The 57,671-nt window shown below is 39.6% G+C and carries 49 protein-coding genes (1 of these 49 only partly in view); 10 read left to right on the top strand and 39 right to left on the bottom strand.

Annotated elements, in window-relative coordinates; translation table 11 throughout:
• Positions 1-205 precede the first annotated feature (205 nt).
• The 3 genes from EDD61_RS02080 to EDD61_RS02090 all read right to left on the bottom strand — a co-directional run bounded on the left by EDD61_RS02080 (position 206) and on the right by EDD61_RS02090 (position 3,238).
• Complete coding sequence (locus EDD61_RS02080) at positions 206-1,156, bottom strand: L-lactate dehydrogenase (RefSeq protein ID WP_132223643.1); 951 nt, start codon at positions 1,154-1,156, stop codon at positions 206-208.
• A 180-nt stretch (positions 1,157-1,336) separates the two neighbouring features.
• The gene (locus tag EDD61_RS02085) at positions 1,337-2,653 is read right to left on the bottom strand and encodes a replication-associated recombination protein A (RefSeq protein WP_008687397.1); all 1,317 of its coding nucleotides are present in this window, start codon (positions 2,651-2,653) and stop codon (positions 1,337-1,339) included.
• Positions 2,654-2,998: 345 nt separating this feature from the next.
• The gene (locus EDD61_RS02090) at positions 2,999-3,238 is read right to left on the bottom strand and encodes a hypothetical protein (RefSeq protein ID WP_119983487.1); all 240 of its coding nucleotides are present in this window, start codon (positions 3,236-3,238) and stop codon (positions 2,999-3,001) included.
• 532 nt (positions 3,239-3,770) lie between these two features.
• On the opposite strand from EDD61_RS02090, the gene EDD61_RS14285 reads away from it, so the two are divergent.
• Together EDD61_RS14285 and EDD61_RS02100 are read left to right on the top strand one after the other, a co-directional pair.
• Complete coding sequence (locus EDD61_RS14285) at positions 3,771-5,672, top strand: acyl-CoA dehydrogenase family protein (RefSeq protein ID WP_132223646.1); 1,902 nt, start codon at positions 3,771-3,773, stop codon at positions 5,670-5,672.
• A 14-nt stretch (positions 5,673-5,686) separates the two neighbouring features.
• A complete protein-coding gene (locus EDD61_RS02100) occupies positions 5,687-6,895 on the top strand; it encodes an FprA family A-type flavoprotein (RefSeq protein WP_132223649.1) in 1,209 nt (402 codons plus the stop codon).
• Between the two features lie 248 nt (positions 6,896-7,143).
• Here the strand turns inward: EDD61_RS02100 and yaaA are convergent, their stop codons facing one another.
• The 27 genes from yaaA to EDD61_RS02220 form a co-directional block, all read right to left on the bottom strand.
• Positions 7,144-7,902: a peroxide stress protein YaaA gene (yaaA, locus tag EDD61_RS02105; protein ID WP_132223652.1), complete on the bottom strand. Its 759-nt coding sequence runs from the start codon at positions 7,900-7,902 to the stop codon at positions 7,144-7,146.
• A gap of 131 nt (positions 7,903-8,033) precedes the next feature.
• A complete protein-coding gene (locus tag EDD61_RS02110; RefSeq protein WP_008687389.1) occupies positions 8,034-8,540 on the bottom strand; it encodes a hypothetical protein in 507 nt (168 codons plus the stop codon).
• Positions 8,541-8,761: 221 nt separating this feature from the next.
• A complete protein-coding gene (locus EDD61_RS02115; RefSeq protein ID WP_132223655.1) occupies positions 8,762-11,356 on the bottom strand; it encodes a translation factor GTPase family protein in 2,595 nt (864 codons plus the stop codon).
• Between the two features lie 313 nt (positions 11,357-11,669).
• On the bottom strand, positions 11,670-13,109 hold the full coding sequence (locus EDD61_RS02120) for an amidophosphoribosyltransferase (protein ID WP_120136569.1): 1,440 nt from the start codon (positions 13,107-13,109) through the stop codon (positions 11,670-11,672).
• 240 nt (positions 13,110-13,349) lie between these two features.
• The gene (locus EDD61_RS02125) at positions 13,350-14,333 is read right to left on the bottom strand and encodes a diaminopimelate dehydrogenase (protein ID WP_008979490.1); all 984 of its coding nucleotides are present in this window, start codon (positions 14,331-14,333) and stop codon (positions 13,350-13,352) included.
• Between the two features lie 183 nt (positions 14,334-14,516).
• Entirely contained in the window at positions 14,517-15,341 is an 825-nt protein-coding gene (locus EDD61_RS02130; protein WP_132223658.1) for a class C sortase, read from the bottom strand.
• A complete protein-coding gene (locus EDD61_RS02135; protein ID WP_132223661.1) occupies positions 15,325-16,167 on the bottom strand; it encodes a class C sortase in 843 nt (280 codons plus the stop codon). Before EDD61_RS02135 ends, EDD61_RS02130 begins: the two co-directional genes overlap by 17 nt.
• Positions 16,160-16,669: a SpaA isopeptide-forming pilin-related protein gene (locus tag EDD61_RS13880; protein WP_207900933.1), complete on the bottom strand. Its 510-nt coding sequence runs from the start codon at positions 16,667-16,669 to the stop codon at positions 16,160-16,162. Before EDD61_RS13880 ends, EDD61_RS02135 begins: the two co-directional genes overlap by 8 nt.
• Positions 16,666-17,442, bottom strand: a complete 777-nt coding sequence (locus tag EDD61_RS13885; RefSeq protein WP_207900934.1) for an isopeptide-forming domain-containing fimbrial protein — start codon at positions 17,440-17,442, stop codon at positions 16,666-16,668. Before EDD61_RS13885 ends, EDD61_RS13880 begins: the two co-directional genes overlap by 4 nt.
• The gene (locus tag EDD61_RS13890) at positions 17,439-18,230 is read right to left on the bottom strand and encodes an isopeptide-forming domain-containing fimbrial protein (protein WP_207900935.1); all 792 of its coding nucleotides are present in this window, start codon (positions 18,228-18,230) and stop codon (positions 17,439-17,441) included. Before EDD61_RS13890 ends, EDD61_RS13885 begins: the two co-directional genes overlap by 4 nt.
• Positions 18,158-18,691: a hypothetical protein gene (locus EDD61_RS13895; RefSeq protein WP_207900936.1), complete on the bottom strand. Its 534-nt coding sequence runs from the start codon at positions 18,689-18,691 to the stop codon at positions 18,158-18,160. Before EDD61_RS13895 ends, EDD61_RS13890 begins: the two co-directional genes overlap by 73 nt.
• A gap of 129 nt (positions 18,692-18,820) precedes the next feature.
• Complete coding sequence (locus tag EDD61_RS13900; RefSeq protein WP_207900937.1) at positions 18,821-20,008, bottom strand: hypothetical protein; 1,188 nt, start codon at positions 20,006-20,008, stop codon at positions 18,821-18,823.
• Between the two features lie 453 nt (positions 20,009-20,461).
• A complete protein-coding gene (locus EDD61_RS02150) occupies positions 20,462-21,160 on the bottom strand; it encodes a lysophospholipid acyltransferase family protein (RefSeq protein WP_132223664.1) in 699 nt (232 codons plus the stop codon).
• Positions 21,151-21,510 (bottom strand): holo-ACP synthase, encoded by a 360-nt coding sequence (gene acpS, locus EDD61_RS02155; RefSeq protein WP_132223667.1) that lies wholly within the window; start codon positions 21,508-21,510, stop codon positions 21,151-21,153. Before acpS ends, EDD61_RS02150 begins: the two co-directional genes overlap by 10 nt.
• Positions 21,507-22,178, bottom strand: a complete 672-nt coding sequence (locus tag EDD61_RS02160; protein WP_132223670.1) for a biotin--[acetyl-CoA-carboxylase] ligase — start codon at positions 22,176-22,178, stop codon at positions 21,507-21,509. The genes acpS and EDD61_RS02160 overlap by 4 nt, the downstream gene beginning before the upstream one ends.
• Positions 22,178-22,606, bottom strand: coding sequence for a 3-hydroxyacyl-ACP dehydratase FabZ (fabZ, locus tag EDD61_RS02165; RefSeq protein ID WP_119983479.1), 429 nt, complete (start codon positions 22,604-22,606; stop codon positions 22,178-22,180). The genes EDD61_RS02160 and fabZ overlap by 1 nt, the downstream gene beginning before the upstream one ends.
• 2 nt (positions 22,607-22,608) lie before the next feature.
• Positions 22,609-23,847, bottom strand: coding sequence for a beta-ketoacyl-ACP synthase II (gene fabF / locus EDD61_RS02170; protein ID WP_132223673.1), 1,239 nt, complete (start codon positions 23,845-23,847; stop codon positions 22,609-22,611).
• A complete protein-coding gene (gene fabG / locus EDD61_RS02175) occupies positions 23,848-24,579 on the bottom strand; it encodes a 3-oxoacyl-[acyl-carrier-protein] reductase (protein WP_008687363.1) in 732 nt (243 codons plus the stop codon). It abuts the gene before it with no gap.
• A gap of 4 nt (positions 24,580-24,583) precedes the next feature.
• A complete protein-coding gene (fabD, locus tag EDD61_RS02180) occupies positions 24,584-25,510 on the bottom strand; it encodes an ACP S-malonyltransferase (protein ID WP_008687361.1) in 927 nt (308 codons plus the stop codon).
• 84 nt (positions 25,511-25,594) lie between these two features.
• Entirely contained in the window at positions 25,595-26,662 is a 1,068-nt protein-coding gene (locus tag EDD61_RS02185) for an NAD(P)H-dependent flavin oxidoreductase (protein WP_132223676.1), read from the bottom strand.
• Positions 26,652-27,605 carry a nitronate monooxygenase gene (locus tag EDD61_RS02190; protein ID WP_008687357.1) on the bottom strand — a complete coding sequence of 318 codons (954 nt, stop codon included), beginning with the start codon at positions 27,603-27,605 and terminating at the stop codon, positions 26,652-26,654. The genes EDD61_RS02185 and EDD61_RS02190 overlap by 11 nt, the downstream gene beginning before the upstream one ends.
• Before the next feature lie 48 nt (positions 27,606-27,653).
• On the bottom strand, positions 27,654-28,658 hold the full coding sequence (locus tag EDD61_RS02195; protein WP_243642678.1) for a beta-ketoacyl-ACP synthase III: 1,005 nt from the start codon (positions 28,656-28,658) through the stop codon (positions 27,654-27,656).
• Entirely contained in the window at positions 28,615-29,550 is a 936-nt protein-coding gene (locus EDD61_RS02200) for an acetyl-CoA carboxylase carboxyltransferase subunit alpha (RefSeq protein ID WP_008687353.1), read from the bottom strand. Before EDD61_RS02200 ends, EDD61_RS02195 begins: the two co-directional genes overlap by 44 nt.
• Positions 29,541-30,416 (bottom strand): acetyl-CoA carboxylase, carboxyltransferase subunit beta, encoded by an 876-nt coding sequence (gene accD / locus EDD61_RS02205; RefSeq protein WP_008687351.1) that lies wholly within the window; start codon positions 30,414-30,416, stop codon positions 29,541-29,543. The genes EDD61_RS02200 and accD overlap by 10 nt, the downstream gene beginning before the upstream one ends.
• Positions 30,400-31,767: an acetyl-CoA carboxylase biotin carboxylase subunit gene (gene accC, locus EDD61_RS02210; protein ID WP_008979502.1), complete on the bottom strand. Its 1,368-nt coding sequence runs from the start codon at positions 31,765-31,767 to the stop codon at positions 30,400-30,402. Before accC ends, accD begins: the two co-directional genes overlap by 17 nt.
• Positions 31,764-32,213, bottom strand: a complete 450-nt coding sequence (accB, locus tag EDD61_RS02215; RefSeq protein ID WP_008687347.1) for an acetyl-CoA carboxylase biotin carboxyl carrier protein — start codon at positions 32,211-32,213, stop codon at positions 31,764-31,766. The genes accC and accB overlap by 4 nt, the downstream gene beginning before the upstream one ends.
• 55 nt (positions 32,214-32,268) lie before the next feature.
• Entirely contained in the window at positions 32,269-32,493 is a 225-nt protein-coding gene (locus tag EDD61_RS02220) for an acyl carrier protein (RefSeq protein ID WP_008687345.1), read from the bottom strand.
• A 559-nt stretch (positions 32,494-33,052) separates the two neighbouring features.
• Between EDD61_RS02220 and EDD61_RS02225 the strand changes: the two genes are divergently transcribed.
• From EDD61_RS02225 to EDD61_RS02245, 5 genes are all read left to right on the top strand, one after another.
• Positions 33,053-33,610: a biotin transporter BioY gene (locus tag EDD61_RS02225; protein ID WP_008687344.1), complete on the top strand. Its 558-nt coding sequence runs from the start codon at positions 33,053-33,055 to the stop codon at positions 33,608-33,610.
• Between the two features lie 115 nt (positions 33,611-33,725).
• Positions 33,726-34,970, top strand: a complete 1,245-nt coding sequence (hflX, locus tag EDD61_RS02230) for a GTPase HflX (RefSeq protein ID WP_132223679.1) — start codon at positions 33,726-33,728, stop codon at positions 34,968-34,970.
• A 166-nt stretch (positions 34,971-35,136) separates the two neighbouring features.
• Positions 35,137-35,451 carry a DUF6442 family protein gene (locus EDD61_RS02235; RefSeq protein WP_132223682.1) on the top strand — a complete coding sequence of 105 codons (315 nt, stop codon included), beginning with the start codon at positions 35,137-35,139 and terminating at the stop codon, positions 35,449-35,451.
• Positions 35,452-35,513: 62 nt separating this feature from the next.
• Positions 35,514-35,834: a DUF6442 family protein gene (locus EDD61_RS02240; RefSeq protein ID WP_132223685.1), complete on the top strand. Its 321-nt coding sequence runs from the start codon at positions 35,514-35,516 to the stop codon at positions 35,832-35,834.
• A 50-nt stretch (positions 35,835-35,884) separates the two neighbouring features.
• On the top strand, positions 35,885-36,094 hold the full coding sequence (locus EDD61_RS02245; protein WP_008687337.1) for a helix-turn-helix transcriptional regulator: 210 nt from the start codon (positions 35,885-35,887) through the stop codon (positions 36,092-36,094).
• A gap of 165 nt (positions 36,095-36,259) precedes the next feature.
• Here the strand turns inward: EDD61_RS02245 and EDD61_RS02250 are convergent, their stop codons facing one another.
• Positions 36,260-36,952, bottom strand: coding sequence for an ATP-binding protein (locus EDD61_RS02250; RefSeq protein WP_132223688.1), 693 nt, complete (start codon positions 36,950-36,952; stop codon positions 36,260-36,262).
• Positions 36,953-37,040: 88 nt separating this feature from the next.
• On the opposite strand from EDD61_RS02250, the gene EDD61_RS02255 reads away from it, so the two are divergent.
• Positions 37,041-37,697, top strand: coding sequence for a Crp/Fnr family transcriptional regulator (locus EDD61_RS02255; RefSeq protein ID WP_132223691.1), 657 nt, complete (start codon positions 37,041-37,043; stop codon positions 37,695-37,697).
• A gap of 154 nt (positions 37,698-37,851) precedes the next feature.
• Here the strand turns inward: EDD61_RS02255 and EDD61_RS02260 are convergent, their stop codons facing one another.
• Positions 37,852-39,384: a bifunctional ADP-dependent NAD(P)H-hydrate dehydratase/NAD(P)H-hydrate epimerase gene (locus EDD61_RS02260; RefSeq protein ID WP_008687333.1), complete on the bottom strand. Its 1,533-nt coding sequence runs from the start codon at positions 39,382-39,384 to the stop codon at positions 37,852-37,854.
• Between the two features lie 207 nt (positions 39,385-39,591).
• Between EDD61_RS02260 and coaBC the strand changes: the two genes are divergently transcribed.
• Together coaBC and EDD61_RS02270 are read left to right on the top strand one after the other, a co-directional pair.
• Positions 39,592-40,800, top strand: coding sequence for a bifunctional phosphopantothenoylcysteine decarboxylase/phosphopantothenate--cysteine ligase CoaBC (gene coaBC, locus EDD61_RS02265; protein ID WP_132223694.1), 1,209 nt, complete (start codon positions 39,592-39,594; stop codon positions 40,798-40,800).
• Positions 40,794-41,591, top strand: coding sequence for a type III pantothenate kinase (locus tag EDD61_RS02270; protein ID WP_008687331.1), 798 nt, complete (start codon positions 40,794-40,796; stop codon positions 41,589-41,591). Before coaBC ends, EDD61_RS02270 begins: the two co-directional genes overlap by 7 nt.
• 43 nt (positions 41,592-41,634) lie before the next feature.
• Here EDD61_RS02270 and EDD61_RS02275 read toward each other — a convergent pair whose 3' ends face one another.
• From EDD61_RS02275 to EDD61_RS02305, 7 genes are all read right to left on the bottom strand, one after another.
• Positions 41,635-42,927, bottom strand: a complete 1,293-nt coding sequence (locus EDD61_RS02275; RefSeq protein ID WP_008687330.1) for an HAD hydrolase family protein — start codon at positions 42,925-42,927, stop codon at positions 41,635-41,637.
• Positions 42,928-42,989: 62 nt separating this feature from the next.
• Positions 42,990-43,943, bottom strand: a complete 954-nt coding sequence (locus EDD61_RS02280) for a type I phosphomannose isomerase catalytic subunit (protein ID WP_132223697.1) — start codon at positions 43,941-43,943, stop codon at positions 42,990-42,992.
• Between the two features lie 225 nt (positions 43,944-44,168).
• On the bottom strand, positions 44,169-46,766 hold the full coding sequence (locus tag EDD61_RS02285; protein WP_132223700.1) for a cation-translocating P-type ATPase: 2,598 nt from the start codon (positions 46,764-46,766) through the stop codon (positions 44,169-44,171).
• A gap of 250 nt (positions 46,767-47,016) precedes the next feature.
• Complete coding sequence (locus EDD61_RS02290; protein ID WP_132223703.1) at positions 47,017-48,651, bottom strand: putative manganese-dependent inorganic diphosphatase; 1,635 nt, start codon at positions 48,649-48,651, stop codon at positions 47,017-47,019.
• 186 nt (positions 48,652-48,837) lie between these two features.
• A complete protein-coding gene (locus EDD61_RS02295) occupies positions 48,838-49,593 on the bottom strand; it encodes an N-acetylmuramoyl-L-alanine amidase (protein ID WP_132223707.1) in 756 nt (251 codons plus the stop codon).
• Positions 49,594-49,767: 174 nt separating this feature from the next.
• On the bottom strand, positions 49,768-53,274 hold the full coding sequence (gene nifJ, locus EDD61_RS02300) for a pyruvate:ferredoxin (flavodoxin) oxidoreductase (protein WP_132223710.1): 3,507 nt from the start codon (positions 53,272-53,274) through the stop codon (positions 49,768-49,770).
• Between the two features lie 411 nt (positions 53,275-53,685).
• Positions 53,686-57,671 carry the 3' portion of an MSCRAMM family protein gene (locus EDD61_RS02305; RefSeq protein WP_132223713.1) on the bottom strand. The gene runs 3,298 nt beyond the window's last position, so the window shows 3,986 of its 7,284 coding nt (coding positions 3,299-7,284); its start codon lies off the right edge, out of view; its stop codon occupies positions 53,686-53,688.

Genomic DNA, 57,671 nt, shown 5'->3' on the forward strand with positions numbered 1-57,671 from the left:
AGATGCTTCATCCTTACACAAATTACTCCTATAGAGAAAGTAACACGCCTTCTTATCCCCCCCTATGCGCTATGCCTTTATGATGGCATGTGTATAGCAATCGATCGTCCTTTTTGCCCTTTTACTAAGAACCTTCACATTCCCATAAAGAAAGAAAAAGCTCTCCGTTCAAACGCTGCTAACGTTTGCCAAGAGAGCTCATCAATTATAACAATGGGTCAATCGTTCCTGTGTTGATGCTGCGCAATGTTTCACAGCTGGCATCAAATTTCGCCTGATCAACTTCATTTAATTCTAATTTCACAATTTCACGAATACCATTGCGGTTGATAATAGCAGGAACACCAATATATAAGCCTTCCTGGCCATATTCACCTTCCTGATATGCAGAAATTGTTAAGATCACATTTTCATCGTCCAAGATAGCATGTACCAAACGATTCAAAGAAAGCCCGATTCCATAATACGTAGAACGTTTCCGTTTGATAATTTCATAACCAGCCTGCTGTACCTGTGTATAAATTTCATGCAGATCACTTAAGTCTTTACCTTGTTCATCCAGAATATCTAATAAATTCTTACATCCAACATAGGCATTTGTCCAAGGTACAAAACTGGAATCTCCATGTTCTCCCATAATATAGGCATGAATATTGCTGGAAGATACATCCAGATATTCACTCATCAGATAACGCAATCTGGCAGTATCTAAGATCGTACCAGAACCAATAACTCTTTCTTTTGGTAAACCACTAACTTTTTGAGCAACATAGGTCATGCTGTCAACCGGATTGCTGGCAACTACAATTATACCATCAAAGCCTGATTTCATGATATTTTCGGTCACGCTTTTTAAGATCATCGTGTCTTTGACCGCAATATCCAGACGACTTTCGCCTTCCTTCATCGTAACACCGGCTGTAATCACAACGATGCTTGCATCTTTACATTCTTCATAACCACCAGCTTTGATCGTCATTTTTCCACGTGCATAAGGAAGTCCATGCTGTAAGTCCATCGCTTCTCCTACAGCTTTATCATGATTAACATCAATCAAAACCAATTCATCAATACCGCCAGTGTTTAAGAAGCTGTATGCCATACTCATACCGACAAAGCCGGTACCTACCAATACTAATTTTCTTTTCTCATTCATTTTCAAGTCCTCCTTTTTTACTATGTCCATGATTTTTAAAACCATACACAGTGTCTTTATGATGTTATCTTTAACTAACACAAGTATAGCATGTTTCTTACGGAAAGAACATATTAATGATTTCCCTTTTTCATGCAGAAAATGACCTATTCTTCCTTTTTATGCCATATTTTTTATATATTACTTATGCTTCTTGCGCCATTCCTCAATCTGCTTCATACGTGCAGTGACCTTACTCTCAGAACCTTGCATGGTGGGTTCATAATAAATCGTTCCCTGTAAAGTAGGTGGCAAACATTGCATGGTTGTCAGCTTATCCTCATAATCATGCGCATACTGGTATCCTTCCCCATAATGAAGTTCCTTCATTAATTTAGTCGGCGCATTGCGAATTTGTAGTGGTACTGGTTCACTAATCATCTTTAAAGCATCTTCTTTCGCATGTTCATAAGCCATATATAAAGCATTGCTTTTAGGTGCTAAGGATAAATAAGTAACAGCATGTGTCAGATGTACACTGCATTCAGGCATCCCGATAAAATGACATGCCTGATATGCCGCCACACAGATTTCTAATGCCCGACTATCTGCCATACCAACATCCTCACTGGCGAAGCGTACCAATCTTCTTGCTACATACAATGGATCTTCTCCAGCCTCTAACATACGTGCAAGCCAGTAGATAGCTGCCTGCACATCACTGTTGCGCATGGATTTATGCAAAGCGCTGATCAGATTATAATGTTCTTCCCCTTTTTTATCATACAATAAGGATTTTTGATGGATGCACTGCTCCAGCGTTTCTTTTGTGACAAGATACCCTTCATCTGTTTTTTCCGCATTCAATACGACCATTTCCAAGGTATTCAAGGCAACTCTGGCATCTCCATTGGCAAACTGGGCAATCATATCCAACATGCTATCTTCCATCTGCACATTTAAAGTTCCAAAGCCTTTTTCATCCTGTAACGCATGTTGTAATAATTCCACCAAATCACTGGTTTCCAAACCTTTTAAAACAAATACTTTACATCGCGATAAGAGGGCAGAATTAATCTCAAAGGAAGGGTTTTCCGTTGTCGCTCCAATTAAGATGATGCTGCCTTTTTCCACATAAGGTAAAAAAGCATCCTGTTGTGCCTTGTTAAAACGATGAATCTCATCTACGAATAAAATAGTTCGTTTCCCAAACGCTCTGGCATCACTTGCTTCTTTCATGACTTGTTTGATTTCTCGTATGCCACTTGTGACAGCACTAAAATCAATGAAGCGAGATTGTGTCTTATGAGCGATGATCCTAGCCAAAGTTGTCTTACCAACACCGGGTGGACCCCAGAAAATCATACTGGTTACCTGATCTTTTTCAATCAGATTCCATAGGACCTTTCCTTTACCAATCAGATGTTTTTGCCCTACATAATCTTCTAAGCTCTGTGGTCGTAATCGACTTGCCAAAGGATCTTGTAAATCCTGATAAAACAAGGATTCTTGTTCCATGCACATCACTTCCTTAACTGCTTTCATTATAGCACATTTTAGCGAAAGCTTACGTGCCAGCTAAACTCATGTCACAATTCTTTCACATCCTAGATTAGTTAAATTGCTTTCTTACGACCAAAAACCTTTTTCTTACGATCAGAAATCTTTTTTACGCTATCGCTCATTTTATCTCATGCAAGTTTCTCATACCGTTTTCTTCCTTTTGCCTAAGCTACCGTTTCCTCCCTGCATAACAACAAATTCTTTATTTTCATCTTCATCTTTTCGTTCATCTTTTAGGACTTTTTCTTTTCCCATCTACTTATCAACCCTTCTACTTTTCATTCACCTTCATCATCTTCCTCATCCACAACAACAGGTAGGCAAACTATGACCAGTTCCATAATGTTGTTGCGCTTCTACTTCCGTAAAAAACACACTCTTGCCAATTTCTTCCTCAGCAATCCAATTATCCTCATCACATTGGACATATGTATCAATCAGAAAAAAAAGCTCTCCCTTCTCTATTTTGATATCGCTCACTTTACCGCATTGAATATGTGAGCCAAGAATATAATATACTACACCGTTTTTTTCTAACATAGGAATCCTCCTGTTTCAACGGTTATAGAATACGAAACTAACTGTTCTCTGTCAATTGTTCTGCCTGTTAACTCACTGTTGCATTCGCTTGAACAAAAAAGAAACGATGCTTTTAAAAATGGTCAACTGGTGCCTGTAATGGTAATTGTTCTCATACTTTCATATGGTTAGCTCCTGTTGGATAATTGCTCTCCTACTTTCATAGGGAATCGGTTATCGTTCCTGTGTGGTTAATTGCTCTTAAACTTTCATTCAAGTAGTTAAACGATCTATAGTTATAAAATGAACACTGTCTTACCTAATAAGAATTTAATAGCAGCATTCTAATACCACCAAATCTTCATACTTTGTCATAAGAAAAATTCGCTGGTGCATATCGCTATACAAAGCGCTTACATTCTGATATTGTATAACCAGAAAGTGAGAATACATTTCATTTTAATTCTTAATTTTAATTGAATGTAATTCTCAACCTATGGTTGCTCATGAAACTCTTCATGACTGGCATTGTGTAAATAAGGAGGAAATGTACATGCTTTTTCAAACAACCAAGAAACAAGAAGACCTACGGAAAAAAGTACGCGAATTTGCGGAAAGCGAAGTAAAGCCAATTGCCTTTTTGCTAGATAAGGAAAATGAATTCCCTAGCGAAGCAATTGCCAAATTTGCCGACATGGGAATGATGGGTTTGCCTTATCCCAAAGAATATGGCGGTGCAGGAGCAGATGTCTTAAGCTATGCGATTGCAGTAGAAGAATTATCCAGAGTTGATGGAGGAACCGGTGTCATCTTATCAGCACATGTATCTTTAGGAAGCTATCCAATTTTTGCGTTTGGTAATGAAGAACAAAAACAGAAATATTTAACACCTTTAGCAAAGGGTGAAAAACTTGGTGCTTTTGGGTTAACAGAACCAAATGCCGGTAGTGATGCAGGTGGAACAGAAACAACGGCAGTATTAGAGGGTGATCATTATATCTTAAACGGTGGTAAAATCTTTATTACCAATGCGCCGGTAGCTGATACGTATGTTGTCTTTGCCTCAACAAATCCGGATGCCGGAACACATGGTATCTCTGCTTTCATCGTTGAAAAAGGATGGGAAGGCTTCACCTTTGGAGATCATTACGATAAGATGGGCATTCGCTCTTCTTCCACTGCGGAATTAATCTTTAATAATGTAAAAGTACCAAAAGAAAACCTGTTAGGTAAAGAAGGACAAGGCTTTAAGATTGCAATGGCTACGCTTGATGGCGGTCGTATCGGAATTGCTGCACAGGCATTAGGTATTGCTCAGGGTGCTTATGAACATGCTTTAGAATATGCTAAAGAGCGTATTCAGTTTGGCAAACCAATTGCCCAACAACAGGCAATTTCCTTTAAACTAGCTGATATGGCAACCAAATTACGCTGTGCTAGATTCCTTGTTTACAGTGCTGCTGAATTAAAAGAAGCCCATGAACCTTATGGCATGGAGAGTGCTATGGCTAAACAATATACCTCAGACATCTGCTTAGAGGTTGTCAATGATGCTTTACAGATCTTTGGCGGCAGCGGCTATTTAAAGGGTATGGAAGTCGAACGTGCTTATCGTGATGCGAAAATCTGTACAATCTATGAAGGTACCAATGAAATTCAGCGTGTTGTTATTGCGTCCCATATCATCGGTAAGATGAAAAAGGATGGTAAGGCAAAACGGAAAAAAACATCGATTACCGGTGAGCGTAAGAAAATGATCTTCCGTGATGGTACACCAAAAGAACAAGTCGCAAAACTAGTTGAAGCATTGAAGAAAGATGGTTATGATTTCAGTGTAGGCATTGCGATGGATACTCCAATCGTCGATGCAGAACGTGTGATCAGTGCCGGTAAAGGTATTGGCGCAAAAGAAAACATGAAATTAATTGAAGAAGCTGCGAAAGCACTAGGTGCTGCGATTGGTTCATCTCGTCCGGTTGCGGAAACTTTGAAATATGTGCCATTAAATCGCTATGTTGGTATGAGTGGACAGAAGTTTAGCGGCAATCTATATGTGGCTTGTGGTATCAGCGGTGCCGGTCAGCATTTAAAAGGTATTAAGGATGCGACAACCATCGTTGCCATCAACAACAATCCAAACGCTCCAATCTTTAAGAATGCCGATTATGGTATTGTAGGTGATTTGATGGAAATCTTACCTTTGTTAGCGGAAGCTTTGGATACGGGTGTAAAACAGCCGGCTCCACCAATGAAGAAGATGAAACGTCCATTTATCAAGAAAGAAGGACCTTCTTATAAACGCTATATCTGCAGTGGCTGCGGCTATGAATATGATATGGAAATCGGCGATCCGGCAAGTGATGTACCTGCAGGAACAACCTTTGATAAACTACCAGAAGAATGGATTTGTCCAGAATGCGGTGAAGAAAAAGAAAACTTCATCGAGATTGAATAGGAGGAAAAAGACGTATGTATTGTGTAAGAAAAGTTGTAGATGATCTGTATTGGGTAGGCGGTAATGACCATCGCTTAGCACTATTTGAAAATATTCATCCGATTCCTCGCGGCGTATCCTATAACTCCTATTTGCTGCTGGATGAAAAAACCGTTCTCTTTGATACCGTAGATTGGTCCATCTGCCGTCAGTTCTTAGAAAATGTGGAACATGTGTTAGATGGCCGTGACTTAGATTATTTGGTAATCAATCATATGGAACCTGATCATGGTGCCAGCATTGAAGAAATCTTGTTGCGTTATCCAAATGTTACCATCATTTCCACAGAGAAAAGTATCATGTTGATGCATCAATTTGGCTTTGATGTTGATGATAAGACCATGACGGTAAAGGAAGGCGATTCCTTTCGCTTCGGTAAACATAACATCGTCTTCGTGGAAGCTCCTATGGTCCATTGGCCAGAAGCAATGGTTAGCTTTGATACAACTGATGGCATTCTCTTCTCTGCCGATGCCTTTGGCTCCTTTGGTGCCTTAGATGGCAAACTGTTTAATGATGAAGTGAACTTTGACCGTGATTGGATCGATGATGCTCGTCGCTATTATACCAACATCGTTGGTAAATACGGTCCACATGTACAAGCCTTGTTAAAGAAAGCCTCCACCTTGGATATCCACTATATCTGTCCGCTACATGGACCGGTATGGCGCAATGACTTTGGCTATCTATTGGATAAATATGATAAATGGAGTCGTTATGAACCAGAAACATGCGGTGTGATGATTGCTTATGCATCTATGTATGGAAATACTGAAAGTGCTGTACAGGTATTAGCTGCGAAATTGGCAGAAAAAGGCATGACCAATATTGCCTTATATGATGTATCAAATACCCATGTATCCTACCTCATCAGTGAAACCTTTAAATATAGTCATATCGTTTTAGCAAGTGTTACCTATAATCTAGGTATTTATCCGGTAATGCATGATTATCTGATGCATATGAAGGCATTAAACCTACAGAAACGTACCGTAGGTATCATTGAAAATGGTTCTTGGGCACCAAAATCCGGTTCTTTGATGAAAGAATTCTTGGATGAAGAGATGAAACAGATGAGCATTCTTAACAGTGAAGTCAATATGATTTCTGCCTTAAATGACAACAATGCAAATGAAGTTGATAATTTAGTAGAAAGCATCCTTGATTCCATGAAAGAAGCATAGATCTTCCACATGCAGGTGGGATAGTATCGATAAAGAAACGATCAATACTGTTACAAAACACATAGGGAAGAAAGATAATAAAAATAGAAGGAAATGGTATATCTGTTTCCTTCTTTTCTTATATGTTAAGGCATATCCTAAATTGTCTTTACATCTTGATGTTATCCTGTTTTATTTGAAGACGCTAAGAAGTACGAGTAAACATATGAGAGGACCTAATATTAAAACTCTCATCTTATAAATCCTCTTTATTTTTTCCTGGGAAATGCTCTGGTAAAAATAAATTCTTCACTACTGGATAAGGTTTCTTGAAAACGATAGCCAAGGCCTTGAAACTGCTTGATATCCTCGATATCGGTAATCTGGTGTTCTGCCATATAACGCACCATTTCGCCTCTTGCCATTTTGACATAAACACCTTTTTCTTTTAAAGTATCCTTCGTTTCTTCCATGAAGCGACATTTCACATACCGTATGGCATCACGTTTATAGCGTGTGATGCAACGGCTATATTGCGCACTTGCCAAATCAACGATGACAGAGGATTCTTGGGTAAGTTCACGATAGAGCTTGTCTTGCCAAAAGGCATAAAGATTACAAAAGGTGTCTGTACGTAAAAGACTGTTAATTTCCAGACGATAAGGCACTACACCATCCAGTGGTTTTAAGACACCATAAAAACCAGATAAGATACGCAAATGCTTTTGCACATAGGCAAATTGTTCATCACTGAAGATATCCGGTGCCATATACGTGTATTGAATGCCATCATAGGCTAACAGGGCCGGTACAACATTTTGTGTTAACTGCATAGTTTGAAATATCTGATATGCTTCTTGGGCGATACGTTCACTACAGGAAAGAATATGACGTAAAGCACTAACATCCTGCTGTTGCATAATCTTCGCCAATTGCTTGGTTTCCTTTAGCAACTTAGGTGTTCCCTGGGCGTCTAAATAAGCGATATCCTTGCGCATGCGTTTCGCCGGTGCAATGCAAATCATCATCTGCATATCCCTCCTTACGTGCCTATTAGCAAATGGAATCATGGCTTAATTATTCTTTACACATAAAATTATTTAAATGAGGTGTTACTCAAGAACTTAAATGAAAAAACTGATGAGTCTCCATCAGTTTTTTAATCGTCATCTTCATCATCATCCTGATATTTGCTAAGAATTATTTTGGCATATTTATAGAATGTTGATTTTTTCATTCCCGTAGCTTTCCGATAAGCCTCTAACGGACGATGCTCACGTTTTAAAGTTATGATTTTTTCTTCAAAGTCTTTTGGAAGCTCTGCAATCGGACGACCATATGCGCCTTTTCCTTCTTCTTTTAAGCGCAATGCATCTTTAATTCCGCGCAATTGTTTTTCCCGATGATCTTCATTCTTCAATGATAAGGTGAAGTAAAACATCGCTAATTCCCGTTCACTGTTCAATGTCAATCCATAAGATTCATCATACAGTGAAATGTTGTTCTCTTTACAGAATGTAAGCTTATCCTGTAAGTCTAAAAGTCCAAATCCGAAACGTTCAATTTTTTTAAAACTAATTTCATCCCCAGGTTTTAACTGCTTTTTAAAATCTTCCCAATACTGCTTTTTGTCTTTTACGTTCTTACATGAAAATTGATATCTCATAGTCCTGCTCCTTGCACAAATTGCTTTCTCATTTGTATTTCTAAATCCTCTATAATTCTATCATAAAATTCTAAATAATGTTCTATTTTCTGCTAATAATTTTAAAAGTTTTCGTATTTTTTTGCATATTTTCTTCTTTATGTAAACTTTAAGATATTTATGTCATTTTTATAGATAATTTTTTTACAAATATTTCCAGAAATTATGTGTAAGGGTATACATTACTTATCTTTTTTCACATCTTTTTGTTCCCTTAAAGCCGTCAATGCTTGATGACGGAAAACGGGTTGTTGCTTATATTCTTGTGAAGAAATTCGATGATGTTCCTCGACCTCTTTTTGAAATTCTCTGGCAGAAATTCTTTGTGCTCCCTGACCGATAACAATTAGCTGTTCCAAACCATCACTTGTTGCGACACGGACACGATACTCCTTTGCCAACTTATGTGTAGCCATCTCGATGTAGTTATCTGCTGTCTGTGAAGTTTTCGTATACACAACATGTATATTTCCGTGCTTTCTGATTGTCTGTGCTGATTGCTTCACGCGATACGCATCAAAGACAAGGATTACCTCACATTTGCGATATCCCTGATAATTATTCAATTTATCAATCAAGCGATCTCTTGCCGCATCCATCTGATCTTTTGCTAATGCACGCAATTCGTCCCAGTCATAAATAATATTATAACCATCGACCAATAGACATTCTGGTAAGATTTTCAGAGTCTTGATTTCCGTAGCAGGTATTTCTTTCCCTGGTTTCCTTTTCGGTTGTTTTTTATCCTTTGGCTTTCCATAAATACTTTCAAAAACACGCTGTAATTCTTTCTCATCAACCTTTGTATTTTCATGTTTGAAACTTGTTTCAGAAGGAGATTGCCTACGTAATGGTAAATGCATATAGTCTTCTACTTTATCCCATGATACCTGATAGCCACTGCCATGCATACAGAATATGGAAGAGGATGGATTATCCAAATCACGTTGTGCATCATAACCAATTTGTGAAATCACATCAGCGGCCTGTTGACATGGACGATAGCCATCCAGAAAACAGCTTAATTTCCCTTTTCCGCCAGTATACGATCGCAATTCAAGTTGGTAAGATTGCATACATGCAACAGGAGCTTCCCCTTCTAAAATACATAGATCCTCATCTTGTGACAAAATAGAAAAATGCGCCTTCATGGACTCTAGATCATAGATGAGACGGCTGAGATGCATCGCTGCCACTTCAGCATGAAAGCGATAATATGGTTCTAAAAGAACGCTTTTTGCTTTCATTAGTCCTTGACGTATCGCACGATATGTCGCCTGCCGGAAATCACCGCCTTCCGTATGTTTCAGATGTGCTTTTCCACATAATAAAGTGATTTTCATATCCGTTATTGGTGATCCACTCAATACTCCGAGATGTTCTTTTTCTTGTATATGATTTAAAATAAGTCGCTGCCAGTGCCGATCCAATTTATCTAATGGAGCAATACTATCTACTTGGATACCACTGCCTGGCGCAAGTGGTTCCAATAGTAAATGAACTTCCGCGTAATGACGCAATGGTTCATAATGACCGACTCCTTCAACTTCCTGTTCTATCGTTTCCTTATAATTCACCATGCCTTCATCAAACGTTACAGAAAGACCCAAACGCTGTGCAATCGTGTATTTCAGTATTTCCATCTGCACTTCACCCATTAGCTGTACACGTATTTCTTTTTTCATCTCTGAATAAGTAATATGTAACTGTGGATCTTCTTCCATTAAGGGAATTAATTTACGCATCGTCGCAAAAGCATCCGTATTCGCAGGTAAAACCATTCGATAATTCATTGCGGCTACACTTTCCACTTCTGTATGATGTTCCTCAAAGCCCAAACCATCTCCTGCCTGCAGCTGACGTATCCCTTTGATAACACAGATTTCACCAGGCAATGCTTCCTGAATCACCTCAAAGCGATTGCCACTATACCGCCGTAATTGATCTACTTTTTCTGTATCACTGATCTTCATTTTCGCTTTCAGGACACCACCACTTACTTTTACATGGGCAAGCCGATTTCCTTGTTCATCATGACTGATTTTATAAATGCGGGCTCCAAACGTATCGCCATATTGTTTTGGCTTGATCCATGTTTTTAAACCATCTAAAAAGGCATCAATACCATCCAATTTTAAAGCCGATCCAAAATAACAGGGGAACACCTTTCTTTGCGCAATCGCTGTCTTTATCACATCTTTTTCAAGAACTCCCTGTGTCAGATACGCTTCCATTAATGCGTCATCACACATCGACACATCTTCCATCAAACTAGCATCCTCTTGCATGAAATCAATACAACGGCTATCTAGCTTCTGATTCATTTCTTTTAATAGTTCTTCTTTACTATGATAAGAAATATCCATTTTATTCACAAATACAAAAGTAGGTATCTGATGGGCCTTTAATAGCTGCCATATCGTTTCCGTATGGGCCTGTACCCCATCACTGCCACTGATAATCAAAATAGCATAATCTAAAATTGCTAAAGTCCTCTCCATTTCCGCACTGAAATCGACATGTCCGGGTGTATCCACAAAATTCATATGAAGCTGTTTCCAATGCAAAGCTGCCTGTTTCGCATATATGGTAATACCCCGATTTCTTTCTAGCTCATCATAATCAAGAAATGCATTTTGATGATCTACGCGGCCTAAGTTTCGTATGCTTCCACTGCGATATAACATTGCCTCACTAAGCGTTGTTTTTCCGGCATCCACATGAGCCAACAGACCTGCACAAATATGCATGTTGTTATCTTTTTCCTGTTTGTCCATCTAAATACCTCCTCATCATCTTTTCCCATTATCTGCTACATCTTGCAGTGTTCTATATTCTGTAATATCGGCATGCTGAATTGATCACATACAGGACATTTTCTCTTCTTTATGCATGGTATCCCTTCATCTAGTTGTACGGTTTTTAAACTTTTTTTGTGTCATCTGCACATATCTAAAACTGCTTTATGATTCCCAAGCTATTATATCATTTCCTTTTGAAACCGAAAACAAAGTTCTTACATTATGCTCCATTTGGGTACACATTGATGTGAAGATGAAGAAAGGCTATGCATCTGCACAGCCCTTAACTTTAGTCTTTTCCTTCGCCATCTTTTCCTTTATCATCTTCTACACCATCAAAACAATAGGTACATAGCTGACATTTATCCAAACCGATTGCCTTTACCATATCGTCAATGCGATGATAGCGCAATGATGTGAAATTAGAACGTTGACAGATTTCGCTACACATCTTTTTATAACGATCACTGTCTGGATCGGCATATTCTGCTAATACCTCATCAGAAACATCGTCCCCCTCCAGTTTGCGAATCACCCGACGGGTAATCAGATCCATCTCGGATTTGGAACGTGAGAAGTTGAGATATTTACAGCCAAAGATAATCGGTGGACATGCAGGTCTAACATGAACTTCTTTTGCGCCACTTTCATACAAGAACTCAGTCGTTTCACCTAACTGTGTACCGCGAACAATGGAATCATCTATCAAAAGCAGACGTTTATCTTTGATTTTTTCTTGTACCGGAATCAGTTTCATCTTCGCTATCATTGAGCGCTGTTTCTGACTGGTCGGCATGAAGGAACGTGGCCAGGTTGGCGTATATTTAATGAATGGACGTGCAAATGGTACACCTGATGCATTGGCATAGCCCACGGCATGAGCAATCCCTGAATCAGGAACACCTGCTACACTGTCAACTTCTACATCATCACGATTTGCCAACAGTTCGCCACAGCGATTACGCATACACTCTACATTGACACCTTCATATGTAGAGGTAGGATAACCATAATATACCCATAAGAAACTACAGATTTTCATCTTTTCCAATGGTTTCTGTTTTACTTCAATACGCTGAGGCGTGATGAAAACGATTTCCCCGGGACCTAAATCACGATAATGATGATACCCTAAGTTAAGGAAGGCACTACTTTCAAAGGTTGCACAAAAACCTGTTTCTTTTTCACCAATGACAATCGGAGTTCTTCCTACACGATCTCTAGCGGCATAAATACCTTCTGAAGTCATTAACAGAATGCTCATACTGCCTTTTACAACATCTTGTACATATCGCAGACCTTCGACAATCGTATCTTTATGATTGATAAGAGATGCCACAAGTTCGGTAGGATTCACTTCTCCTGTGCTCATTTCTAAGAAATGCGTAACTCCTTTTTCAAAACACAAATCTTGCAACTCCTGGACATTGTTGATACGTCCGATCGTGGTAATCGCAAAGGAACCTAAATGTGATTTTACCAATAATGGCTGCGCTTCGTTATCAGAAATACAGCCAATGCCGATATTCCCACTGAATTCTTCAATATCTTTCTCAAACTTTGTACGAAATGGTGAATTCTCTATGTTATGGATTGCTCTTCCAAAACCTTTATCACCGTGAATCGCCATTCCACCACGTCTTGTTCCCAGATGGGAATGGTAGTCAACGCCAAAAAATACATCTAATACACAGTCTTCTTTCGATGCTACACCAAAAAAACCACTCATAATTACCTCCAATTAAACTCTCTCTTTTTGTAATACGTGTATATTTTACCTTATTTTTTCATGAATGAATATAGAAAATATGATTTTTTCATGGGAATGCTTACATCTTCACAGAAATATAAAAATTTATCTTCTTCATACTGCCTTTCTTGAAAGACACACTAATTTACTATGCCAATTCTTATGACTTTAAAAGCACATGCAGAAGAAAAGGATAGAATTCTTCTATCCTGTGTAAGATCATAATAGCTTTTTTCGTAATTCTTCACCACTTGCCTCATGCAAATAGGCTGGCGCAATATCAAATACTGTTTTACAGCCGTATTGTCCCTCTTGGGCTAAACGATAGGCTGCTCTGGCATATGCGGTTAACACACTTGACGTGAATTCTGGATTTGAATCTAACGTTAGTTTATACTCTATCACATGTTTATGCTCATCGTGCAATCCTGTGGTACCACTGCGTAAGACAACTCCGCCATGTGGAATGCCTTTATGATGCGCATTCAACTCTTCCTGTGTGATAAAATGCACGGTCGTATCATAATCCGCAAAGTAATTGGGCATCGTTTTGATTTCCTCTTCAATACGCGCAAGATCTGCACCTTCTTTGGCTACGACAAAACATTCCCGTGTATGTTTTTCACGAGCGCTCAACACCGGATGCTCACCATTGCGTACTTTTTCCATTGCTCCTTCTACAGGAATCGTATATTGTCGGGCATCTTGTACACCTTCTATGCGTCGTATCGCATCAGAATGTCCCTGAGATACCCCTTTCCCCCAGAAGGTATAATCATGGCCATGTGGCAAAATAGCCTGTCCATACAAACGATTTAATGAAAATAAGCCCGGATCCCAGCCAACAGAAATTATACTGATATGCTTGCCTTCCATACTTGCTGAATTCACCATAGCAAAATGTTCCGGTATGTTTGCATGTGTATCAAAACTATCAATGACATTAAAATGTTTAGCCAGTTCAGCGGTTTGTTTAGGCAAATCGTTAGCACTGCCTCCACATAAGATTAAAACATCAATTTCATCCTTTTTCTCATATATGCAATCCATGGAATAAACTGGCGCTTGGGTCAATGTCTTTAATGTTGATGGCTCTCTACGCGTAAAAACACCGATAAGCTCCATATCCTTGCTGTTTGTAACTGCACATTCGACACCTTTTCCAAGGTTGCCATATCCTACAATTCCTATTTTCATATGCATTGCTCCTTCCTTACAGCCACTATTTTACCATTTTTTGAAACAACAGTATAGGTTTAATTTCATTTTTATTACAATATTTTCTGAAAATATATGAAGCACTATTTTCAATGCATTATGAAGACGCAATGTATGCATACACCAAACGCCTGAAATTATTCAGGTTATGCAGATGGTATCTATCCTTTAGCGATGCTTTCGTTTGTAATGCAAGAAAGAAAAACCAAGGAAAATACAGATACCAAAACCCATTCCGATAGCCAAGCGATTCCATAAGCGTTCCTTCTCGATTCGTTTTTGTGATGCCGTGCTTGCTGGTTGTTTTGTAGTAGGCGTTTTTGTTTCTTCATGATCCTTGCTAGCCCGTTGTGCATAAACAAGATAGCGCTGTTTATTGGTCGGATATGGGTGGCAGGTAATCAAAGTAATCATATCCTTGCCTTCCTGAATCCATACTTTCTCGATTTCATTAGGTTCAATGATTTCTGTCTTCATAACGACATATTGCAAGGTTTCCCAATGATTTCTTATATAAATACGATCTCCCTTTACTAATTTTTCAATATCTTTAAACATCGCTTCCCCTTCATATCCGCCTCGATGTCCTGCAATCACACTGTTTGCGGAAGCTTGGCCTAAGGGCATACTTGTATTGTTAAGTAATGCTAACCCTTTCCGTAAATGCTCTTCACTTGCTCCATGATATATAGGAAGATTTAGCTGCATCTTTGGTATTCGCATAATACCAATTACCGTTTCATCTGTACGATTCGTCTTACTCTTCCATGCATCCTGCACATCTATTTGACCTTCTTGACATAATCGCTTATTATATCTGACCATCTTTTGATACCATTCTTCCCTATCTGTAACACTGTCATTTTCAAATTGTTGAATGACCTTAGCTATCTGATGTTTACGCAGCTGTGTTTGAATATTGGGATACAGACAAATAAGCAATCCTCCTACTACCATGATTGCGGCAAGTAGATAGTTACGTCCCTTGTTCATGCTTTGCCTTCTTTCTCAATTTTAAAACGCATACCAAACTAAGCAATATGATAATGCCTCCACCTATTATCCATAGGTTTTCCGTTTTCTCTTTTTCTTGCGATGTCACATCCACTTCATGGATGGCTTGTACGCGTTTACCTCTTACTAACAAACGATGCGTATTTATTCCATATGGTGTACATGTCATTAAAGTTACATAGTCCTTACCTTTTATGATGCGCAATTTTTCGACTTCTTTGGGTTTTACTACGCGTATCTCATCTACTTCATAGAAAAAAGTTTTATCTAATACCGTTATGCGAAAGGAATCCCCTTTTTCCAACTCATTCAACTTAGTAAACAGTAATGCACTTGGTAAACCTCGATGGGCACATAAAATTGCATGCTGGCTATTTCTTCCAATCGGTAGGGAGGTCCCTTCCAAATGTCCAGCCCCTTTTTTCAAGGCCTCTTCACCACAACCATGATAGATAGGTAAAGATACATTGATTTTACTGATAGTTAAATGGCCCATCACACCGTCATGATTGACATTTAAAACTTCTTCATAATCCTTTGGAAGCACATAGCCGCTACCTTTCACAAAAGGGTCATGTACCGGGTCACCGGAAAGATTTTCATTATATGTAATAGCGGCTTTCCATAACTTCTGTATGTCCTCTTGTTTCTCACGAGCTATGCTTGTCTGATATTGATGAATCACTTTTTTTGGCTGCTCTTCCATATACCAGTTACTGATATGAGGATAAAGGAAAATCCCGGCACCTATCGCTATAAATAGCACAGGTACCAGGAAGGCCGACCATTTTCTTTTCTTATGCATGTCGCTTGCTATTTCTTACAATCACAAGGACACCACCAAGCATAAAGACAATTCCGACTATGCTAAACAATACGGTTCCAGCTCCCCCTGTAATTGGCAGTTGCATATCTTTTGCTTTGCTGTTTTTTACTATCATTACTACTTTATTCGTTTCTAGTTCCACGGTTCCTTCTAATTCATAAGTCCCTTTTGTTGTTAATGTTACCTCATCTTGTTCTAAACTTCCATTCCCATTTTTATCTTTTAACGCTATCGTTATATCTCCATTCGGTAATACATAGCCACCATCCGGAACCTTTGTTTCTTTTAAGACATAACTTCCTTCATCTATACCCTGTATCGTAAAATGCCCATCAGTTCCTACTGTTAAAACAGTATCCCCCTTTGGATCGATAACATAAGAACCATCTGTTGCTTTTTTAAACTTCAATGAAGTACCATCTTTAGATAACGTAAATTCTGCATTCTTTAAAATATCAGTTCCGCTTTCGCCGACCTTCAATACCTTAATCCCATAAGTATATACCAATTTTCTGTCGTTTTTTCTTTATAAGATTGTATATCATAAGGATCGTGATTATATCCGATATAGGCAATATTCTTTAATGCGTCCATCGTTAAGGCTTTATCATTAACTTCGGCATCATAAGTAACCTGTACGTTTAACATAGGATTCGTTTTTATATAAGCTTCCTTGAATACTATTTCAAATGTATAATCAGTTAGCTTAGCCGTTTTTCCAGGATCTTTCTTAACGTCGTAATTGGTTGCGGCTATTTCTTTTCCACTAGCATCCTTCACGGCAATCGTATCTGGCTTTAAAGTCAATCCTTCTGATAATTTATCACCGATTGCAAAAGTGATTGCACTAGCATCTTCTGGATATGTCGGAATTTGAGCTGTCAGCTGATAGCAGACGCTATCTGTAATAGCTACCGTCGTATCCGTTGGATCAATAACCGTTTTAACGATTGTCGGAGTTGAAGATTTCATAGTAACCGTTTGATCATTCACACTCCATGTCCCTTCCTCTTCGACTGGTGCTATATTGAAACCTGTAGGTGTATAAACCTGTTCTACACCATGTTTTGCGCAAATCAGATAATATCCCAAGCCAATATCCGTTAACGTAACAGAAGGCGCACTGGCAGTAGCCGTTTTCGCTGCTGTTATCGCGATCGTTGAAGGTGAGCGATGAATTTCTGCCGCCATTTTTTCATAAAAGCTTTTTGCTGTTTCCACATCCTCAAGCAAATTCTTGAATTCTGTTGTCACCTCATGTTCTCTCCTATATAACTAGGATAATAAAACAAGAAATCGGCTGTTGTAATATCCAATTCGTGATACGTTGTTTCGCTTTCTTTTTCAAAAAAATGCTGATGAACCTCGATGATTTTCGCCGTATTTACAAATAGAGTATCATCGCCATTATCAGTTACTTTGGTAGGAATGACAAAATGGAGCTCTTGCTCAGCCTGCAGCGCTTCAATTGTAAAGATCAGCTTCTGTTTGTTTTTAGCATCTTGCATCACCTCTACAAATTGCGAATCTTTCACAAGTTGCTGTTTTGTGGAATCATTACCCAAATACCACACAATAGCATCCAATTGGATATCCAATCCTGAAGGCAGGATATCCTCCACCTTAATAGCATTCAATAAGAAAGATGTTTCCCCATTTTTTACACTGATATCATAGTTGATTTCATCATGCTTTTTCACCTTTGTCGGATGATCCTGAGTTCCGGAGACAGGTGTTGATGTTTTATGGATTTCCATTTCAGGTTCACGTATAGCCACCGTTGTTTCCGTTGTTTCTAATAAAGAATCTTGCCACTCAACATTGGAAACCTGTGTGTTTGCATTTACCCATGAGGTATTGTATGCCAATATCTTCTTTTCCATATCTTGCTTTATTATATCAATTGGTGCCTTCATATGAAGAATCGCAGAGACTTGTTGCTGTGATTCTAATACAAATGGAGTTCCTTCTACGGTATTACGCATATCAATAGCAACTGCTGTAACTTTTGACATATATCCGCTGGTTTTTCTGCACTCCATATTGTCTCATCTTCAATATTGGCATCCCCTTTTAAACCGGCATCATCATGAGATAATATGATATCTTTTTTCATGGAATATAAAACCTTAGCATCCACACCTTTACGAAGCGCCGATGACACATCAACACTTTGTAAAGTTCCTTTCCAATGTTCTCTTTCTCCAGCATTATTTTCCAAAACATCAAATAAAACTAAATTATTAGCTTTCGCTGTATCTTGTGAAGAATACTGTAAACGATAACTATAGCTATCGCCCGTTAATACTTCTGTGGAAGCTGTATATTTCAATTCCTGTTGGTTTTTCACAGACTTAAAGAACCCTAATTTTGAAAATGTATCCCCTGTAAGACTCGTCGAAACAGAAGCATACAAAGTATCTTTCTGAGCACTTTCCCCCGCTTTTCCATCTTCGTCGATATCAATGAACCATTTTTGATCAGAAAATGATGCATCCGGCATATCCGGATAGCCATTTGTTATACTTTCATTACCAGATTTGTAGGCAATACTATTGCTTATATTTCTTCCAAAATCAAAACAAGATTCCCAAGGATAATACCCATGATATTGTAACAGAAAACCACTTTCCTATTCCCAGCCATTAGGTTGAATATTTGTATATTTTATACTATTTTTTTCACCTGGTTTCATACTTACCTGAATGATCATCATGGTTCTTCCGGAGTTCTTCCAATTTTCTTTTAATTGTACCGTAAAATCACATGGTCTATCTGGTAAAAAAGTAGTACCACCCTGTCGATATACAGTAGTCACTTTAATCTTTCCTACATCTACATACATTCCTTTTGGTAATAAATCATAAAACGTTCCTGACTTTTGTTCTTTGAGCGTTCCATTATCTGATGTTTCATCAAAGGGATCGGCATAATTTGAATATGCTGCCTCATATGCATAGCTCTGATACTCAATATCGTATTGTTGATTTTTTGTATCATTTGTCGTTTTAACTATTTCTTTCTGCATATTGCTGGTTGTTGGATAACCTTCTAAAAGAACCCAAGCTTTGCTATGATTTCCTAACGCACCTTCCATACCATATTCTGCTTTATCTCTTTCTATCATCTGTTCTTTTATTTTTTCAGAGCCTTCAATGGTAAGGGTATTTTTCTGGTTTACCCATTTCCCATTACTATCAAATATTCTGCCCGAATTTATGTTATAGAGCATAATCGAATCTTTTCCCTCAATCAGACTAGCAACATGGGCGGTTTTTCTTAATTGAATGCGAATATCTAAATTCAATTTGTTTTTAAAATACTTTGATTCGTGTTCTAATTTCAATGCAATAATCCCTGCTGGCAATTTTACTGTATTATTTCTATCAATGTTTTCAAATACTTTACCATCGTTATCTATAAAATTAAATATTTTATTGCCAACACATACAAACTTTCCTAATTTTATCCATTCACCATCAAAGCTTTTTCTACCATATAGATCAGCAGGTTCCCAATTCCCATATTCCGTATTTTCATTAAATAGATAGCCTCCTATATCCTCATTCGCCGTCATATCAAACTCATTGATAACCACATGCACAGCGCTAAATACATAATCGTTCTCTTGCAGTCGCTCATCCTCTAATGTAACAAAATCATCTACTAATTCGGTTTTATAGCTCTTTTTCCCATAACTATCCAAAACATTGTCAGGCAATCCATCGCCTTTGGTATAAATACCTCCATCCGTTGTCATTTCATTCGCCCAATGCCCCTGTAATTCAGGTAATTCATCATTTATATGAGCTTGTTCCATTAAATTGAAGAAACCCGGTGCGTTGCCGCCCCAACATATATAATTATGAAATCCCTTATTAATCCAACTGTTCCCTTCAGGGTATTTAAAGTTAAAATCTACATAACTGTAACTTGCATCAGCACTTTTTTCCTGATTTATGGATTATAAAATGTTTTTTCAGAAATTACAAGGCGAATGACGATGCAACCATACCAAATGCAACAGCCTTTTTCTTAATGATGTTTAGCTTTTTGAAAGAGTTGCTATAAATAACGGAAAAATTGAATAATAAATAACAAATATATCACTTAGCATAAAAAAAGAAAAGAAACCCTTTCAGAATTTAGTTGGTGATGAAAGATTATTCCCTTTTTCTAGTGATGCATCTTAAGCTTACCTTCTTTACAAAAGGATAACTATTATTTTTTTATAACCATGCATAGTAAATTACCGAAAAAAAACGTCATTCTCTTATGAGCCTGACGTAGCTTTCTTTTGCAATGCTTCCTGCATTTCTTTTTGCAGAATGGCACATAAACCATCTGCTTTCTCTTTACGGTATTCTTCATATGTGCGTGCCTTTAGAAAAGTCACCTCAAAAGCAGTACCGTGCAGTAATACACGTTTAAAATCATAAGAATTCTTTAAGACCATTGGCACAATGGTTGCTTTTGCCATAAAAGCAGGCTGTAATGATCCGGCATGCAATTCTAACAACTGCCCATCTTTCGCTCTTGTTCCTTCAGGAAAAATTAATAGATTTCTTCCTTTTTTTAAGCGGCGTGCACTTTCTCTTAACATATGAATGGCACTGGATTGTTCCTCGCGATCAAAATAAATTAGCTCTAAGGTTTTTGCCCAATTGGCCACATAAGGTATTTTTTCATTTTCTTTCTTTGATATAAACGTAAATGGGGTCGTAATGATGGCAAGCTGTATCAACATATCAAATGCACTTTGGTGATTAGACACAAACAGAATCTCGCCTTCTTTAGGCATTTCTTCTGTTACATCAATTTGGATACGACAGCCAAAAGCTTTGATGATACGCTTTGACCAACTAGCCATATGCTGATACCGCACTTCAAATGGTTTCTTTCGTACCAAAAAAGCATCCATCCAAGATGCCGGAAGTAGATACAACATACGTAAACAACCTACTATAAACATGAATCATCCATCTCCTTAGACTGTACGATTGCATATGCAATGGCATAGTCATGCTCATGTGCAATGGAAATCTGTATATCATATGTTTCCATTGTACAATACGGTGCCCCATGGGCATCACTTAATATCTCGATATCACAAAGAGGAACATTGCAGTGCGCTGACAGTGCCTTATAAATCGCTTCCTTACCGGCAAAACGTCCGGCTATCCATTCGGCCTTACGTTTTGACTGCATATGTGCACAGCATGCTTGTTCCTTCTGCGTTAATATTCTTTGCATATGTCCTTTTTCCATAGCATTTGCGACACGGTAAATATCCACAATGTCACATCCGATTCCTATTATCATATGATTGGCTCCTTATATATACTGGATAATGTGACTTCTCCTCCATGTAAGATGCGTCTTCCTTTCGCATTCCTAATTGTCAAAGTTCCATCACTGTTTACATCCTGTACTTCCCATACTACATCATCCAGCTTAATTTTTCTACCTTTTAACATATGATATTGACGATATCTTTCACACAGCTCTTCTTGGGAAAGTCTTGCTAAAGAGGTACACTGATGTAAAATGTCCGTTAGGAGAACTTCTTTATTTATATTAACATAACCGGCTTTTGCCTTTAAAGAGCCTTCCTTTTCCGACAGATTACATCCAATACCAACGATCATTGCGGCCTTTTGATTCCCTTCATATACTGTTTCAATTAGAATCCCACATACCTTTTTCCCAGCCACCAAAATATCATTCGGCCATTTGATCAAAGCTGCCACATGAAAGCTTTCTAACGCTTTAACGATGGCCAATGGAAAAAGGATAGGAGAAGGGAAATGCTGTTTATAAAGGATGGAAAAGGTCAGATCCTCATTGCTTTCCCATGTTCGCTCAAAGCGCCCTCTTCCCTTAGTCTGATGTTCAGCTAGGATGACGCTTTGATCTGAGAGCATCGCATAATTATGCTTGCAAGTATCATTGGTACTGGCTAATTCAGAAAAGCGCTGTATGGTGTACATTACGCCTCATCAATGGCAAACATCAGTTCTCCACTGACTGCAACTTCATCATCAACGGTTGCCACAGCATTCACAAAGACGATTCCCATGCGCTCTTTCGTGACTTCACAGGTCAAGGTCAATTTGTCCCCGGGAATAACCTGACGTTTAAAGCGCGCTTTGTTGATACCGGCAAATAAACCAATCTTTCCTTTATTCTCTTCCTTGCTTAACAACATCACCGCCACGGTTTGTGCTAAAGCCTCCAGCATCAGTACCCCGGGCATAATGTGCTTCTGGGGAAAGTGTCCTAGAAATTGCATCTCATTTGCGCTGATGCATTTACTTCCTACAACCTTATTTCCCTCAATGCTCTCAATGCGATCCACCAGTAGAAAAGGATAACGGTGGGGAATGATCTTTTGGATATCGTTGCTATTGTATAACATATTTATTCCTCCCACTTTTGAATGATAATGCTGGCATTATGACCGCCAAATCCTAAGGAATTGGACATTGCCACATGCACAGGTGTATGCAGGCCTTCATTGACCACCAGATTCAAGTCACAAGCTTCATCCTTCTGCTGGTAATTGATCGTTGCCGGCACAAAGTCGTTTTGTACTGCTAATGTGGAAATAATAGCTTCCAAAGCACCGCTGGCACCTAATAAATGACCGCTCATCGATTTGGTGCTGGATACATATGGCTTCATAGCATCCTTACCGAAAGCTTTTTTTACTGCCAGTGTTTCACTGGAATCATTTAGCGGTGTACTAGTACCATGGGCATTGATATAATCAACATCTTGCATTTGCATAGCGGCATCTTTTACTGCCATTTGCATAGCTTTTGCGGCACTGCTGCCATCGGCCAATGGAGCCGTGATATGATTGGCATCACAAGTACTTCCATATCCTACAATTTCGCCATAGATGTTTGCTTTACGGGCAAGGGCATGTTCCAATTCTTCTAAAATCAGCACACCGGCGCCTTCTCCCATAACAAAGCCTTTACGCTGCGCATCAAATGGGATGCTGGCACGCATTGGATCTTCCCCCTCGTGTAAGGCACGCATCGAGGCAAAGCCTGCCATGGCAACCGGTGTAATACTAGCTTCACTTCCTCCGGCTGCGATGATATCTTCATAGCCATCACGAATACGATGGAAAGCTTCTCCGATAGCATTGGTACTTGCTGCACAAGCTGTTACCACACTGGAAACATTCCCTTTCGCTCCCAGATCAATTGCTACACTTCCCGGTGCCAGATTAATCAATGCCATAGGGATAAAATAAGGAGAAACGCGACTTGGTCCGCGATCTTTCAAAGTTGTGCTTGCACCTTCAATCGTTGCAATACCACCAATACCACTTCCTAGGATTACCCCAAAGGCATCGGCCTTGATCGTATCTTCAGACAAACCGCTGTCAGCATATGCCTGTTTCGCGGCAATACGCACAAACTGGGTAAAACGATCATTAAATTTCAATTCACGTTTTGTGAAATATTGTTCCATATCTAAATCTTTGACTTCACCTGCAAGTTTCGCACGAAACTCACTTGTATCAAAATGGGTAACCTTTCCAATGCCACAACGGCCTTCCTGCAAAGCATCCCATACTTCTTCTACGTTATTTCCAATTGGGCTTACAACACCCATTCCGGTTATGACAACTCTTCTTTTCATTTACATCACCATCCCGCCATCAACTGCGATGACTTGTCCTGTTATATAATCACTATCTTCACTGCATAAAAACTTCACGACGTTGGCAACATCCTGCACACTGCCGAATTTTTTCATCGGTATATTGTTTTTAGCATTCGCCTGTACGTCTTCACTTAATGTATCGGTCATCGCTGTCTGGATAAAACCAGGGGCTACGGCATTGACATTAATGCCTCTAGGTGCCAGCTCTTTTGCTACCGCCTTGGTCATCGCAATGACTCCACCTTTACTAGCCGCATAATTGACTTGACCGATATTGCCGCATAAACCGACAACACTTGCCATATTGACAATCTTGCCATGACGCTGTTTCATCATGATCCTTGCCACATGGCGGATACAGTTATACGTTCCTTTTAGATTAATGCGAATGACATCATCAAATTCTTCTTCACGCATTCTTAATAATAAATTATCTTTCGTGATGCCGGCATTATTCACAACGACATCCAGATGTCCATATTCTTTCACGATGGTATCCATCATTTCCTTAACATCCTGTTCATTGGCAACATCACATTGCATCATCTTATGTTTGCCGCTTGGATCAAGCTTGGCTAAGACTGCTTTTGCGCCTGCTTCACTGTTGGCATAATTGATGATGACATCGTATTCCTTTGATAAGGTGATAGCGATAGCTTCTCCGATACCGCGGGAAGCACCGCTGATAAATGCTGTTTTTCTTTCCATATGACTATCCTTTCAATGCATTAAGGCATTCCTTCAAGCTTGCCTCATCTTCGACATGCAAGATTTTTACGTCATGCCCTTTGCAACATTTTTTCACAAAACCACTGACAGCTTTTCCCGGACCAACTTCAATAAAGGTATCTACACCATCTTCCAGCATATGTTCAATCGTCTGCGTAAAATAGACAGAATGTGCAATTTGTTTACTTAAGATTGTGTTCAGATCGGTCTTCTCTGGTTTTCCCGATATATTGTGATACACCGGAATGGATGGCTGTTTAATATTGTATTGTGCTAAGACCTTACGCAACTCTTTAGCCGCATCTAGTAATAAGGAAGAATGAAACGCCCCGCTGACCTGTAAAGGAATCACGCGTCTTGCTCCCAATTCTAAGCATCGCTTACTTGCTGCTTCAACGGCAGCTTTATGCCCGGTGATTACGATTTGTCCCGGACAATTATAATTGGCAATTTCACATACGCCCAACGCCTTAACTTCTTCACAAGCCTGTAAGATTTTCGCTTCTTCTAACATCAGAATAGCCGCCATACTGCTGATTCCTGAAGGCAGTGCATTGGCCATGATCTTGCCTCGCTGAGCAACGATCTTCGTACCATCTTCAATTGAGAAAGCATTCGCATAACATAAGGCACTGTATTCTCCCAATGATAAGCCAGCGCACACATCTGCTTCAACGCCAAAAGAACGTAGCAGCGTTGCACAAGCCATGCTGTGCAAGAAGATTGCAGGCTGGGCATATTGTGTATCATCCAAAGTTTCCTTTGGACCTTCAAAACAAAGTTGTTTCACATCGAAATCTAAAGTACTGCTGTCAAAGATGGCTCTGACGATAGCGTAGTTGTCATATAAATCTTTTCCCATGCCGGGATGCTGAGCACCCTGACCAGAGAATAAAAAGGCTGTTTTCATGAATGTCCTCCTTACGTATATGATGGCATGCATCTGCTTAGAATGCAGATGATACGCTCATAACTCATTCGTATATAAATGAACCTAAATAAAAGCTGCTTTTAGTTCATCCATCAATTGTTTTACCGTGACGATTTCCGTAATACGCCACGCATTGGCTCCTGCAAATACTAAGCCCTGTTCTACCTCACCATGTACGGCATGAATCAATGCCTCACTGATACAATATGGCGTTGTTGCCGGTTTACATGGCAACATACAGCCAATACAATGGGATGGTGCTATGCGCTTTTCTTTTACCTGACGCATAAAATCCGTCATCACCGCTCTTCCCGGTAATCCAGCAGGACTTTTCACCAGTTCGATATCTTCCTTTTGGGCTTGCACAATCGCTTCTTTAAAAGCAGGCGATGCATCACATTCCTGTGTGGCGATAAAACGCGTGCCCATTTGTACACCGGCAGCTCCTAAATCACAAAAGTGACGGATATCTTGCGCATCATAAATGCCCCCTGCTACAAAAATTGGTACCTGTCGCTGATAGCGTTCTTCAAATTCAGGAAGAAGGGCTTTTACATCGGCTAAGATTTTTTCTAAAGGCTCTGCCTTATTTGTGATAAGATCTTCTTTCTTAAAGCCCAAATGACCTCCTGCTAAAGAACCTTCAATGACGATAAAATCAGGCAGGCGATGATGATGGCGATCCCAGGTCTTCAAAATCAGCTTTGCCGCTCTGCCACTGGATACGATTGGTGCTAGTAAAATATCCGCATCCTTAACAATGGCTGGCAAATGCATTGGCAGCCCTGCTCCGGAAATAATGGCATCCGCTTGAGCATTAACGGCAGCTTTCACATAAAACTCATAATCTTTACTTGCCACCATGATATTTACACCACATAAGCCCTTTCCCTGTGCCCATTCTTTTGCCTTTGCAATTTCTTCATGCATTGCCTGAATATTACAGATCATGCTGTTTTCCCAGAAATCCGGTTTCTGATATCCCGGGTGTGCTGCACTGATTACCCCCATGCCGCCTTCCTTCATCACAGCACCGGCTAAGGAAGATAGTGAAATACCAACTCCCATACCACCTTGTATCACAGGTACTTCTAAGCTTTTTCCATTATGGAAAAGAATCCTATTCTGCATAAATTAATCCCTTTACTTTTTCGTTTAATGTAATGATTTCTTCCTGACTTTCCTGGATCAAGGAAGCGAAAATGTCTTTGAGTGGACGAATTTCCTTACACATACCGGCAACCTGTCCCATCATGACAGAACCATGCTTCACATCACCATCAAATACGGCTTTTCGCAAACCGCCTAAGGTCAGTTTTTCCAATTCTTCCTTTGGCGCATTTTCATGTTCCAACTTCAGATATTGGATTGCCATCTGGTTTTTCAAGATACGTACCGGTGCCCCCGCATTACGCCCGGTCACGACACTATCCAGATCCTTTGCCCGCAGCACCGCTTTTTTATAATTTTCATGAATTGGACATTCTTCACTCACCAATAAACAGGTACCTACCTGTACGCCGACTGCCCCTAAGCTTAGCGCTGCATTCAATTGTTTCCCACTGGCAATACCACCAGCTGCAATTACTGGAATAGATACAGCATTTACGACCTGTGGTACTAATGACATTGTCGTGGTTTCACCAACATGACCACCACTTTCGCCACCTTCTGCGATCAGTCCATCAACACCGCTTTTTGCTAAACGGCGTGCTAAAGCCACACTGGCAACAACAGGAAAGACTTTACAGCCACTTGCTTTTAATCCTTCGATATAAGGTCCGGGATTTCCCGCACCGGTTGTCACAACAGCAACCTTTTCTTCAATGATCACCTGCATGATTGCCTCCGTATGCGGATTCATCAGCATTACATTGACCCCAAAGGGTTGCTTTGTCAATTGTTTGCATTTTTTGATAGCAGCTCTTGTCTGCACCTCATCCATCGCACCGGTGGCAATGATGCCTAAACCACCGCAATTGGATACCGCAGCCGCAAATTCTGCTGTCGCGATATTGGCCATCGCTCCTTGAAAGATCGGATAGCGAATACCTAAGAGTTCATTGATTAACATGATTGTTCTCCTTTTGTTCCTGATACATCGTATCATTGCGAACCTTTTCTATAACTCGATATAAGCTCCGGCCCAAGTAAAACCTGCACCAAAGCCACTTAATACTAATTTCATCCCTTCTTTTAACAGACCTTTTTCCTTCATTTCCCCAAGGGCTAAAGGAATGCTGGCTGCAGATGTATTCCCATACTCCGCAATATTCATATAAACATGAGCCATATCAATATGACAGCGACGACACACATTCGCAATAATACGCGAATTGGCCTGATGAGGAATGATCCAATCGATTTCCTCCATCTTAACACCAGCCTGTTGCAATACAGCTTCCATGCTTTCTTGCATAGCCTTTACGGCAAAGCGAAAGGTTTCACTGCCATTCATGCGGACAAGGGATGGCGTATATATCTGTTTTTCAAATAACTTACGAGGAAGTGGAGCATCACTGTGAATAATGCCTTGCTCATCCCCCATGCTGCGCGCATAGTGAAACATTCGACAAGCTGTATCTTCCTGCTTTAAGACCATGGCTCCTGCCCCATCCGCAAAGATAATACAAGTAGCGCGATCTTCCCAATCCAATTGTTTACTGATAACCTCTGCACCAATGATCAAAGCACATTTTGCCTGATTCATCGCTAATAAGCTGTGTGCCGTCTGTAAGGCATAGAGAAAGCCAGAACATGCTGCATTAATATCAAACGCCATGACCGCCTGCTCCTTCATCCCAAGTTTGGATTGAATCAGACAAGCAGTGCTTGGTGTCGTTTTATCCGGCGTAAAGGTCGCCGTAATAATCAGATCAATCTCTTTCGGATCTATTTGCGCATCCTGCAAGGCCATTTTCGCGGCTCTCACACCTAAATCACTCGTATTTTCATCCTCTGAAATATAGCGGCTTTCAATACCTGTACGTGTCTGTATCCATTCATGATTTGTATCAACATAAGTTGATAGCTCATCATTGGTTACCTTCCGTTTGGCTTTGGCATAGCCAAGCCCTTTTACTTTACATCCCTTCATAGGATTGTCCCATCCTTCTGAATTTCTCATATCGTTCACTTAACAGTGTTTTTTCTTTCTTTTTCATTAAACGCTCCAACTGTTTCAGCAATTCTTCATCCAATTGGGCAATAACATAATCTAAATCATGATGAGCACCGCCCAAAGGTTCTTTGATGATCGTATCGATTACACCCTTACGTTTTAAATCCTGTGCTCGTAATTCCATAACTTTGGCTGCCTCTGCTGCCCGCTTTTCATCTTTCCACAAAATGCTGGCAAACCCTTCCGGAGATAGTACCGAATAAATCGCATGTTCCAACATCATGATCTGATCTGCAACACTGAAAGCCAAAGCACCACCACTGCCTCCTTCACTTAAGACAACGGCAATAACGGGAGTTTTCAGATCGGCAAATACTTGCAAACATTGCGCAATAGCTTCTGCCTGTCCGCGTTCTTCCGCTCCTTTTCCCGGATAAGCACCACTGGTATCTACCAGCGTAATGATCGGGCGATGAAATTTTTCGGCCTGTTTTGCCAGACGCAAGGCCTTACGATACCCTTCCGGCTGCAGCATTCCAAAATTACGCTTCATATTTTCTTCCAGCGTTTTTCCCTTGCTTTGTGCCAAGACCGTTACCGGAATCCCATGAAAACTTGCCAAGCCCCCTTGACAGGCACCATCATCCCCATAGAAACGATCGCCATGCAATTCCATAAAATCATCAAACAGCCTGGCGATATAATCACTCGCTTTGGGGCGTTTGGGATGTCTAGCCAGATATACACTATCCCAGGCATCCATATGGGTATACGCCGTTTGGCGTATTTCTTCTATTTGTTTTACAATCGCCTCTTTTTGCAAGATATCCTCGCTTTCTAAGGATGCTAAAGAGGCTTCTAAAGAGGCAATCTTTGCCTCACTTTCTCTTAATCCCATGAAACTCTCCTTTCATGAAGACGCAGCAGTTGGATCAACACATTGCGTGAATCTTTGCGTTCCACGATACGGTCAATAAAACCTTTTTCCAACACAAATTCAGCCGTTTGGAAATCAGCTGGCAGCTCTTCATTAACAGTCGAGGCAATAACCCGCTTTCCAGCAAATCCAATCAGACATTTCGGTTCTGCCAAAATAATATCTCCCAGCATCGCAAAGCTGGCAGATACACCACCGGTGGTAGGATGCGTCAGATAGCTGATGTACAATAACCCTGCCTCATGATGTTTAGCAAGCGCTGCACTTGTCTTTGCCATTTGTACAAGAGATAAAATACCTTCTTGCATACGCGCTCCTCCACTTGTACAAAAAATGATAAGTGGCAGTTTTTTCTTCGTCGCATATTCGATACACCGGGTAATCTTTTCTCCGACGATCTGCCCCATGCTGCCCATAAAGAAATTGCTGTCCATAATAGCTAGTGCGCATTTGATACCACCTAATTTTGCCGTACCGGTAACCACTGCTTCATATAAACCAGTCTTTTTTTGTAAACGCTCCAACTTTTCCTCATACCCAGGGAATGTTCTTCCCTCAAGTAACGTCATACGTTTATCCATTTCCACAAAGCTACCCTCATCGACGATCTGCCGTATGCGTTCATGCGCAGTTAGTTTTAAATGTGCTCCACAATGCGGACAAACATATAAATTATGCATTAGATCCTCAAATGGAATGCTTTCTTTGCATTCGCTGCAACTGCGAAAAAGATTCTCAGGAACATCAATCGGCTGTTTCTGATCACTGCTGCGACGGCTTTTGAATAAATCCAAGCGCATCTTGCGTGTTTTAAATAATTGTTCCATCCTCTTTCAGCTCCTTTATGAATGTTTCCATAAAACCGGTATCATACTTGCCGCTGACAAATGTCGGATGATGCAGCAACAGATACTGAAATTCAATATTAGTTTCGACTCCTTCAATGATCAATTCTTCCAAGGCAATGCGCATACGTTTGATACATTCTAAACGAGTTGGCGCAAAGGTAATGATCTTGGCAATCATGGAATCATAAAACGGAGGAATTTGATAACCGTTGTAGACGGCACTTTCCACACGTACATTGCGTCCTTGGGGAAAGTTGATAAATTTGATAGTTCCAGGACTAGGCGCAAAATTCATTTTAATATTTTCCGCATTGATGCGGCATTCGATGGCATGTCCAAGACAAGGAATATCCTCTTGTTTGATATGCAGTTTTTGATGCTCGGCAATGCGAATTTGCATTTTGATAAGATCAATTCCCGTGATTTCCTCGGAGATGGTATGTTCCACCTGAATACGGGTATTCATTTCCATAAAATAATACTGCCCACGTGCATCTAATAAAAACTCTATCGTTCCTACACTATCATAGCCAACTGCTTTGCAGGCATTGACAGCGTCCTGTAATAAATGATTTCGTGTGTTCGCATCCAGTGTATGACATTGTGCTTCTTCCAATAGCTTTTGATTGCGCCGCTGGCAAGAACAGTCACGTTCATATAAATGCAAAACATTGCCAAAATGATCACCCATCAGCTGTACTTCAACATGTTTGGGCTCAACGATGAATTTTTCCATATACACCGCATCATCCCCAAAGCAGACCTTTGCCTCAGCTCTTGCCGTTTCATAGGCATCCATGACCTCTTCTGCACAATCGGCTCTGCGCATACCACGACCACCGCCGCCATTCGCTGCCTTGATCAATACCGGATAACCGATGGATTCTGCCATAGCTAACGCATCTTCCTTGGTTTTCAAGATATCCTTACTGCCGGGAATCACTGGTACACCGGCCTTTATCATTACTTGACGGGCATGATTTTTATCTCCCATCTTATCAATGATATCCGGACTAGGACCGATAAAGATTAGACCACATTGCTGAACCAAACGGGCAAACTTGGCATTTTCACTCAAAAAACCAAAGCCGGGATGAATGGCATCACAGCCCGTCATGCATGCTGCACTTAAGATATTTTTCATATTTAAATAGCTGTCAGCGCTTTTTGCTTTCCCGATACAGACAGCATAATCTGCCAGCTGCACATGCAATGCTTCTTTATCCGCTGTTGAATACACCGCAACCGTTTCAATGTTCATCTCTTTACATGTACGAATAATGCGAACAGCAATTTCGCCACGGTTGGCAATTAATATTCTGCGAATCATGCGGCCTCTCCAATACGAATCAGCTCTTGATCAAATTCCACCATAGACTCATTCGTAACTAAGATTTCCGCAATGACACCATCGATTGGCGAATGAATTTCATTCATTACTTTCATCGCCTCAATAATACAAAGAACATCGCCTTTTTTCACCTTCTGACCGATTTCCACAAATGGCGTACTGCCAGCTGCGCGACTGCTGTAAAATGTTCCAACAATCGGTGCTTTCACCCAATAACCTGCCTTTTTTTCTTCTTGTACAGCTGTTTGCACAGGTGCTTCCTTAGGCTGTGGAGCTAAGGGAAGCGTCGTAGTTGGCGCATAGGTTACTTCTTTTCCTGTCGGCTTTTCCATTTTTATTTTCATATCATCTGCTTCAAGTTCCATTTTTGCTAATTGGGAATCTTCAAAGATCTTGATGATTTCTTTTATCGTTTCTGTGTTCATGCTTTACCTCCCATGAATAGATTTTAAAAAAGCCAAGTCATCTTGGCTTTGCGTTTTATTGCTTGCTTTCCAGTAATTTAACGATATCAGCAACACTTACCAATTTCGCAAGCTCTTCATCCTCAATGCGGACATCAAATTCTGTTTCCAGCTCTAAGGAAAGCTCTACTGCTGCTAAAGAATCAATACCTAAATCATCTTTCAGGTTTGCTTCCATAGTAATCATATCTTCATCGACGTTAATTGCTTCTACTAATACTTCTTTTACTTTTTCAAACATATTTTGTTCCTCCTGGTTACTCTGTAACTGCTAAAAGATTAACACTCCTAGTTTTAATTGTCAATAGTTTTAGTATTAAAAACTAGATAACATTTCAACTAGGAGGTTAATAGTGTTTTTGTTGTCGAGGTGAATTCCAATATTTTGAAATTCAAACGTATTTTAATACTTTGATATTCAAAAGTAAATAGTTTGATGGTCAAATTTTAATTTTCACATAGTTTCACATAATTAGTAATGCTATCTTTTTCTCTCATTTCCCTTGAAAATAGGCTGTTTTTAACACCTAGGTTCGCAGAAATCGTCTTCCTTTTTCCTCATATAGCTTAATCGTACCACCAGTAAGCGTACGATGATTCATAATATTTCATATCATTTTTCAACGAACCATCTTCAAGTTTTCTTTTTCTTTTACACTTTCATTTTCCCTTTTCCAAATAAAAAATATGTAATATCTTCTCTCTTTCATATAGTTTATGAAATTATCAATAAAGTAAAAAAGTTTGACAATCAAAATAAGTCGCAGTATACTCTCTTTCGTGAACAGGAGGATTTACAAATGAAAACAAAACAATTAACACTATGTGCCTTTTTTACGATCTTATATATACTGGGTTCTCGTATTACAATTCCCACTGGAATCATACCTTTGACCCTTCAAACGATGATGGTGATTATCGCCGGTATTCTCTTACGTCCAAAAGAAATTTTAGCCTCTTATGGTGTTTACTTTCTGATGGGATTTGTCGGATTACCTGTTTTTGCCAGCGGTGGTGGTCTCAGTTATGTCTTACAGCCATCTTTTGGTTTCCTATTATCTTTCCCTTTTGCGGCTTGTCTGATTTCAGCTCTTCGTCATAAATATGAGCTTACACATTTTTATCAGCTATATCCACTTTGCTTATGTGCGTTATGCTTTATTTATCTAATAGGTTGTGGCTATATGTATCTGATTTTTAACTATTATATGGGAAGTGCTAAAGATATTTCCAGTATCATTGCCATTGGAGCTGCACCTTTTGTTATCAGTGATTCCATTAGCATGGCCGTTGGTTGTTTCTGTGCCATTCGTTTATCCATGGTATCTTCCATTAAACGTATTCTAATCTGTGAATAAGACTGTTTTTGAATGATCAAAACCTTTCTAATAGAACAAAATATCTTATTTTAGAAAATTATCATTCGAATAATTCCTTCCTTCATAGTACAATATAGAGTATTGGAGGACGTATATGGAAGATATTATCGTTGTATTTGCAGATATTGATACACCGCAAGAAGAAAATGAGGAATTCATCGAGCTTATCAAAGCTTGTGATATGAACATCGTAACATGTTTTAAACAGCCGCTAAAGGCTATCAACTTTCGTACCTTTATCGGTAAAGGAAAATGTTTAGAAATTCAAACGTATCTGACCTCAACAAAAGTAGATACTATCATCTTTAATCAGGAGCTATCTCCTTTACAGATACGAAATCTTGAGGAAATATTTCAGATTCCGGTACTGGATCGTACCGATTTGATTCTTGCTATCTTTGAAAAACGTGCAGTGACGCCGGTTGCTCGTTTGCAGATAGAAAGTGCCCAATTAAAAAAACTCTTACCACGTTTGATTGGGGCAAATACCCAATTAGGCAGACAAAGTGCCAGTGGTAAGAATAAAGGTGCCGGAGAGAAGCAATTGGAGCTCGATCGCAGACGCATCAAAGCCCGCATTCATGAGGTGGATCGAGAGTTAAAAAAAGTAGAAGCGCAGCGTCATACCCAACGAAGAGCAAGACAGCGTTCCCGCTTACCCTTAGTAGCCTTAGTCGGCTACACCAATGCCGGTAAATCGACGATCATGAATCAACTCTTGCGCTGCAGTGCACATAAAGAAGAAAAACAGGTTGTTGAAAAAGATATGCTATTTGCGACATTGGATACATCTATACGCTGTATTACACAGCCACATGGACATAGCTTTCTTTTAAGTGATACCGTTGGTTTTGTGAATCGGCTGCCACATGAATTAATTGAAGCCTTTCACTCTACTTTAGAAGAAGTAAAATACGCCGATATGCTCTTGCAGGTTGTAGATGCCAGTGATGAAGAAAAAGCAAAGCATATGGCTGTTACCATGGAAACCTTACGGGAAATCGGCGCTGGAGATCTTCCTATGCTAACAGTTTTTAATAAATGTGATAAAACAGAGTATCCTTATCCTCATAGCAAAGGACATGAGCTCTATATCAGCGCCAAGGCAAAAGATAATATGGATGCTTTATTATCGGCCTTAAACAAACAGCTTTTCGCCCAAGAACACCATGTAAAATTACAGCTTCCTTATGAACAAACCGCTATTTATGCAGCCTTGATGCAACAAGCCTGTATCCTAGAGCGTGAAGATCAAGAGGAAGGCATGTATTTGGATGCCTTGTTGAATGAAAAATTGTATCAAAAGTATCAACAATACATCATACAGCTTTATGCCTAAGCCGCTAAAATGCGGCTTTTTATGTTTTATGACAAAGTACTATTTCATTAACATAACGCGATGACACTTGTATATCGCCAAGAAAACTTTGCAATAATCGTTGACAATAAAACTTGGCATGATATACTGTAATTACCAAGTAAACTTGGCAAATGGAGGAACACTTATGAATAAAGATGAAATTTTAATGAAGAGTAGGCAGGAATATCAAAGAGAAGATGAACGTGAAATTTATATCACTACCCAAGGCTTCATGTATGGTGCTGTTGGGATGGCAATTATTTTCTTTATCCTTGTCTTTCTCAAGCTATTTCTTAAAGAGCAACGTATTGATGACATATTAGCTATGTATGCAGCTTTTCTATTTGCCCATTATGTATATAAATATCGTATGGATAAAGTGCATAAAAATATCTATCCTATGCTATGCTGGGGCATATGTGCTATACTGAATTTAATCGTCTTTATATGGAAAGGATAAACAATCTCCTATTAGACAAGATATTTTCAAAAATGGATAAATAGGAAAGCAGTGGAAAAATAATGGAAAAAGAAGAAATACTTGCCAAAAGCCGCATAGAGCAGCAAGGTAAGGATGAAAGAGAGCTTTATATTTTACGTAACGCAAGTAACATTGCTGTTTATACTGGTTTTGTAGCTTGCTTTATAATTAGTATCCTAGAACTTTTGTTTATGGGAAGTTTAAGCTTTAGCAACTGGGCCGTATATTGTGCTATGATGGCTGGCTTGTTTTATGTAAAATACATGGCTTTGCATCTACGCCATGAAGGTATTGCTTTCTTTGTTTATAGCGTGCTGACACTTCTTTTCACAGCTATTTATGTCTATAGGATCATTCTATGATCAATCTTGATAAGAATGGTATCTAAGCATCGTATAGAAAGGATGACAATATGAAAGAACAGCTGATATTAAGAAATCATATAAAAGATGTACGTAGTGAAAAGAAGCTATCACAAAGTCAATTGGCGGAACTGGTGGGTGTTTCACGCAATACGATCAGCTCCATTGAAACCGGTCAGTTTAATCCCACAGCGAAACTGGCTTTGATTTTATGTATCGCATTAGATAAAAAATTTGAAGAGCTTTTCTATTTTGAATAAACCTATTTTCAAATTCATAATAACGAAAAAGATTCTATCCGCGTATCCATCACTGATTTGCTCTAGAATCTTTTCTTTTATCTATGCATTACTTATGTTTTTCATACTGTGTCTGATAGTTCTTTTGCCATAAGATGCATACTTTTGCTATGCTGGTATGCTTTATTACAGTAATTGTCCTTCACTTGTAATAATCATCACATCACATGGCACGATCTTCCCACTATTTGTGATTGCCTTAGTGACTGCATGCTCTAACCCTTTACAACAAGGCACCTGCATACGAACAACACTAATTTTACGGATATCATTGCGTTTGATGATTTCCGTTAATTTCTCGCTATAATCTACCACATCTAATTTAGGACAACCAATCAAGGTGGTTTTTCCATGCATAAACCTATTATGGAAGTTACCATAAGCATATGCCGTACAATCAGCCGCAATCAATAATTCTGCTCCATCATAATATGGTGCTTGCAATGGTACTAGCTGTATCTGTAACGGCCATTGACGAAGCTGTGAAGAAGGTCCGCTAAGCTCTGTTGATGGTTTGGGTTGAGATAGTTGTATAGAAGCACTTCCTGGACAAGCACAAGTACCCTGTGCTTGCTGTTTGCGTTTTGCCATATGTTCTTTTACAGCCACTTCATCATAGGCTGCCGCTTCTCGTTCCACAAAATGAATGGCATCTTGCGGACATACCGGCAAACAATCACCCAAACCATCACAATAATCATCACGCAATAATTTTGCCTTTCCATTCACCATGCCGATGGCACCCTCATGACATGCTTGAGCACATAACCCACAGCCATCACAACGTTCTTCCTCTATCTGTATAATTTTTCGCAACATACGAAATTCCTCCTTTATTGACATCACAATGGCAGTATACTACAATACAAATAGAAAGTATGTTGTTAAAACAACAAAAGGTGAAAATATGAAGGTTTCTTTCCTATTAGAAACAGCATTGTTTCAAGGCATTGCTCCACAAGAATTAGAAACATTGCTGCCACGTCTTCGCATGCATAAAGAGCAATTCTCAAAAGGAGCAATCATTTACCATGCCGGTGAAAGGATACGCGAACTGGGAATTGTTGTATCTGGCCGTATCCAAATAGAAACCTATGATTTATGGGGCAATCGCAGTGTCTTAGATAGTATTGGTCCAAAAACCATTTTTGCGGAAACTTATGCCTGTCTGCCAGATGAAGTAATGTTGGTAACCGTGAGTGCCAGTGAAGATAGTGAGGTTTATTTTCTGGATGCCCACGCTATGATCAAGGCTGCTTCTACTCACCCTGCTTTAATTCAAAATCTGTTAACATTGACAGCACAAAAAAATCTTAATCTATCGCGTAGAATTTTCCATACCTCTGCTAAAACAATACGAGCGCGCTTACAATCCTATCTATCCTTTGAGGCAACTCGACAACACAGCAATGATTTTTATCTTCCTTTTAACCGCCAACAGCTGGCTGATTATTTAAGCGTTGATCGCAGTGCTTTATCAAATGAATTATCAAAGATGCAAAAGGAAGGCTACTTACGCATCCATAAAAACCATGTGATATTTTCTAAAACTAAAACACGTTAAAAGTATACACTTGGTTACCTTGTACAAATCCTTGCATAGTTTACATAAAAAAAGACGGTTATGGCAATAAGAGCGCATCGTTGCTCATATCCCATTTCCGCTTTTTTATATTGCTAAGATCGCTGTTTTATGCTGACTGCAGAAATTTGCGATGTTATTCTTCTTCTCGTAAGATCTGATAGGTTTCTGACAAAGAAGCAATTAAATCATTTGGCAATATACTGTTTGCGTCTTCATCCTGAAGTAATAAATCAGCAGTTAAGGCATGTACATAGACAGCACAGGCAGCACTTGTTAAAGCATCTTTGCTTTGTCCAAACAGACCGGCTAAGATACCACACAATACATCACCACTGCCCCCTTTTGCTAAAGCATGATTACCGGCAAGATTCAAATACATCTGCTGGCTATTGGCAATGATTGTATGTGCATCCTTTAAAGCAACCGTCGAAAAAGGATATTTACGTAAAAATTCCTTTAATACGGCGATAGGATCCTGTTGAATATCTTTGATACTATGTCCACTGAGATAGCTCATTTCTTTTACATGTGGTGTTAAGATTGTCGGATATGGACGTTGCAAAGCCGCGGTAATCTTCCCTGTTTCATATAAAGCATCGCCATCTAAAATACATGGGCGATCACTTTCTAACACGGTTCTTACAAGCTCTTTGCCTGCTTCATTGCGTCCCATGCCATTTCCTATGATGATCATATCATATTGCGATAGAATGCGTTTTAAGGCAGTAATGGCATCATGGGCAAAGAAACCATCTTCACTGGCTGCCCCAATGATCATACTTTCTTCCAATTTACTGGCCAATAATAAGGTAATACAATCCGGTACAAATAAAGTAAGTGTTCCAATTCCACTGCGCAAAGCAGCTTTTGCCGCCATGGTGACTGCACCATGCATCTCCTTGCTGCCACCAATCATTAACGCTTTTCCATAAGTACCCTTATGCGAATGAGAAGAACGCTGCGGCAATAACGTTTTTACAAGATCGTCTTCTAAGACAAGCAGTCCCTCTGCCATTTGCTCGATGGCTTTCGGCATCTGAATAGATAAAGGAATGATCTTTCCACTATAGGCACTGCCCGGATATAAAATTTGCCCCAATTTATAGCTTTCAAACGTCAAGGTGATATCTGCTTGTATTGCACATCCCATAATTTGTCCGCTATTTCCATGAATACCACTGGCGATATCGATACTGATAACCATTTTATCAGCCAAGTTAATCTGAAGAATCAAGCGATCATAAAAACCTGATATCGTTCTTGATAAGCCTGTTCCAAATAAAGCATCTACAATAATATCCGCATCCTGTATGAGTTGTTCGATATCCTTTCGTTCCTCACTATGTGAGCATGGAATCTGATAACTATTTGCTACCTTAGCAAAAACGGCCTCATCCAAAGACATATGCCCATAATCCACACAACAATGTAATTGTACATGCGTATAACCTTCCTGTACCAATAAACGCGCTAACGCAAAACCATCGCCGCCATTATTTCCTGGACCACAAACGATCAAAACATGTTTGCTTTTTTCTATATGTGCTAAAAAGTAGCCACATACCGCCATCGCCGCATGTTCCATTAAGACGGTTGATGGAATTCCATAAGTGTGAATTGCTGTTTCATCCATCTTTCGCATTGTCTCTACGGTAACTGCCTTCATAGTACCACTTCCTTTACTTATATTATAACGGATTCCGCTATGAAACGCTTTCTTTTCTTACGAAAAACATAATCTTTTTCCTGAAATCAGTGCTTGTGAATTTTTTCTCATTTTTCATTTAGTAATTCTTGTGGTGTTTTCCGGTTTGCGTTATAATGATTAAGACTTAAATGAAAATAAATAGTTACATCCTGAAGAGGTGCGTTTATGAAAAAAACGATTGTATTGGGGGTCACTGGCGGCATTGCGGCATTTAAGGCAGCCCAGTTGACAAGCAATTTCATTAAAAAGGGGTATGATGTAGAAGTCATCATGACAAAGAATGCAACAGAATTTATTACCCCTCTCACTTTTGAATCTCTGACAAAACACAATGTGATGGTGTCTACGTTTGAAAAAGTAGCCGATCGCAGTGTCAAACATATTTCCATCGCACAGCGTGCAGATATCTTTGTAATCGTTCCGGCGACGGCAAATGTCATTGCGAAGATAGCACATGGCATTGCCGATGATATGCTGACGACAACCTTTCTGGCTGCCAGCTGTAAGAAGGTCATCTGCCCGGCAATGAATACCGGTATGTATGAAAATCCTATCACCCAGAAAAACTTAGACCTATGTCGTTCTTATGGCTATGAAATCTTTGAACCAGCGAGCGGTTTTCTGGCATGCGGTGATATCGGTAAAGGAAAATTAGAAGATATTACCATCATTGAAGAACGTGTAGAACAGCTATTGATGGAAGAACAATTACTAACAGGAAAACATGTTTTAGTTACGGCTGGTCCAACGCAGGAAGCTTTGGATCCGGTACGCTATTTAACCAATCATTCCACTGGCAAAATGGGCTATGAAATAGCTCGTGCCGCAAAAGATATGGGAGCAGAGGTCACCTTGATCAGCGGTCCTACTTCCTTAGCTGTTCCTGCAGGTGTGAAACGTATTTCCATCACCTCAGCTGCCGAGATGTTTCAAGCGGTCAAGCAGGAATATGAAACGCAGGACTTCATCATTAAAGCTGCTGCTGTCGGAGATTATCGTCCCGAAGCCATCGCACAGGATAAAATAAAAAAAGCTGGGGATGTCTTGGAAGTTCGTTTCGTAAAAAACGAAGATATCCTTGCTTATGTAGGCGAGCATAAAAAAGCTCAACAAGTGCTATGCGGCTTTGCCATGGAAACACAAAATCTCATCGAAAATGCGACCATCAAGCTGAAAAAGAAGAATTGTGATATGATCGTTGCGAACAATCTTCGTGTGGAAGGTGCCGGTTTTGCCGGTGATACAAATGTCGCAACACTGATTCATCAAGATCATATGGAAACATTAGATAAAATGAGCAAGTATGAATTAGGGAAAAAGATCCTGCAGATTCTTTTAGAAAAACAAAAGCAGAAAGGACAAGCCTCATGTTAATTGTTATTGATATTGGTAATACGAATATTACTATTGGAATTTATAAAGATGATAAATTGATTGGCAATTATCGTCTGACTACCAAAATGAAACGTACCAGTGATGAATATGGATTTATGATCTTAAACTTCCTCTCTGCTTCCAAAGCCAGTGCCGATGATATCAAGGATGTTATCATTTCCAGCGTCGTACCTAAGATCATGCATTCTTTCTTGAATGGTATTCGCAAGTATATGCATAAAGAACCGATCGTTGTTGGTCCTGGCATCCGTACCGGCATTTCGGTCAAGGCAGAAAACCCTAAAGCGGTTGGCGCTGATCGTATCGTTGATGCAGCCGGTGCTTATTATGAATATGGAGGGCCTTGTCTAGTCGTCGACTTTGGCACAGCTACAACCTATGATTATGTCGATGCAAATGGCAATTTTGAATTTGGTGTCATTGCTTTAGGCATTGAAACAAGCGCACAGGCGATGTGGACACAGGCTGCTAAGCTTCCGGAAATTGAAATTAAAAAACCGAAGACGATCTTAAACAAGACTACTACCACTAGCATGCAGGCCGGTTTGGTTTATGGTTATATCGGACAAAGTGAGTATATCATCAAACAGTTTAAAAAAGAGCTGGGTGTGGATATGAAGGTCATTGCGACAGGTGGTTTAGGAAAGATTATCTATAAAAATACGGATGAAATTGATATTTATGACCGTGATCTGACGTTTAAAGGCTTAAAGCATATTTATGAGAAGTATACCAATGAAAAGAAACGTTTAGAAACAAAAGTAGGTTGAGATGTGCAATTCTCAACCTTTTTTATGTCCTATTTTAATGAATTTAATGTCGTTTACGATAACATTTTTCGACCATTCGGATAGCTCCATCTTCTTTCTTTTTATCAACTTCGACATAATGAACAGCTGTATTTGATTTTACAAAGCGCTTATCAGACATCTGTAAAAGACGAGAATCTTCTTCAGAAATAACATATAGTGTAGTAAAAGCTTTTTTCAGCATTACTTCACTGATTATACGATCTTTACATGCTGTTGCACTATATATTTCCAAAATGGCATATGCATGATGTTCTTCATCATTCTTATAAATCATGCGAATGGAAGGATCTTGCAAGGCAAGCAGCTGCTCATAGAGAAGTGACAGCTTTTCCTTTTTTTCCATTACCAATATCATCAAGGCATTTTTCATATCTTTCACATCCTGACAGATGTAGTTTTTATAAGGCGTCTTTCGCATACGATGATAATACTCTTCTTCTACGGCATGATGCAGATCTTGGTAATAGACATGTAAGATCTGATGGATTACCGTATGAATAAAACAATTGATCTTTGCGTCTTGAAAGATGGTCAACAGACGTTTCATGCTTGCCTCATTTATGTACTGGCAATGTTGATACTCTTGTTTTTTTATATCGTAACAACAGGCACCATTCATAGCAATTAACGGTAACTGCAATGGAATATCCTTGAGTTCTGATAAAACATCCACCGGACTTTGCTCACTCATGATAGCAATATTGGCATGTCGTTCCAGCAACTGTTTCATTTTTACTTTGGTATATGCGCTGAGTTGTCCTTCTTCATTATATAAACCATGTTCTAAACTAACAACAAATAAGCTGGTATCATGATGATGGTTAGGTAAATGCACACCGTTGATGAATAAGGCAACGAAAATACCGATTAATGTATCAATCATACGATTTATGGCAAATAGATAAGGATTTACATCCATTGCATGGGATACGGTTATACTCATAAATACGACACAAGAAATATAAGAAGCGCTTTTCATATTTAACAATACGCTTAGATAGATGACAACGATGATCGTTACAGAAATGATGATATATTGAATCAGCATATAGTCCTGAGAAATAAAGCTTTGTTCAAATAATAATACCGCCATGCCGATAAAACCGCCTAAAAAAGTTCCTTTGATACGGTTAAAAGCGACACGTTTACTATTTGTAACATCTTGTTGAATGCATAATACCGCAGCGATACAGGAATAAAACACGATGCCTTCCTGCCCACGCAGCAAATAAATGACAAAGCATAAAAACACCGCAAGACTGGATTTTAAGATACGTCTTCCAATTCTTGGCATCCAATCCCTCCAATCTTCCTTATTATAAGCAGTTTGCTAGTAATTGTAAAGAAAAACGAGGCCTATGCCTCGTCCTTCTCATTGCGATAACTTGCTAAAAACAAATCCATCGCTCCTTTGAATTCTAACATGCCCATACCATGAGGCACTAGAATGGTTTCTCCTTGACGTATAGGTACGCCCTGAATGCTGCCTTCGCCTTTCACACAGGTATAAAAGGCGAAACGATCATGTTTAAAGCTTCCTTGTGCTTCCACTTGTAAGCGCAGCAGAGTATATAGACCGGGTTCATCCCAATAGCGCGTCACATGAATTCCTCTTTCATAGGCACTTGGATAGACGACAAATGTTGTGGAGGTGTCAGGTATATTCACATTATCATAAACCGCTTTAGGTTGAATATCACGTTTTTTTCCGGTTGCAGGATCAATGCGATCATAATCATATAAACGTAAGGTACAATCTGCATTGCGTGAAATATTGTAAGTCAAGACTCCTTTGCCAATGGCATGTAAGGTACCGCTTGGAATATCAATAAACCCATCCTTTACTGCCTTTAAGTATTTTAATAAATGCACAAAATCATTTGCTTCTGTCATTTGCATAAATTCTTCTTTGGTTTTCGCATGATGACCGAATTGGATTTCTCCATCTTCTGTAGTATCTAAGATGACCCAAGCCTCTGGTTTTCCACGGCCGCCATTATAGTGTTTCGCAAAAGCATCGTCAGGATGAATCTGGACTGAAAGTTTATCCATAGGATCCAAGATGTTTACTCGAATCGGTAATTCAGCAGTTTCACATTGAAACCAATCCGGTTTTTGTTCATACAACTGAGATAAGGTCATCTGCAGTTCTTCCACCATACAATCTGCATGGTTCTTTAATGCGACAACATTGTACACCTCTCCAAGTGGCGCAATCGTTGTTTCATAATGAAATTCCTCCCGTAAACGCTTGCCGCCTCCCCACATACGCGTCTCATAAAAGGGGGATATCTTCACAATCTTTTTCATACTATATCTCCTTACTTATCCATCGAATAAAGTTTTTTTACAAAAGTATCTTAGCATACTTTCTGTGCTTCCTCTAGCATGCACGTCAAATTACATTAATACCAAGCAACAAATATTGGCATTTGATTATTTCTATCATAAAAACACAAACGGGATACTTTCTTATCCTTTCACCCATTCTGTACATTATGAAAAAGATGCCCCTAAAAGAGCATCTTTCATACATTATAAATGATGAAACATTTTGTATGCCTGTATCAATATGGTTGGTGTGATGGCCAAACCTACGATTACCAAGAGCTGTTCCCATGATAAAGTAGTTACAGAGAATAAGCCATGCAATGCCGGTATCAATAAGATACAAGATAAGAATAGAACACCTATGATAAATGCTCCAATTGTATACAGGTTTGAAAAAAGACCGATACGATACAAGGAATGTTTGCTGCGACAGTTAAAGCCATGAAATAAACGAGCTAAACACAAGGTCGAAAATGCCATCGTCGTAGCAATCTCCCAACTGCTTTTTAATCCTATGAAATAAGCACTCATGGTTACCAAGGCAATCAAAATACCTTGGATGCCTAATTGCTTCATAGTAGCCGGGGTTAAAATGCCTTCCTTAGGATTGCGTGGTTTCTCTTTTAAAATATCCTTAGTTGAATGTTCCATGCCGATGGCAATGGCTGGCAAGGAATCTGTTACAAGATTAATGAATAACAAATGCACTGGTAAAAAAGGTAGTGGTAATGCTAATAAAGAAGCCGCAAGTACACAGATGATGCCGGATAAATTCCCGCTTAATAAATAAATGATGCTGTTTTTAATATTGGCATAGATGTTTCTTCCGGTAGCTACCGCTTTTACAATCGTCGCAAAGTTATCATCTGTTAAGATCATGCTGGCTGCATCTTTACTGACTTCCGTACCGGTAATACCCATGGCAATACCAATATCTGCTTGTTTTAACGCCGGTGCGTCATTTACGCCATCCCCTGTCATCGCTGCGATATGCCCCTTCTTTTGCCATGCATGAACGATACGTATCTTATGTTCCGGTGCCACACGTGCATAAACCTTGATGCTTTCTAAACGTTCCATAAGCTCTTCTTCACTCATAGCATTTAATTCATTGCCATCAATACATACATCGCCATCCTGGTAAATACCCAATGCTTTGGCAATACTACGGGCAGTCACCTTATGATCGCCTGTAATCATCACCGGTGTAATGCCTGCGCGAAGACAATGTTCCACAGCTGCTTTGCTTTCTTCACGCGGTGGATCCATTAACGATACCAGACCAAGGAAAATGAGTTCTTCCTCATCCGCTAACGTAATTTTAGTATAGCTATCCGGTAAGATTCGATAAGCAAAGCCTAAGACTCTTAGCCCTTGATCGGCAAATTGCATATTTCTTTGTAAGATTTCCTGACGCTCTTTCTCATCGATTTCATGAATCCCATCTGTCTTCATGATATGTGTCGTCTTTCGCAAGATTTCATCACAAGCACCTTTTAACAGCAATGTCTTTTTCCCATCGATAACATGCAAGGTAGACATCAGTTTTCGTTGGGAATCGAATGGATTCTCATCAATTCTTGGATATTTGCTTCTTGTTGTCAACTCATCAATATGGTGCAATTCTAATAGATCGACCAATGCCAATTCTGTAGGATCGCCAATGCGCTGGGAAGGCGTTGTCTGTGCATCACAGCATAAAGCAAAACCTAGCATCATCATGCGCTCCAATGGACGTCCTTCTTCCATATTGGCAGCGGCTAGTAAGGTATTGTTGCAATATACTTGTTGTGCAGTCATTTTATTTTGCGTCAGCGTACCGGTTTTATCGGAACAAATGACGGATACACAGCCTAAGCTTTCAACAGAATTGATATTTTTAATGATGGCATGTTCCTTTGCCATTTGGGATGTTCCCATCGCAAGCACGATCGTTACGATACTGGCAAGTGCCTCTGGAATTGCCGCAACTGCTAAAGCTACCGCAAACATCAAAGCATCTAAGATAGGATTTCCTTGCCATACATTTAAGCCAAAGACAATGATACAAATTGCGATGATTGCCATACTGAGCTTGCGGCTGAAATCATCCAATGTCAACTGCAATGGTGTCTTTCGCTCTTTTGTCGCATTCATCAACGTGGCAATTTTCCCGATTTCCGTTTGCATGCCAATGGCTGTGACAACGCATTTGGCTCGTCCATAGGTGACAAGACCGCTAGCAAACACCATGTTTTTTTGATCGCCCAATGCACATTCTCCATATAATGGCACACTGCTTTTTTCCACACTTTCCACTTCACCGGTCAATGCACTCTCATTCACCTGCAAAGAATAATTTTCAATGATTCTGGCATCTGCCCCAACAACATCGCCTGCCTCTAGCAACATGATATCGCCAACCGTTAATTCACTGCTTTTTACCTCCATCGTTTCACCATCACGCATAATGCGTGTATGAGGTGTAGAAAGCTGCTTTAATGCATCCAATGATTTTTGGGCTTTTACACTTTGATATGTTCCCAAAAATGCATTTAAGGTAATCACAGACAATATAACGATCGTACTTTCCACTTCTCCGCTAATCATCGAGATAATACCAGCCACAATCAAAATGATAACAAGCAGATCCTTAAATTGTGCTAAAAAAATCTGCCAGATTGGTTTTGCCTTAACTTCCTCTAATACATTTTTGCCATAGCGTTCCTGACGATGAAAAACTTCTGTTTGGGATAAGCCAGCTTGCTTTGTTTCCAACAGCTGCAGAGTTTCTTCACATTCCATCTGATAAAACTGTTTCATCTAAAAAACCTCACTTTTCTTATGAGCACTTCTATAGTCTTGACCGTTTTATCAATAAAAAACAAGACTCATAAAAAGTGCATTCCTTTTATAAGTCTTGTCATATTAAGAATCTGACCAGAATAGGTTCTATTCGGGGTTGTTGACCAGATCCGCACCACGTATATGGTACTGACTACTCCCTTATTGTTAACGATTTTATCATTGTTTGTTCATAAAGTAAACCATAAACCACAATTTAACACAATCTTTACAATTCCCCCAATTGTTTTGAAAGGGCCGGAATGATTTGTTTTTTACGTGAGATTACGCCATCCACAAAGTATAAATCATCCATGATATCTTCCTTAAATGCTTCATCTACTACACCAGCTAAAGGACCGATAAATAAGAGATTACTGCCACTGCCATCAGCAGAAGTAAAACACATCATCAATAAATCAAACTTATTGATTGCATTGATGGTTTCCATGTAATCTAAAAAGGCTTCGCGAACTTCTACGATTTCTTGTTCATCCGCAATATTAATCTGACCAATGGCGATACGCTTACCATCAATATTGTATTCTTTGAAATCATTATATAAGATTTCTGACATCGTTCTTCCTTTAATGGTTGCTACGGCACCAAACATTTCCTTTGCTAGGGCATCAAGATCAACTTCTGCTAATTCCGCAAGTCCTTTGGCGATTTCTTTATCTGCGGGTGTTGTCGTTGGTGAATTAAAATTCATTGTATCAGAGATAATAGCACAGCATAAAATAGCTGCCGTTGTTTTTTCCGGTGCAATATGTGCTTCCTGATACATTTTCGCAATGATCGAGCAAGTACTGCCAATAATTTCATTACGGAAACGAATCGGTGTCGTTGTTTCTACATCTCCGATGCGATGATGATCGACAACTTCCAATACCTCAGCTTCTTTTAAATAATCGATACTTTGGCTTAACTCATTATGATCAACCAAAATAAATTTTTTCTTCTGATAATTTAATAGGTGATATCGTGAGATGGAGCCTAAGACCACCCCTTGATTGTTTACGACCGGATAAGAACGGAAACGACTCTTCGACATCTTATTGTAAACATCATCAATATACGCATGATTGTTAAAACATATGATCTTCCGTTTCATGATCATTCCTACACAAGGTGCTTTAAACACTCTTCTAACCGTACATAACATACTGAGATCAGTTTTGATAATCGTCGTATGTTTTTCCTTTGCTAAACGTTGTATGCCCTGGGAAATAATATCCACATCAACTAAGATCAGACAGGCTGCCCCATCTTGAATGACACGTTTTTGTAATGCCAAATCATCTCGCATGATGACGATACTATCTTTATAACTAATGTCCGCATAACAGTCTTTGCGACTGCCTAGGATATGCACTTCCCCATTGGGATGATAGCGTTCACTTTTAAATACATATTTTCCCTGTAACACCTTTACGATATTGTCGCTTGGTGTATTGCGCATTAACGTTTTATTTCCAGGCCCCTTATCATTTAATAAAATATTGGAAATATCCGACATGGACACAACTCCAATCAGCTTCTGTTCTTTATCCACAACATATAATGCACTTGTGCGATTGGCTGCTATACGCTCCCACGCCTCTTTGATCGTACATTCTTTTCGTATGATCAATGGATCATCAAAAGGTACATCATAAAGCTTTACTTTTGCATTTTGTATATACACCGGTTCATTCACATGAAATTTCTTTAAAACAAAATCCGTCTCTGGATTCAGATCGCCAATGCGGCAAGCAATAGCATTCATTCCCATCTTCCGTTTCAATTCTGCATAGGCAATGGATGCGACAATGGAATCTGTGTCTGGATTCTTGTGACCGATGATATGAATGATATCCTTCATACAGCACCTTCTCCCTTTTCTATAGTATCATTTTACCTTATCTGTCATGATTATGCCAGTAAATGCATAAGAAAAAGAGTGCAATTTTTGTCAAATGATAGCGTTTGCACTCGTTTGGTTTTATGATGCATTGTATTTGGCTTAGTTCTTCTTTTTCGTTCTTATGAATATCTTCTCATGTACCTATTATGAATGTTTCTTCTTTTCATCTTGTAAGGTCTTATATATCCCCTCAGCAATCTTATTCGCAAAAGCTTTGCGTCTGCCATCCTGCAAGAGATATGTTCGATCACGCTCACTTTCCAGAAATCCTGCCTCTAATAAGACACTTGGCAATTTATTCTTATACAAAACTTGTAAAGGGGAAATAGCGACATCCTTCAACCCACGATCCATTGTATAACCTAATGTGTTAACACTGGTCTGGATATGCTTGGCGAAGTTTAAAATCGTTTTATCGTTATAATCGCCCCATATTTCAAAGCCACTGCCCGTTTTGGTTTCACTGGCATTGGTATGAATCGACACAAATAGTTTTGCCCCACTTGTGTTTGCGATCTGAACACGTGCATCTAGATCCTTTATATTATCTGCAGGCCAAGCAACGTCATCACTCTCTCTTGTATAACAAACAGGAATTCCTTTTGCTTCTAAGGCAGCCCCTATATCTTTTGTTAATGCCAGTGTTACATCTTTTTCAAGAACCCCATTAAATTCGCTGCCACTATCATATCCACCATGTCCGGCATCCAAAACCACCTCAGGAATGGGATCTATCATTTTATGTAAGGCAGTAGATATCGGGTTATCAGGATGATAGATGTATAAATACAGCAGTATGCCAAGCAACACAACTAACTCTGTCAATAGAATGAAAAGAAAGCGTATGGGACTTTTTCCTTTTTTCTTTTTCCTTCGCTGCACTCTTTTCTTATTTGCCATACATCCACCTTCTTTGATGATATTCATTATAACAAAATATGCCTGAAATTCCTACATGACGTTAGAAAAGTATTTTTTAAAACATGAAGAATGAAAAAAAGCATGATGTTGTATGCCTATCGCATAGCCGCGGATGAAAAAAGCTGACACGTTTGTGCCAGCTTTACAAGTTTCTTACATTGATTCTTTAGCGATAGCCAGTAATCTCTTATGACGTTTCATAGCATCTTTCTTTGTCTTTTCAAACATTTCGTATGCTGTTTCGCCTTTCAGCTTAGGCAGCTGAGAGTAGCGTGTTTCCGTCATCATGAAGTCTAACATCTTATCGTAATCAGGCTCTTTAGAGTCGATTGTCAAAGGCTGTTCTTTTCTTGGGTCATAACGATACAGATCGAAGTAACCACATTCTACAGCTTTCGCCTGTGTTCTCTGGTGGTTAGCTAAACCGCCCTTGATACCGTGTTCAGCACAAGGAGAGTAAGCCAAGATCAGAGATGGTCCATCATAGCTTTCTGCCTCTTTGATTGCTTTCAGTGTCTGTGCCTTATTTGCACCCATAGAGATAGCAGCTACATATACATGACCATATGCCATAGCAATCTGTCCTAAATCTTTCTTAGCTGTTGTCTTACCACCAGCTGCAAACTTCGCGATAGAAGCTGCCTGACTAGATTTAGAAGACTGACCACCTGTGTTAGAGTAAACTTCAGTATCTAATACCAGAACGTTTACGTTCAAATCGTTTGCCAATACATGGTCTAATCCACCGTAACCGATGTCATAAGCCCATCCGTCACCACCGACGATCCAGATAGATTTGCTTACTAAGTCAACTTCAGCCAATTCTTTTACAGCTGGAATGTCAGATTTAGCAGCCAATTCTTTAATCGTTGGAGCAATTGCTCTTTCCGCTTCACGATCACCGTGAACTTCCAGATACTTAGCAAATGCATCTTTCAGAGCTGGTTCAACATTTTCCATGTTGTCTTCCATAGCTTTCAAGATACGAGCTTCTTTGTAGTTCTGAGATAATGCCATACCATAACCGAATTCTGCATTGTCTTCGAACAGAGAGTTCGCCCAAGCAACACCTTCACCGTTTGCATCATTTACAAATGGAGTAGATGGAGTTGAAGAACAGTAGATCATTGAACATCCAGTAGCGTTTGCAACCAGCATGTCTTTACCGAATAACTGAGAAACCAGTTTGTAGTATGAAGTTTCTCCACATCCAGGACAAGATCCACTTACTTCAAAGTAAGGCATCAAGAACTGAGAACCCTTCACTGTATCTGTTGGGAAGTATTCTGTTTTGTATTCTGTTTGTTTGAACAGGTAATCTGCCAATGGTTCCTGATCAAGTTTTTCATTGATATCAACCATTTCCAGAGCCTTGTTACCGCCCTTACCTGGACATTCAACAGCACACAATCCACATCCTACACAGTTAGCAGGAGTTACCTGGATACGGTATTTCAAGTTTTCAACACCTTTACCCATTGCCTGGATTGTCTTGAATTCCATTGGAGCGTTAGCAACTTCTTCATCTGTCAATAAGAATGGACGAATCGTTGCATGAGGACATACGAAGCTACAGATACCACACTGGATACAGTTTTCTGGATGCCAAGTAGGAACCTGAACAGCAATTGTACGTTTTTCATTAAATGCTACATTATTACGGATAGAACCATCCAGTAAGAAGTCTCCTGCAAATGCAGATACTGGCATATCGTATCCTTCCAAACCGTTGATAACTGCGACATGGTTATCGAAGTATTCATCACCAGTCAGTTTACGATCTGAGTTGTAAGGCAGATCAGCCCAAGTTGGGTCAACTGCGATTTCAACCAAGCCGTCTTTACCAGCATCAATAGCCTTGTAGTTCAGCTGAACAACAGCATCACCCTTCTTAGAGTAAGATTTCTTAGCAGCTGCTTTCATCAGATCAACAGCCGTTTCTAATGGCATGATCTGCTCATTCAATGCGAAGAATGCAGACTGCAGAATGGTATTTGTTCTACGACCCATACCGATTTCCTGAGCAATCTTCGTTGCGTTGATGATGTAGAATTTCGCATGTTTCTTAGCCAACTGTGCTTTCATACGATTTGGCATATGCGCAACGATTTCTTCCTTAGAGAATGTTGTATTCAGCAAGAAAGTACCGCCTTCTTTAATATCTTTGACCATGTCATATTTGAACATGTAAGCGTCTAATGAACAAGAAATGAAGTCAGCGTTGCTGATGTAATATGTTGAGTGAATTGGAGAATGTCCAAAACGCAAGTGAGAACGTGTTACACCACCGGCTTTTTTAGAGTCATATGCAAAGTAAGCCTGTGCATACATATCTGTGTTATCACCAATGATCTTAACGGTAGATTTGTTTGCAGAAACGGTACCATCAGAACCTAATCCCCAGAACAGGCAGCTAGTGTAGTCTGCAGGGATATGGAAGTTTTCATCCCAAGGCAAGCTCAAATGCGTTACATCATCATTGATACCAACAGTGAAGCCATTGATCATTTTTTCTTCTTTCAAGTGATCAAATACGCCCTTGATGTGGTATGCCTGCGTATCCTTAGATCCCATACCATAACGTCCACCGATGATTTCGATATCTGTATCTTTCAATGCAGCAAGTACATCTAAGTACAGAGGTTCACCAGTAGCACCAGTTTCTTTTGTACGGTCTAATACAGCAATTTTCTTCACTGTCTTAGGCAATACAGCAGTTAAGTATTTTACAGAGAATGGACGATACAAGTGTACCTTGATCATACCAACTTTTTCACCCTGTGCAACTAATGCATCAATGGTTTCTTTTGCAGCTTCTGTTACAGAACCCATCGCAACGATGATACGTTCTGCATCTTCAGCACCATAGTAAGTAAATGGCGCATATTCACGTCCTGTGATCTCGCTGATTTTCTTCATGTAATCAGCAACGATATCAGGGATTGCTTCAAAGTGTTTATTTCTAGCTTCGACACCCTGGAAGAAAATGTCGTCGTTTTCAGCACCACCACGGGTAACTGGGTTCGTGTGTGGGTTCAAAGCATTTTTACGGAATTTAGCCAAAGCTTCCTGATCGATCAGGTCTTTGAATACTTCCGTATCCATTACTTCAATTTTCTGAATTTCATGAGATGTACGGAATCCATCAAAGAAGTGCAGGAATGGTACAGAACCTTTGATTGCTGCCAAGTGAGCAACACCAGCTAAGTCCATAGCTTCCTGTACAGAGTGGCTTGCCAACATACAAGCACCAGTCTGACGGCATGCATATACGTCTTCGTGATCACCGAAGATGTTTAATGCTCTTGTAGCTAATGCACGTGCAGCAACGTGGATAACGCCTGGCAGACATTCACCAACCATCTTATAGATGTTAGGAATCATCAGCAACAGACCCTGAGAAGCTGTAAATGTCGTAGCCAGTGTACCTGCCTGCAATGCACCGTGTACAGCACCAGCAGCTCCACCTTCAGACTGTAATTCAGCAACTTTTACTACGCTGTCAAAAATATTCTTGCGACCTTGAGTAGCCCACTGATCCACAACTTCAGCCATTGGTGAAGATGGAGTGATTGGGTAAATCGCAGATAGTTCGGTAAACGCATAGGCGCAATGAGCCGCAGCTGTATTACCGTCCATTGACATAAATTTCTTAGTCATTTGTTTTCCTCCTTGCATAACTTTATACTCCCATATTATAAAACTAAATTTGTGATTTTACTAGGTATTTTCTTGTATTTTTATGAGTTTCTAACTATTCTTACTCAAAAATTTCCAACTTTGAAAAGTTTGTTGCTTATTTTTTCACAAATTGTAAATAAATGATTTACAAATGAAAGAAAAGAGGCGTTTTCATCCTCTTTTCCTTTACCGATATTGTTATTTAGGCATGTGAAAAACCTTATGGATCCTCGTTTTTCATATGCTTCATTTCTCATGCATCAGTTCTTATAAAAGCCTTCCCCTCTGCTCTTTTTCTCTTTCAAAACATTCTGATTCGCAAGGCTTTCTCCACCTGTTTGCTTGTTTTTTTCATCATTTAATTCTTTTCCATCCCCTTATTTATTTCATTTATTGAATAACGATGGTCAGATCATCTAACTCGCTGCCAACATCGTAAAATAAATCATTACGGGTATTAATAATGGTGATCGTGCGTGTCGCATCACTATTGATATCCACGCTGGCTGTACTTGTTTCCTTTCCATCATCAATGATATAGCTGACGGCATAAGGACTGGACATTTCTTCGATCGTATAGCTTTGATATGCCAGATTTTCCAATCGCTCACTGAAGCCATTTTCCTTATCCAAAGTCACCATGCGCTCAAAGTCATTTCCACTGACTCGGATAATGAAGCTTTGCGTGGTTGGTAAGACCAAAGAACCATCTTTTTGACGCAGGCGTTTGGTTAAGGTCATCGTTCCATTTTGTACGTTAGGCAGACGATTGATGATACCGATGATATTGGTACGCTGGGCCGTTGCCTCAAAACGTGCTTCATCTAATAATTCAGCGGAATTCACCAAATATTGCACAGGATATGGAGAACCAATCTCACGAATTTCATACATGCCGCTTGGATATTGCGTCAAGGAACGATGCCAAGAATTTGCTTCGTTTAACTCATAGCTGTCACGAATATTTTCACCGATGATTTCAAAGCGGAAAACCTGTCCGCTAGCCGGTGGTAGATAGTTATCCTCATTATCCAACATATATTTAAACACTTCAATTGTATTTTGATTGATAGTTCGCTCATTAATGACTTCTACGATATGGCGTTTCCCCGGAGTAATGGTAACCGCTGCACTATCGGTTTCCGTTCCGCCATTGACACGATAGGTCACCCGATAAGCATCCTGATCAATTTCGCGAATATTATAAATTCCTTCACTTAAATCCCGTAGTGTATACGTGAACGCATTGCCCCCATTCAAAAGAAGTTGCTGCTGGAAGGAAGCATTGGATACCTCAACCACATATTCATCCCCATCGGCTGGACGTACCAGCGTACCATTTGCCTGACGGATAAATTTTGTAATTTCTAACGTCGATAAGATGGAAGCGCGAGTATTGAGAATCTTTACCGTATGCATCGTGCCATCAACATCAAACGCAGCCTGCTCGCTTTCTTCTTCATTATCTACAATATAAGAAACCTGATAATTTTTTGCCAGTTGCTCAATGACCTGATATCTTCCCCTTGGCAAGTCATTCACATGAATCTGCCAATTATTATCCTTATCTAATATAAAGCGACGTTCATATACATCACTGATGATATCCACATCAAAACGTTCATGATCATTTGGGACGACCAATTGACCTTGGGCATTGCGCACTACTTTATTAATTGTCAATGATCCAAGTGTACTCGTATTGCTTGTATTGATCATCAAAACCAGATTACGGTTGCCTTGCACCCTGACGATGCCATGACGTACCTCACTGCCGCCATTGACGATAAAGCTGACTTCATCATTTGTGTCGACCTCATCAATTACATATGTGCCATCCATCAGGTTGCTAAGTGTAATCGCAAAACGATTGGCGGCATTTAAAGTAAACACCTCATTATAACCCGGTTTTGATACATGAACACGAATGCTGAAGGAGGCAGGAGGTAATTCTAATTCTCCACTTGTCAGATTGCGGACATATTTTTCGATACGGATACTGCCGGTTTCCTTTGGTTGTGCATCAATAATATTTACCGTATTGACATTATTGCGAACCGTTACCACAGCTCTGGCAACTTCGCTGCCGCCATTGATGATGAAACTCACATCATCCTGTGCATCAACTTCATCAATCACATAAATACCATTTTCCAGATGATCTAAACGAATCATCCAGTTATTCTCTTTATTTAAGATAAAGTTCTGATTAAAGCCTGGTTTGGATACATGCATGGTAATCTGGAAATCATTGGATGGTTTTACAAGAGCATGATTTCGACGAATAAATTTCTCCATCAAAATACTGCCGCCAGGCTGTTTTCGCGTATTGATGATTTGTACGGTATTACTATTTCCCGCTACTTCAACGATGCCATAATCACATTCACTGCCGCCATTGACGATAAAGCTGACCTTATCGCTAGTTGTTGTTTCCGCAATGACATATTGTCCGTCTTCTAAATGCTCCAAAGTAGCCATCCAACCATTTTCTTCATTCAGTGTGACGAGTTGATTGAAATTTGGTCTTGAGATATGGAAGACATATTCCCCTTTGGTTGGTCGTATGAGTTCCCCATGCTCACGTACATATTTAGCAAGTGTGATACTGCCATGTTCTCTTTCATGGTTCACCACTTGCACACTTGTCTGATTGCCTGCTACCTTGATAATTGCCTCATCCAAATGTTGTGTGCGATTGATGATATATGAAACGCGTTCACCATGCAGCTCTATCACCTCATACGTACCAGGACGCAGATTCTTTACACTTGCTCTAAAGTCATTTTCACTCGTCAAGGTAAAGGTTTTTTCTTCTCCATTGCCCCTTACCATGACTTCAAAAGATCCACTCGTTGGACGAATCAATAAATCACCACTCATGATATATTTCGAAATGTCAATACGCCCCAACTGTGTCTGATAAGGATTAATAACATTGACGGTGTTGGCATTGCCCTGTACATGCACCATGGCCCGTTTGCTTGGGGTGGCATTGTTTACTACATATAAGACATCACGACCACTTTCCTCACTTACCTCATACCAGCCATCCTCTAAATTCCGCACACTGGCATAAAAATGATTGGCATGATTTAATAATACCCTGCTACTATGCGTTTCTCCTTTGATCATGATCCAATACATAGCATCAACATCCGGATAACGATAACAACCTTCTTCATCCTTAAGCAGTTTACATATTTCAATACTTCCCTGATGGTGCGTTGTCTCATTGATGATCTTCACCGTATTCATCGTATTTGCAATCTGCAGCTGCGCCTTTTCACTTTCCATTTCGCCATTGACAATATAGCGCGTATCCTGTGCACCCAACTCTTTTACTTGATACATGCCCCATGCCAGATCCTGTAAATGCACACGCCATTTATTATCGGCAGATAGAGTCAACACTTCACGGAAAGCATTTGGTCCACTTACTTCCACTTCATATTCCATATCGGTATCCGGACGTTTGAAACAGCCACAATTTTCATCACGGATGACCTTGCTGATTTCCAGTGTGCCTTTTGCACAATTGGCTACATTCACACTAGTGATACGCATATCCTTTTGTTTCAGCACAATGTCCACACTTGGCTGCTGCACGCCATCTACCAGATAATAATGTTCATCAAACGCTTCATTTGTCTGCTGCATGATACGATATGCACCACGATCGACTTCCACACTTTGACACCAATGATTTGCCTGATTTAAAACGAATGTTTTTTTCTTCTCTTGACTGATCACATCCATATAAAAGACATCAGACGCATTTGGAGATACGATATCCTGCGTACAATTTTTCACCACAGCCTCTAAATGCAATTTCACTCTGCTTGGTTGACGGTTAATTACATGCACCGTAACATCGTCTTTCCCCACTTCAAAATAACCGCGCTTACTTACTTCCCCATCATCGATTTGATAGACAACATCAGTTCCGCCATGCACCTCGATGATTTCATAAACCCCGCTTTCCTGCTGTTGGAGCACCTTCGTCCAATGATTTTTTGCATTTAGTTCAAACATCTGCTTGCGCCCATTATGCAGCAGTGTAATCTGAAACTGCTCCTCTGGCTTAGGCATCTGCAAACTTCCATCTGCATCCTGGATATGCTTTTGGATGGTGATATCCGCTTTTTTATTGAAAGATACCACAACATTGACACAAACATGTTCTCCATTTAATTCAATACATACCACATCTTCAAATACCTGACCTTCGATTTCAAAACGCACCTTGTAATTTCCTTGAACACTTACCGTATATGCCTGTGGTTTCAGATCACACAAGCAATCACAAAATTCATTTTCATCTTGTAAGGTTAACGTATATTCTTCCTGTTTGCTTGTAATTGTGACTGCTATTT

It is taken from the genome of Longicatena caecimuris (assembly GCF_004341945.1).
Classification (GTDB): Bacteria; Bacillota_I; Bacilli_A; order Erysipelotrichales; family Erysipelotrichaceae; genus Longicatena; species Longicatena caecimuris.

Coding starts and splice junctions, on each gene's coding strand:
- EDD61_RS02160 (WP_132223670.1), bottom strand. CDS start 22,178: ATGTACACCATACAGCGCTTTTCTGAATTAGCCAGTACCAATGATACT.
- EDD61_RS02120 (WP_120136569.1), bottom strand. CDS start 13,109: ATGAGTGGTTTTTTTGGTGTAGCATCGAAAGAAGACTGTGTATTAGAT.
- EDD61_RS13890 (WP_207900935.1), bottom strand. CDS start 18,230: ATGGAGTGCAGAAAAACCAGCGGATATATGTCAAAAGTTACAGCAGTT.
- yaaA (WP_132223652.1), bottom strand. CDS start 7,902: ATGATGATTTGCATTGCACCGGCGAAACGCATGCGCAAGGATATCGCT.
- EDD61_RS13895 (WP_207900936.1), bottom strand. CDS start 18,691: ATGCCGGATGCATCATTTTCTGATCAAAAATGGTTCATTGATATCGAC.
- EDD61_RS02150 (WP_132223664.1), bottom strand. CDS start 21,160: ATGTTTATAGTAGGTTGTTTACGTATGTTGTATCTACTTCCGGCATCT.
- EDD61_RS02255 (WP_132223691.1), top strand. CDS start 37,041: ATGAAGGTTTCTTTCCTATTAGAAACAGCATTGTTTCAAGGCATTGCT.
- EDD61_RS14285 (WP_132223646.1), top strand. CDS start 3,771: ATGCTTTTTCAAACAACCAAGAAACAAGAAGACCTACGGAAAAAAGTA.
- EDD61_RS02240 (WP_132223685.1), top strand. CDS start 35,514: ATGGAAAAAGAAGAAATACTTGCCAAAAGCCGCATAGAGCAGCAAGGT.
- acpS (WP_132223667.1), bottom strand. CDS start 21,510: ATGATAATAGGAATCGGATGTGACATTGTGGATATTTACCGTGTCGCA.
- accC (WP_008979502.1), bottom strand. CDS start 31,767: ATGATTCGCAGAATATTAATTGCCAACCGTGGCGAAATTGCTGTTCGC.
- accD (WP_008687351.1), bottom strand. CDS start 30,416: ATGGAACAATTATTTAAAACACGCAAGATGCGCTTGGATTTATTCAAA.
- fabF (WP_132223673.1), bottom strand. CDS start 23,847: ATGAAAAGAAGAGTTGTCATAACCGGAATGGGTGTTGTAAGCCCAATT.
- EDD61_RS02235 (WP_132223682.1), top strand. CDS start 35,137: ATGAATAAAGATGAAATTTTAATGAAGAGTAGGCAGGAATATCAAAGA.
- EDD61_RS02080 (WP_132223643.1), bottom strand. CDS start 1,156: ATGAATGAGAAAAGAAAATTAGTATTGGTAGGTACCGGCTTTGTCGGT.
- fabZ (WP_119983479.1), bottom strand. CDS start 22,606: ATGTTATACAATAGCAACGATATCCAAAAGATCATTCCCCACCGTTAT.
- nifJ (WP_132223710.1), bottom strand. CDS start 53,274: ATGACTAAGAAATTTATGTCAATGGACGGTAATACAGCTGCGGCTCAT.
- EDD61_RS02270 (WP_008687331.1), top strand. CDS start 40,794: ATGTTAATTGTTATTGATATTGGTAATACGAATATTACTATTGGAATT.
- fabG (WP_008687363.1), bottom strand. CDS start 24,579: ATGGAAAGAAAAACAGCATTTATCAGCGGTGCTTCCCGCGGTATCGGA.
- EDD61_RS02115 (WP_132223655.1), bottom strand. CDS start 11,356: ATGGACAAACAGGAAAAAGATAACAACATGCATATTTGTGCAGGTCTG.
- EDD61_RS02275 (WP_008687330.1), bottom strand. CDS start 42,927: ATGCCAAGAATTGGAAGACGTATCTTAAAATCCAGTCTTGCGGTGTTT.
- EDD61_RS02220 (WP_008687345.1), bottom strand. CDS start 32,493: ATGTTTGAAAAAGTAAAAGAAGTATTAGTAGAAGCAATTAACGTCGAT.
- EDD61_RS02135 (WP_132223661.1), bottom strand. CDS start 16,167: ATGCATAAGAAAAGAAAATGGTCGGCCTTCCTGGTACCTGTGCTATTT.
- EDD61_RS02225 (WP_008687344.1), top strand. CDS start 33,053: ATGAAAACAAAACAATTAACACTATGTGCCTTTTTTACGATCTTATAT.
- EDD61_RS02290 (WP_132223703.1), bottom strand. CDS start 48,651: ATGAAGGATATCATTCATATCATCGGTCACAAGAATCCAGACACAGAT.
- hflX (WP_132223679.1), top strand. CDS start 33,726: ATGGAAGATATTATCGTTGTATTTGCAGATATTGATACACCGCAAGAA.
- EDD61_RS02285 (WP_132223700.1), bottom strand. CDS start 46,766: ATGAAACAGTTTTATCAGATGGAATGTGAAGAAACTCTGCAGCTGTTG.
- fabD (WP_008687361.1), bottom strand. CDS start 25,510: ATGAAAACAGCCTTTTTATTCTCTGGTCAGGGTGCTCAGCATCCCGGC.
- EDD61_RS02190 (WP_008687357.1), bottom strand. CDS start 27,605: ATGTTAATCAATGAACTCTTAGGTATTCGCTATCCGATCTTTCAAGGA.
- EDD61_RS02110 (WP_008687389.1), bottom strand. CDS start 8,540: ATGAGATATCAATTTTCATGTAAGAACGTAAAAGACAAAAAGCAGTAT.
- EDD61_RS02130 (WP_132223658.1), bottom strand. CDS start 15,341: ATGAACAAGGGACGTAACTATCTACTTGCCGCAATCATGGTAGTAGGA.
- EDD61_RS02200 (WP_008687353.1), bottom strand. CDS start 29,550: ATGGGATTAAGAGAAAGTGAGGCAAAGATTGCCTCTTTAGAAGCCTCT.
- EDD61_RS02295 (WP_132223707.1), bottom strand. CDS start 49,593: ATGGCAAATAAGAAAAGAGTGCAGCGAAGGAAAAAGAAAAAAGGAAAA.
- accB (WP_008687347.1), bottom strand. CDS start 32,213: ATGAACACAGAAACGATAAAAGAAATCATCAAGATCTTTGAAGATTCC.
- EDD61_RS02090 (WP_119983487.1), bottom strand. CDS start 3,238: ATGTTAGAAAAAAACGGTGTAGTATATTATATTCTTGGCTCACATATT.
- EDD61_RS02085 (WP_008687397.1), bottom strand. CDS start 2,653: ATGGAACAAGAATCCTTGTTTTATCAGGATTTACAAGATCCTTTGGCA.
- EDD61_RS02245 (WP_008687337.1), top strand. CDS start 35,885: ATGAAAGAACAGCTGATATTAAGAAATCATATAAAAGATGTACGTAGT.
- EDD61_RS02280 (WP_132223697.1), bottom strand. CDS start 43,943: ATGAAAAAGATTGTGAAGATATCCCCCTTTTATGAGACGCGTATGTGG.
- EDD61_RS02125 (WP_008979490.1), bottom strand. CDS start 14,333: ATGCATATGAAAATAGGAATTGTAGGATATGGCAACCTTGGAAAAGGT.
- EDD61_RS02195 (WP_243642678.1), bottom strand. CDS start 28,658: ATGAGAAATTCAGAAGGATGGGACAATCCTATGAAGGGATGTAAAGTA.
- EDD61_RS02260 (WP_008687333.1), bottom strand. CDS start 39,384: ATGAAGGCAGTTACCGTAGAGACAATGCGAAAGATGGATGAAACAGCA.
- EDD61_RS02250 (WP_132223688.1), bottom strand. CDS start 36,952: ATGTTGCGAAAAATTATACAGATAGAGGAAGAACGTTGTGATGGCTGT.
- EDD61_RS13900 (WP_207900937.1), bottom strand. CDS start 20,008: ATGGAACAAGCTCATATAAATGATGAATTACCTGAATTACAGGGGCAT.
- coaBC (WP_132223694.1), top strand. CDS start 39,592: ATGAAAAAAACGATTGTATTGGGGGTCACTGGCGGCATTGCGGCATTT.
- EDD61_RS02185 (WP_132223676.1), bottom strand. CDS start 26,662: ATGCAGAATAGGATTCTTTTCCATAATGGAAAAAGCTTAGAAGTACCT.
- EDD61_RS02100 (WP_132223649.1), top strand. CDS start 5,687: ATGTATTGTGTAAGAAAAGTTGTAGATGATCTGTATTGGGTAGGCGGT.